The sequence below is a fragment of the Streptomyces sp. NPDC045778 genome (assembly GCF_056431945.1).
Window position 1 is genome coordinate 108,901 of sequence record NZ_JBWKJZ010000014.1, and the last position, 57,671, is coordinate 166,571.

Genomic DNA, 57,671 nt, shown 5'->3' on the forward strand with positions numbered 1-57,671 from the left:
CGGGACCGCATCATCGGGCTGCCCGGCTACCTCGGCGCGAGCGAAGGCACGGACGGAGAGCAGGGCTACGACGATGTCGCGGGGATGAAGTGGATCGCCTCCTTCCCCGACAACGTCGCCGCGGGCCTCCAGCGGGCCAGCGCCGCGATCCTGCTCAACTCCCTGAAGAACGGCCACCCCGAGGCGCTCATCGAGGCCTCGATGATCTCCGCGCGGCGCACCGCCGCCTCCGCGGCCCTCGGCGCCCGGCTGCTGCTCGGCGAGCGCAGGCCCACCGGCGTCACGCTCGTCGGCTGCGGCGTCATCAACCGCGAGGTCCTGCGCTTCCTCGCCGCCGACCGGCCCGAACTGACGGACCTCACCCTGTACGACAGCGACCCCGAGCGGGCCCGCTGCTTCGCCCGGGACAACGCGTGGCTGCTGCCCGGCGTCAAGGTGCGCCTGCGCGACCGGCTCGACGAGGCCCTCGCCGAGCACGACCTGGTGTCCTTCGCCACGACCGCGGCGACCCCGCACACCGGCCTGGCCGCCTGCCGCCCTTCGGCCGCCGTGCTGCACGTGTCCCTGCGGGACCTGACCGTGCCCGCGATCCTCGGCGCGCACAACGTCGTCGACGACGTCGACCACGTCTGCCGCGAGCGCACCTCCATCCACCTGGCCGAACAGGAAACCGGCGGCCGGGACTTCATCGAGGCCGGTGTCGGCGAGCTGCTGCGCGGCCGGGCCACCCTGAACCCCGTCCCCGGCAGGCCCCTGGTGTTCTCGCCGTTCGGCCTCGGCGTCCTGGACCTGGCCCTGGCCCGCTTCGTCCACGACAAGGCACGCCGCTGCGGCATCGGCACCGTCGTCAGCGACTTCCTGCCGGCGCCGGCCCTCTGACACCGCGGCTCGACACCCTTACGGAGAAACAGACATGACCGTCCCGCTCCATCAACTCATCGCCGCCCGGGCCGCGTCGACGCCGCGGGCCGTCGCGGTCGAGGACGACCTCGGCTCCGTCACCTACGACCAGCTCGACCGGCGGGCGGGCGACGTCGCGCGGCTGCTCGTGGCGCGCGGCGTCACGCCCGAGTCGCGCGTCGCCGTGTGCCTGCCCCGCGGGCGCGACCTGCTCGCGGCGCTGCTCGGCGTGTGGCGGGCCGGCGCGGCGTACGTGCCCCTCGACGCGGGGCATCCGGCGGAGCGGAACACCTGGGTGACCCAGGACAGCGGCGCGGCCATCGCCCTGACCGTACGGGCATCGGCCGGGCTCTTCGAAGCCGCCCTGCCCGGGCGGGTCGTGGCCCTGGACGAGGAGGGCACCTTCGACGGGGTCCCCGCGAAGGACGTGGCGGTCGAGGTATCCGGCGACCACGCCGCGTACCTCACCTACACCTCGGGGTCCACCGGCCGTCCCAAGGGCGTCGTCATCCAGCACGGCGGCATCGCCAACCGCGTGGCCTGGTCGCTCTCCCACCAGGGGCTCTCGGAGCGGGACCGGGTCCTCCAGAAGACCGTGATCACCTTCGACGCGGCGGCCTGGGAGCTGTTCGCGCCGCTCGCCGCGGGCGGCACCGTCGTGATGGCCCCCGCGGGCGCCGAGTCCGACCCGGCCCTGCTCGCCCGCACGGTCGCCCAGCGCCGCGTCACCGTCCTCCAGGGCGTGCCGTCGGTCCTCCGTATGGCCGTGCGGGAGCCCGCCTGGGCCGACTGCGCGACGCTGCGCCTGGTCGCCTCCGCGGGCGAGCCGCTGGACGCCGCGCTGTGCAGGCGCCTCGCCGAGCCCTCCGGCGCGCAGGTGTGGAACACCTACGGGCCCACCGAGTGCTCCATCGACGTCAGCGGCCAGCTCTACGACCCGGAGCGGCACACCGACGCCGTACCGATCGGCCGCCCCCTGGACAGGATGCGGGCCTACGTCCTCGACGAGGAGTTCGCACCGGTGCCGATCGGCGTCGTCGGCGAGCTGTACGCGGCCGGCGTGGGCGTCGCCCGCGGCTACGCGGGCAACCCCGCGGGCACCGCCGACCGGTTCGTGCCCGACCCGCACGGCCCGGCCGGCAGCCGCATGTACCGCACCGGCGACCTGGCCCGCTGGCGCTCCGACGGGGCCCTGGACTTCCTCGGCCGCGCCGACCACCAGGTCAAGGTCAACGGCGTACGCATCGAACCCGCCGAGGTCGAGGCCGCGCTGACCGCCCACGTCGACGTGCGCGGCGCCGTCGTGGCCGCCCGGCAGGTCCTCGGAGTGAAGCGGCTCGTCGCCTACCTCACCACCGGCCGCCGGGTGCCGCGTGACGAACTGCGCCGCTTCCTGCGGGGCCGCCTGCCCGAGGCGATGATCCCCTCGCTGTTCGTCACCGTCGAGGCCTTCCCGCTCACCACGAGCGGCAAGGTCGACCGCGCCGCCCTGCCCGACCCGGTCGACGAGCAGGGCTCCCAGGGCTCGTACACCGCGCCGCGCACGCCCGCCGAGAAGCTCGTCGCCCAGGTGTGGGAGGAGCTGCTCCAGGTCGAGCGGGTGGGTGCCGACGACGACTTCTTCGCCCTCGGCGGCTCCTCGCTCGTCCTGACCCGCCTCGCGGACGCGCTGCGCACCGCGTCGGGCGGCGACGTGCAGCTGCGCGGCCTGTTCGGCGCCTCCACCGTCGAGGCGCAGGCAGGCCTCCTCGAAGAGGCGCGGCCCGCCGTGCCGCCGGTGACGCCCGTGCCGCGCGCGGAGCCGCTGCCCCTGTCGTTCGGCCAGCACCGGCTGTGGTTCCTGGACCGTATGCACCCGGGCAGCCCCGAGTGGGTGGCGCCCATGTTCCTGCGGCTGCCCGCGGGCACCACCGCGGGCGCCGTGCAGGGGGCCTTGGACACTCTGGAGTCCCGGCACGAGTCGCTGCGCACCCGCTACGTCCTGCGCGGCGAGGAGCCCCGGCAGGTCGTCGTGGCCGCCGCCCCCGTGGAGCTGCGCGTCGAGGACGCCGGTGAGGACGAGCTGGAGAGGCTGTTCGGGGAGCAGTTCGCCCGCGGCTTCGACCTGGGCGAGGGGCCCCTGTGGCGGGCCCTGCTCGTGCGGGTGCCGAAGGGCGGCCCGGTGCTGCTCGTCACCACCCATCACATCGCCACCGACGGCTGGTCGACCGTGCTCCTGGAGCGCGAGCTGCGGGAGCTGTGCGCGGCCCGCGCCGAGGGCCGCGCCCCGGACCTCGCGGAGCCGTCCGTGCAGTACGCCGACTACGCCGCCTGGCAGTCCGACCGCGCCGACGAACCGGCCCTGGACCGCGAACTCGACTACTGGACACAGCAGTTGGCGGACCTCACGGAACTCCAGCTGCCGACGGACCGGCCCCGGCCCGCCCGGCGCGACGCGCACGGCGCCGGGGTGCGCTTCACCATCCCCGCCGGGCTCGCCGACGCCCTCACCGGCGTCGGCCGCCGGCACGGCGCCACCCCGTACGTCACCTTCCTCGCCGCCTTCGCCGGGCTCCTGGCGCGCTACTCCGGCCAGGACGACATCGGCGTGGGCAGCCCGGTCACGGGCCGCACCCGCCCCGAGACGCAGGACACGGTCGGCTTCTTCCTCAACTCCCTCGTGCTGCGCTGCGACACGAGCGGGGACCCCGCGTTCACCGAGCTGCTGGAGCGCGTACGCACCACGACCCTGGCCGGGTTCGCGCACCAGGAGCTGCCGTTCGAGCGCCTCGTGGACCAGCTCCAGCCGGTGCGTGACCTCTCCCGCACCCCGCTGTACCAGGTGGCCTTCGACCTCCAGGACGAGGGCGCCACCGCCGTCGCCACCGACGACGTCCTGATGGACGCCTTCCAGGGCGCCTGGCGGGTCGCCAAGACCGACTTGACCCTGTTCATGTGGCGCCAGGCGGACGGCTCCCTCGTCGGCGCCTTCGAGTACGCCACGGCCCTCTTCGACCAGCCGACCGCGGCCCGCATGGCCGAGCACTACGTCCGCCTCCTGGAGGGCGTGGCCGCCCACCCCGAACTCCCTCTGTCGGCCCTCGACATCTCATCCGTCCAGGAACGCCGCCTGCTGCGTGCGTGGGGCGGGTCGGAGTCGGCGGTGCCGGTGTCCGGGGTTTCGGTGCCGGAGCTGGTGGGGCGGCAGGTGGTCCGGGTTCCGGACGCGGTGGCCGTGGAGTGCGGTGAACAGCGTCTGACGTACGCGGAGTTGGATGCGGCGGCGAACCGTCTGGCTCATCGTCTGCGCGCTGAGGGCGTCGGTCCGGGCTCGTCGGTGGCGGTGCTTCTGGATCGTTCCGTCGAGCTGATGGTGGGCCTGTTGGGTGTGTGGCGGGCGGGTGCCGGTTACGTGCCGATGGATCCGGTACTCCCCGCGGAGCGGATCGCGGCGATGGTGGCCGACGGCAGAGCTTCGGCCGCGGTGACGTCGGCCGAGTACGCGGGCCGCTTCGCGGGTGTTTCGACGGTAGTCATGGAGGAGGATCTGTCGGCGTATCCGGCGGCTGCGCCGGAGTTGGTGGTCGACCTGGACTCGGTGGCGTACACGGTGTTCACGTCGGGTTCGACGGGTCGGCCCAAGGGTGTGGAGGTCACGCACCGGGGTCTGGCCAATCATGTGGAGTGGGCGGGGCGGGAGCTGGCGGCTGGTGGTTCGGGTGGTGCGCCGGTGTTCTCGTCGGTGGCGTTCGACCTGGTGGTGCCGAATGTGTGGGCGCCGCTGGTGGTGGGGCAGCGGGTGTGGCTGTACGGCGGTGAGCTGACCGAGCTGGGTGACGCGCTGGTTGAGGCGGGTCCGTTCTCGTTCATCAAGCTGACGCCCGGCCATCTCGAAGTCCTCGACCGTCAGTTGTCGGACGAGCGTGTGCAGGAGCTGACGCGTAAGGTCGTGGTCGCTGGTGAGGCGCTTCCGGGTCAACTGGTGGAGCGTTGGCGGCAGTTGCTCGGTGATGGCCAGGTCGTCAACGAGTACGGGCCGACGGAGGCGACGGTGGGGACGTGTGTGTTCCCGCTGGAGGAGGCGTTCACAGGCGTCGTGCCGATCGGACGGCCCCTTCCCAACATGGTGATGCGGGTGCTTGATGGGGGGATGCGTCCGGTTCCGGTCGGGGTCGTGGGGGAGCTGTTCGTCGGCGGTACGGGGGTCGCGCGGGGGTATGCGGGGCGTCCGGGGCTGACCGCTGAGCGGTTCGTGCCCGATCCGTACGGGGGCTCGGGTGAGCGTCTGTACCGGACCGGTGACCTGGTCCGGTGGCGGGCCGACGGGGCCGTGGAGTTCGTCGGGCGCATCGACGACCAGGTCAAGGTGCGGGGTTACCGCATCGAACTGGGCGAGATCCGCGCGGCCCTTGTCGCACAGGCCTCGGTGTCCGATGCCGCCGTCGTCGTGTCCGACGAGCAGCAGCTGATCGCGTACGTCGTCGGCGAGAGCGACGGGCTCGCCGACGCGCTGGGCGAGGCACTGCCGCCGTACATGGTGCCGTCGCTCTTCGTGGAGCTGGACGCCATCCCGCTCACGGCCAACGGCAAGGTCGACCGGCGCGCCCTGCCCGACCCCGGCGCGGCGGTCACCGACACCTATGTCGCGCCGCGCTCCGAGGTCGAGGCCCGTATCGCCGAGGTGTGGAGCCAGATCCTCGTCGTGGACAAGATCGGCGCAGATGACAACTTCTTCGAGCGCGGCGGCCACTCGATCCTCGCGGTCAGGCTGATCTCGCGGCTCCAGGACGAGTTCGACCTCGACCTGCCCGTCCGGGTCGCCTTCGAGCGGCCCACGGTCGCCGGGCTCGCCCAGGAGATCGAGGACCGCGTACGCGCCGAGATCGAGGCGCTCCTCGCACCCGCCGAAGCCGACGGAACACCCGCCGACCAGGCCTGACAAGGGGGAACCAGCATGCAGCAGCACACTCGACCACGCCACGGCGCAGCCCGGGCGCAGGACACCGGAGCACCCGGCGGCGCCACCCGCCATCTGATCTCCGTGCGCGACCTCAGCGACGACGACCTGCGCGCCCTGGTGGCCCGCGGCGCCGAGTTCGCGGCGGGCGTACGCGAGGAGACGCTGGCCGGCGCGGTCATCGGCATCTACTTCCGGCGCACCTCCACGCGCACCCGCACCGCCTTCACCGCGGGCGCCCTGCGGCTGGGCGCGCGGACCGTGACGTTCGGGCCCGGCGACCTCCAGCTCAACACGGGGGAGACCAGCGAGGACACCGGGCGCGTCCTCGCGGGCATGCTCGACCTGCTCGTGGCCAGGACATCGGACGCCACCGACGAGATGCGGACCTGGGCCGCGGCCGGGGCGATGTCCGTGGTGAACGCGATGAGCGCCGAGGAGCACCCGACTCAGGCGCTGACCGACCTGACCACGCTGCACCACCACTTCGGGCACGTCGAAGGACTGCGTGTGCTGTACGTCGGCGAGGGCAACAACAGCGCCGCCGCGCTCGCGCTCGCCCTGAGCCGGTTCCCCGACACCACCCTCGACCTGCGCACGCCGCCCGGCTACGGCCTGCCCGCGGACGTCGTCGCCACCGCGCTCGCACAGGCCGACATGCACGGCGCGACCGTACGCGAGCGGCACGACATGGCGGACCTGCCCGAAGGCGTGGACGCGATCTACACCACGCGCTGGCAGACCACGGGCACGACCAAGCCGACCGCCGACTGGCGCGAGGTCTTCGCGCCCTTCCAGGTCACCCGCGAGCTGTGGCGGCCGAGCCCCGACGCGGTCTTCCTGCACGACCTGCCCGCACACCGTGGTGAGGAGGTCACGGCCGAGGTCCTGGACGGGCCGGCCAGCATCGCCTTCACCCAGGCGACCCACAAGCTGCACAGCGCGATGGCCGTCCTGGAGTGGTGCCGGGCCGGGGCGCGATGAAGAAGGCAGCCGACGGCGGCACGAAACCGCGTCGCCGGCACGCCCTCCCCAGCCTCAACTCCTACCGCGACTTCCGGCTCCTGTGGACCGGCTCGGCCCTGTCGGTGATGGCGGAGCGCTGCTCCGGCATGGCCTTCACGCTGCTGATCCTGTGGCACACCGGGTCCAAGAGCAGCGCGGGCCTCGTCGGCTTCGCCGCGCTCCTGCCCGCGCTGCTCGTGCAGCTGCCCGCCGGGGTGCTCGTGGACCGCTGGAACCGGCGCGGTGTGATGCTGGTGTGCGTGGTGGGGCGGATGGCGGCGGTCGCGACCGTCGCCGTCGCCCTGGCGGGCGACCGCCTCTACGTGTGGCACATCGCCGCCGTCGCGTTCGTACAGGGCGCCCTGACCGTCTTCTACCAGCTGGCCGAGCGGGCCACCGTTCGCGGCGTGGTGCCCGCCCGGCAGCTGTCGGCGGCCATGGCCACGAACGAGGCGCGGTCCCGCGCGGTGAACTTCGTCGGGCACCCGGCCAGCGGCATGCTGTTCGGCATCTCCGCGTGGATGCCGTTCATGTCCAGCGTCGGGATGTACCTGCTGTCCCTGATCACGCTGGTGCGGCTGCGGGCCAAGGACGACACGAAGGCCAAGGGCGGCAAGGCCAAGGGCGGCAAGGGCGGGAAGAAGCGCCCCATGACCGCGGAGATCCGCGCCGGGCTCGACTGGGTATGGAAACGCGCCTATTTCCGCACCGCGCTGCTCATCATGGCGGGCAGCAACCTGATCTTCCAGGCGCTGATCCTCAGCGTGGCGGTGGTGGTGCGGGACTCCGGCAGACCCGCGGGCACCGTCGGCCTGATCATGGCCGCTGGCAGCGTCGGAGGCCTCCTCGGCGCGATCACCGGAGGCGCCCTCAGCAAGCGCCTCCCGATGCGGCACACCATGATCGTGGCGCACGTGGCCTGGGCCCTGGCCCTGCCAGGAACGGTGGTTTTCCACCATCCGGCGGCACTTGGGACTCTCTTTTTCATAACATCGCATATAGGAGCCGCTGTTACCGTCGCAGGCATGTCCCACCAGGTGCGCATCACGCCGAACAACATGCAGGGGCGGGTCGGCAGCGTCGTCATGCTGCTCGTCTCCGGCGCGAGTTCACTCGGCGCGCTCGGCACCGGCTTCCTCCTGGACGCGTACGGCACCCGTCAGGTCCTGATCGGCGCTTCCGTGGTGATGGCGGCCCTCGCCGCCGTCGCGACCCTCGTGTTCACGCGCCGTGGTGCGGCACTGGAGGACGAGAACAACATGGCCCCGCCGCCCGAGAGGGAGAACGAGCCAGTGGTCGTCCCCTCTCGTACGACCCTGACCTTACGGAGAATCGATGGATGAGGCAGTGCGGCTGGAGTCGCTGACCAAGACATACAGCTCGGGGGCCAGCCCCGTGACCGCGCTGCGCGAGGTCACGCTGGCCTTCCCCCGGGGCAGCTTCACGGCGATCATGGGCCCCTCCGGATCAGGCAAGTCCACACTGCTCCAGTGCGCCGCGGGCCTCGACCGGCCCACGTCGGGCCGGGTGAGCGTCGACGGCACCGACCTGAGCACCCTGAACGAGACCCAGCTGACCGAGCTGCGCCGGGAGCGGACGGGCTTCATCTTCCAGTCCTTCAACCTGCTGCCGTCCCTGACGGCCGCGCAGAACGTGTCCCTGCCCCTGCGCCTGTCCGGCCGCAAGCCGAAGCGCGACGCGATAGCCAAGTCCCTCGCCCTTGTGGGCCTCGGCGACAAGGCGGGCAGCCGCCCCAGCCAGCTCTCCGGCGGCCAGCAGCAGCGCGTCGCCATCGCCCGCGCCCTGGTCAGCCGCCCCGCCGTGCTGTTCGCCGACGAGCCGACGGGCGCCCTCGACCTGCACACGGGCCGGGAACTGCTCGACACCCTCCGCAAGCTCGCGGGCCCGCCCACCGGCGACGGCTACGCGGCCACCGAACTGGCCGACAGGCCCACCACGATCGTGATGGTCACGCACGACCCGAACGTCGCCGCCTACGCCGACCGCGTCGTCTTCCTCGCCGACGGCACCCTCGCCGGCGGCCTGGAGCGGCCCACGGCGGAGGCGGTCGCGGCCCGGATGACCAGCCTGGCGGTGTCGTAAGTGCTCTTCATCGCCTACCAGACCCTGCGGGCCCGCTGGGTGTCCTTCCTCGGCACCCTCGTGGCGCTCGTCCTCGGCGTCGCCCAAGTGGCCGCCATGGGCACGCTGTTGATGACCGTGCTCGACCTGCCCGACCGGCCCGTCGAACGGTTCGCGAAGGCCCAGGCCGTCGTCAAGCCCGACGACGGGGACTGGAACGCATCGCAGCACGACCTCGGCGTCCGTTCGCTGCCCTCGGCCCGGGGCGTCGAGCCCGCGCTGCGGCAGAAGGTCGAGGGCGCCGGCGACGTCGTCGTGGACCGCGCCTTCTACGCCCAGCTCGACGGCGGCCCCAAGGACCAGGTCGGCCACCCCTGGCCGGTCGCCCGCTTCGGCGGCTACCGCCTCACCGACGGGCGCGCGCCCACCGGCGACGACCAGGTCGTCGTCCCCTCCGACCAGGCCCGCACCGGCGAGCAGATCACGGTCATGACCGCCGCCGGAGTCTCCCGCTACACCGTCTCCGGCACCGTCTCGCCCGTCGACTGGGAGGACGCCGTCTTCTTCAGCGACGCCGAGGCGGCCCGGATCTCCCCGCGGATCGAGGCACTCGTCCCGCTCGGCCCGCTCGACGCGGTCCGCGCGGCCGTCGGCGACGACGCCGACGTGCTCACCGGGCAGGACCGGCACAAGGCCGACGCCAGTGAGGAGAGCGACCGCGAGACGCTCGACAACACCGTCACCCTGGTGCCGGTCATGGCGAGCGTCGCGGGCACCACCGCGGTCTTCGTCGTCGCCTCCACGTTCGCCTTCGCCGTCGTCCAGCGCCGCCGCGAGGTCGCGCTGCTGCGGGCCGTCGGCGCCACGCCCAAGCAGGTGCGGCGCATGGTCCGCGGCGAGGCTCTGCTCGTCGGCACGCTGGCGTCCGCGGCGGGCGCGGCCCTCGGCCTGTACGGCGCCCAGCTCCTCGCCGACGTGCTGATCTCCATGGACATCTCCCCGGACTGGTTCGAGGTGAAGCCGTCCCTGCACTGGACGATCGTCGCCCCGCTCGCGGGAGCGTTCCTCGTCGGTACCGCCGTGGCCTGGTGCGGCGCCGTCGCCGCCGCCCGCAGGGCGGGCTCGGTGCGCCCCGTCGAGGCACTGCGCGAAGCCGCCGTGGACGACTCCGGGATGACGCCCGCACGCCGACTCCTCGGCCTCGCCGGCGTCGCCGCGAGCCTCGGCCTCGCCGGGTGGATCGCCTTCGGCAAGCCGCAGAGCGTCCTCTCGCCCAACACGTACGTCACCGAGCTGCTCGTGCCCGTCCTCGCGGCGGCCGTCCTCGCCCCGCTCGCGGTCGGCCCGCTCACCCGGTTCTTCATGTGGCCCTTCCGCAACTCCGCCGGGCCCACGGCCATGCTGGTGCGCGAGAGCGCGCTCACCGCCCGCCGCCGCACGGCGGCCACCGCCGCGCCGATCCTGCTCACCGTCGGCCTCGCCCTGTCGCTGCTCGCCGCCACCGACTCGCTCGGCGCGGCCCGCGACCACGGCCTGCGCAACTCGGTGACCTCCGAGTACGCGCTCGCGCCCGACGACACGCCCGGCATCAGCCCCGAGGTCGTCGAGCGGGTCAAGCGGATCGACGGCGTACAGATCACCGCGCCGCTCCTGACGACCGTCTACACCCGCGACGAGGACCGCTTCGACGTGAACGACGGCCTGGTCGTCGACACGGCCGCGCTGAAGCACACCATGGACCTCGACGTCACCGAAGGCTCCCTGGACAAGCTCGACGACACCAGCATGGCCGTCGCCGACCTGTGGGGCTGGGACGTGGGCACCCGCGTGAAGATCTTCCTCGGCGACGGCGAGCGGGCCACGCTGAAGGTCGCCGCCGTCTACAAGGCGCTGCGCGGCTCAGACGTCGCCTACCTGCCCGAGCGGTTCGCCGCTTCGGCCGCGTACTCCCGCGACGGTCTGGCCCGGCGCGCCTACATCTCCCTGAAGCCGGGCACCGACCGGGCCGCCGCCACCGCAGCCATCGAGAAGGCCGTCCAGGGCAACGGCGCCAAGTTCATGACGCGTGACGAACTCGTCGCCTCCGAGAGCGCCTACGCGCGCCACCTCATCGAGGTGCGGCAGCGCTCCACCGCGCTGATCGTCGTCCTGTTCTGCTTCATCGCCGTCCTCAACACCCTGCTCATGGCCACCGCCGACCGGCGCCGTGACCTCGCCGTGCTGCGCCTCGCCGGTGCCACTCCGAAACAGGTCGTACGGTTCTTCGTCGCCGAGTCGCTGCTCGTCACCGCGATCGGTGTGGCCCTCGCGGCCATCGCCTCCGCGGTCAACCTCATCGGCCTGTGGGGCGCCCTGCACGAGCTGTTCGGCGCGGCTCCCATCGTGGTGCCGTGGGCCGTGGTCGGCGCGGTCACCGCCGTCTGCGCGGTCCTCGCCGTCGTCGGCACCGTGCTTCCCGTCGGCGCCGCCCTGCGCTCGCGCATCGTCCAGCTGGTGGGTGCCCGCGAGTAGCCGGCTCGCGCCCGCCCCGAAGCTCACGCGGCCCGGTCCCCATCGCCCCGGCGGGACCGGGCCGCGTGCTGTCCGCGCGCGCCCGAGGGGGCGCGCGTGCCGTGTTGCCTGCGTAGAGGCCGCATATAGGTGCCCGCCGGAAGCTGAGGTCGTATCGACCCCCGGGGCTCGCCCCGGCTCTCCCCGGGCTTGCCCCGGCTTTCGAAAGGGACGCCGACATGGCTGACGAGCTGAACGACGACCGCCCCTACCGCGTCGTCCGCAACGACGAGGAGCAGTACTCGATCTGGGCGGCCGACCGCGAGCTGCCCGCCGGCTGGCACGCCGAGGGCACCGAGGGCACCCGCCAGGAGTGCCTGGACCGGATCGACGCGGTCTGGACCGACATGCGCCCGGCGAGCCTGCGCCGCCGCATGGAGCAGGCGGGCACCTGACATCCGCGCCCCGGCCGGGGCGCCACACCCAGCAGGTTCGCGGCAACGCACGGACGCATCACGTGGAAGGTCGGGAGGAGCGCTCAGCATGAGCACTGGCGGAAATCGGTCGGGCCAAGGGGCCGGTGCGGCCAAGGACAAGCGCGAGGAGCTGGTGCGCGCCCGGCTCGCCGGAGCCCGCGGCGGACGACGCACGGCGGTGGCCCGCGTCGACCGCGAGGGACCGCTCGCCCTCTCCCACGGCCAGCAGCAGATGTGGTTCCTCAGCCGCCTCGACCCGGACAGCTGGGAGTACAGCGTCCCGGTGGCGCTGCGCCTGACCGGGCCGCTGGACGCGGAGGTGCTGTGCCGCGGCCTGACGGCGGTCGTGGCCCGGCACGAGGTTCTGCGCACCCGTTACCGCCTGGAGGGCACCGAGCCCGTCCAGGTCATCGACGAGCCGGGCCTGTTCGAGCTGCCCACCGACGACCTGACCGTCCTCGGCGACCCGGCCGAGCGCGAGCGGCGCGCCCGCGCCCTCGCCGATGCCGAGCCCGGCAAGCCCTTCGACCTGGAGCACGGCGGCCCGGTGCGGGCCCGCCTGATCCGCGTCGCCGCCGACGACCACGTCCTCGTCGTCGTCTTCCACCACGTGGCCTGCGACGAGTGGTCCGTCGGCCAGTTCCTCGGCGAACTCTCCGCCCTGTACGAGGCGTTCGCCGCCGGGCGGCCCTCGCCGCTCGCCCCGCTGCCGGTGCAGTACGCCGACTACGCCGCCTGGCAGCGGTCCCGGCTCGCCGACGGCGCGCTCGACCGGCACCTCGCGTACTGGCGCGCGCAGCTGGAGGGCCTCACGGCCCTGGAGGTGCCCACCGACCGGCCGCGCCCCGCGACCCGCTCCTGGGACGGCGACGCGGTGCCCGTAGCCCTCACGCCGGAGCTGACCGCCCGCCTGCGCGACCTCGGCACCGGCCGCGGCGCCACGCTCTTCCACACCCTGCTCGCGGGCTACCAGGCGCTGCTCTCCCGCTACACCGGCCGCACCGACATCCCCGTCGGCACCGTCGTGTCCGGCCGCGGCAGGCCCGAGCTGGAACAGCTCATCGGCTACGGCATCAACACCCTGGTGCTGCGCGGCCGGTGGAGCGGCGACCCGGCCTTCACCGACCTCGTCGAGCAGGCCCGCGCCACCACCCTGGACGCCTTCGACCACCAGGAAGTGCCCTTCGCCCGGCTCGTCGACGACCTCCAGCCGGAGCGCGACCTGTCCCGCACCCCGCTGTGCCAGGTCGCCTTCACCCTGCACCAGGAGCGCACCAGCTCCTTCAGGCTGCCGGGCGTCCAGGCCGAGCCGCTGCGCGCCACCAGCCGCGTCTCCCGCTTCGACCTCACGCTGCAACTCGGCGAACACCCCGACGGCGGCGTACGCGGCACCCTGGAGTTCAGCACCGCGCTGTACGACAGGACCACGGCCGAACGGCTCGCCCGCCACTACGTGCGCCTCCTCGAAGCCGCCGCCGAGACCCCCGGCCTTCCGCTGTCCCGCCTGGAGTTGCTCGACACCGCCGACCTGGCCGTGCTCGTGCCGCCCGCCGAGACCCTCCCGGCGCCCGCGTCCTGCGCCCACGAGGTCTTCGAGGAGCGGGCCGCGGCCACCCCCGACGCCGTCGCCCTGGTGTGCGGCGCGCGGCGCATGACGTACGGCGAGCTGAACGCCCGCGCCAACCGCGTCGCCCACCACCTGCGCCACCTGGGCGCCGGAGTCGACGACCTGGTGGGCATCAGCCTCGACCGCGGCATCGACCTGCTGCCCGCCCTCCTCGGCGTGCTCAAGTCCGGAGCCGGCTATCTGCCGCTCGACCCGGAGCACCCCGCCGACCGCATCGCGTACACCCTCAAGGACGCGGGCACCGAGATCGTCCTCACCTCACGGGCGCGCGCCGAGCACCTGCGCGGCGCGCACGACGGCCGCCTCGTGGTCCTCGACGGCGACGAGGAAACGACCGCCCTTGAGGCCGCCCCCGACACGAACCCGGTCTCCGGCGTCACCCCCGACGACCTGATCTACACCATCTACACCTCCGGCTCCACCGGCCGCCCCAAGGGCGTGGGCCTCACGCACGCCAACGTCCTGCGCCTGTTCACCAGCACCGAGCGGTACTACGGCTTCGACGACCGCGACGTGTGGACGCTCTTCCACTCGTACGCCTTCGACATGTCGGTGTGGGAGATGTGGGGCGCCCTGCTGTACGGCGGGCGGCTCGTCGTCGTGGACGCGGAGACCGCGCGCTCCCCCGAGGACTTCCTGGCCCTGCTCGCGGAGCAGCACGTCACCGTCCTGAACCAGACGCCGTCCGCGTTCCGCGGCCTGGTGTCCCTGGCCGGTGACGGGCACCCGCTGATCGACGAACTCGCCCTCCGCGTCGTCACGTTCGGCGGCGAGCGCCTCGACGTGCCCGGCCTCGCCCCCTGGGTGGCCCGCCGCGACCTGGACCGCACCCAGCTCATCAACATGTACGGCATCACCGAGACCACCGTCCACACCACCTACCACCGCGTCACCGAGGCCGACATCGCCTCCGACGCGGGCAACCCGGTGGGCGTGCCGCTGCCCGACCTGCGGGTGCAACTCCGCGACGCGCACGGTGAACTCGTGCCCGTCGGGGTGCCCGGCGAGATCCACGTCGGCGGCCCCGGCGTCGCCCGCATGTACCTCGGCCGCCCCCGCCTGACCGCCGAGCGCTTCGTGCCCGACCCCTACGGGCCGCCCGGAACCCGCCTCTACCGCAGCGGCGACCTCGCCCGCTACCGCCCCGACGGCACCCTCGACTACCTCGGCCGCATCGACCACCAGGTCAAGATCCGCGGCCACCGCGTCGAACTCGGCGAGATCAAGGCACTCCTGGCCGGGCATCCGCGGGTGCGGGACGCCGTCGTCGTGGTCCGCGAGGACACGCCGGGCGACCGGCGCCTGGTCGCCTACACCGTGCCCACCAGCGACGCGGTCGCCGCGCCCAGCGAGCTGCGCGCCCTGCTCGCCCGGTCGCTGCCCGCGTACATGGTGCCCGGCGCGTTCCTCGTCATCGCGAAGATCCCGCTGACCGTCAACGGCAAGCTCGACCAGGCCGCGCTGCCCGCGCCCGACCGCGGCGCGCTCGCCGTCGAGCGCGCGCACGTCGCGCCCCGCACCGCGGCCGAGGAGGAGATGACGGGCGTCTGGCGCGACGTGCTCGGCGTCGACCAGGTCGGCGTGGAGGACAACTTCTTCGACCTCGGTGGCGACTCCCTGCGCGCCGTGGCGCTCGTCGGCGCCCTGCGCGAGGCCGCGTACGACGTGACGGTCCGCGACGTCTTCGCGCACCGCACCCCCGCCGAACTCGTCGAGTTCCTCACCGGCCGCCCGGCACCCGCCGCGCCCGAGCCCGGCGTGGCGCCCTTCGCGCTGCTCGCCGCGGAGGACCGGGCGAAGCTGCCGGCCGGCGTCGTGGACGCCTACCCGCTGGCGCAGGTCCAGCTCGGCATGGTCGTCGAGATGCTCGCCGACGACGGCCGCAACCACTACCACAACTCGACCTGTTTCCGGATCCTCGACGACCGGCCTCTCGACCCGGCCGCCCTCGACCGGGCCGTGCGGACCGTCATCGGCCGGCACGAGATCCTGCGCACGTCCTTCGCCCTGGAGGGCTACTCCGTCCCGCTCCAGCTCGTCCACGCACCGGGCGAGGTCCACACCACGGTCGCCGTACGCGACGTACGGGCGCTCGGCACCGAGGAACTCGACCGCGACCTGCGGCAGTTCATGGCCGTCGAACGAACCGAACTCTTCGACCTCACCGCGGCCCCGCTGGTCCGCTTCACCGGCCACGCCCGTGACGACGGGAGCTGGTGGCTCACCCTCACCGAGTGCCACGCGGTCCTGGAGGGCTGGAGCCACCACTCGCTCCTCATGGAACTCGTCGCCACCTACCGCGCGCTGCGCGACGGCGTCACGCCCACCGAGCCGGAACCGGCCGCCGTGCGCTACGCCGACTTCGTCGCGGCCGAGCTGAAGGCCCTCGCCTCCGACGAGGACCGCGCCTACTGGCGGCGGATCATCGACGGCCACGCCAAGTTCGACCCGCCGACGGGCTGGGGCGACGACCCCGCCACCACCCCGCGCGGACTGCACCGGGCCTGGGTGCCGTACCACGACGTGGAGCAGGGGCTGCGTGCCCTCGCCGCCACGGCGAAGGTGCCGATCAAGAGCGTGCTGCACGCGGCGCACCTGAAGGTGATGAGCCGGCTCACGCCCGAAGCGACCCTGCGCACGGGCCTGGTGACCAACGCCCGACCCGAGGCCGTCGGCGCCGACCGCGTCCACGGCGTCTACCTCAACCCGCTCCCGTTCCCCTTCCGGCGCGGCGCCCGCACCTGGCGCGACCTCGTCCAGCAGGTCTTCGACCAGGAGATCGAGCTGTGGCCGCACCGCCGCTACCCGCTCGGCGCCATGCAGCGCGACAGCGGGGCCGCCGGGCGCCTGGTCGACGTCCGCTTCAGCTACCAGAACTTCCGCCAGGTCGACCAGGACGTCATCGACTACCCGGCCACCATCGACGACAGCCCCACCGAGTTCCCGCTCGGTGTGTCCACCCGGGCCGGATTCATGGTCATCACCGCCCAGAACCACGTGATGTCCCGGGCGAGCGTCGACCGCCTCGCGGCCATGTACCGCGCGGTCCTCGAAGCGATGGCCGCCGACCCGGACGGCGACGCGCTCCACGACCACCTGCCCGGAGGCGAGCGCGAGCGCGTGCTGCGCACCTGGGCCGGAGCGGAGTCGGTGGCGCCGGTGTCCGGCGTTCCGGTGCCGGAGCTGGTGGCGCGGCAGGTGGTCCGGGCCCCGGACGCGGTGGCCGCCGAGTGCGACGAACAGCGTCTGACCTATGCCGAGTTGGACGCGGCGGCGAACCGTCTGGCCCATCGTCTGCGCGCTGAGGGCGTCGGTCCGGGCTCGTCGGTGGCGGTGCTCCTTGACCGTTCCGTCGAGCTGATGGTGGCGCTGCTTGGCGTGTGGCGGGCGGGCGCCGGTTACGTACCGATGGATCCGGTACTCCCCGCGGAGCGCATCGCGGCGATGGTGACCGACGGGGCGGTGGCGGCTGCCGTGACCTCGGCCGGATACGCCGACCGGTTCACCGAGGTGCCGGTGGTGCATGTGGAGGAGGACCGCTCGGACCTCCCGACGACCGCGCCGCAGGCCGCCGTGGACCTGGACTCGGTGGCGTACACGGTGTTCACGTCGGGTTCGACGGGTCGGCCCAAGGGTGTGGAGGTCACGCACCGGGGTCTGGCGAATCATGTGGAGTGGGCGGGGCGGGAGCTGGCGGCTGGTGGTTCGGGTGGTGCGCCGGTGTTCTCGTCGGTGGCGTTCGACTTGGTGGTGCCGAATGTGTGGGCGCCGCTGGTGGTGGGGCAGCGGGTGTGGCTGTACGGCGGTGAGCTGACCGAGCTGGGTGACGCACTGGTCGCGGCGGGTCCGTTCTCGTTCATCAAGCTGACGCCCGGGCATCTCGAAGTCCTCGACGGGCAGTTGGGGGATGCCCAGATCCAGTCGCTCGTCTCGCGTGTGGTCGTCGCGGGTGAGGCGCTGCCGGGTCAACTGGTGGAGCGTTGGCGGCAGTTGCTCGGTGATGGCCAGGTCGTCAACGAGTACGGGCCGACGGAGGCGACGGTGGGGACGTGTGTGTTCCCGCTGGAGGAGGCGTTCACAGGCGTCGTGCCGATCGGGCGTCCGCTCCCCAACATGGTGATGCGGGTGCTCGACAGCGAGATGCGTCCGGTCCCCGTCGGCGTGACCGGCGAGCTGTTCGTGGGTGGTACGGGGGTTGCCCGGGGCTACGCCGGACGCCCCGGGCTGACCGCTGAGCGGTTCGTACCCGATCCGTACGGGGGCTCGGGTGAGCGTCTGTACCGGACCGGCGACCTGGTCCGGTGGCGGGCCGACGGAGCCGTGGAGTTCCTGGGGCGCATCGACGACCAGGTGAAGATCCGCGGCTACCGCATCGAGCTGGGCGAGATCCGCGCGGCCCTTGTCGCGCAGCCGTCGGTGTCCGATGCCGCCGTCCTCGTGTCCGACGACCAGCGACTGGTCGGCTACGTGGTCGGGGCAGGTGAGGGCCTGGCCGAGGCGCTGGGCGAGGTGCTGCCGGAGTACATGGTGCCCTCCGTGTTCGTGGAACTGGACGCGATCCCGCTCACGGCGAACGGCAAGGTCGACCGGCGCGCCCTGCCCGACCCCGGCGCCCCCGCCACGGACGCCCATGTCGCCCCGCGCACCGAGACCGAGGCGCGCCTCGCCGAGGTGTGGGGGCAGGTCCTGGGCCTGGAGGAGGTCGGCGTCGAGGAGAGCTTCTTCGACCTCGGCGGGCACTCGATCAAGGCGATCGCCCTGGTGGGCGCGTTGCGGGCGCAGGGCTTCGAGGCGGGTGTGGGGGATGTGTTCCGCTACCGGACGGTGGCGGGCCTCGCCGCCGCGCTCGGCACCGGCGGCAGCGCCCCCGAACCGGAAGGCGTCGCGCCGTTCGCGCTGCTCGACCCGCACGACCGGGAACGGCTGCCCGAAGGACTCGTCGACGCCTTCCCGCTGGCACAGGTCCAGCTCGGCATGCTGGTGGAGATGCTGGCCGACGACGGCCGCAACAAGTACCACAACACCACCACCTTCCGGATCAAGGACGGCCGCCCCTTCGACCGCGCCGCGCTCGCCGCGGCGGGCCGGGCCGTCGTCGAGCGCCACGAGATGCTACGCGCCTCCTTCGACCTGGAGGGCTACTCGACGCCCCTGCAACTGATCCACGCTTCCGCTGAACTGCCCGTCGCCGAGCACGACTTGCGCGGCCGGAGCGCGGAGGAGCAGGAGACGTTCCGCAGGGAGCACATCAGCAGCGAGCGCGCCCAGCCCTTCGCCCTCGACCGTGCGCCGCTGCTGCGGATCTCCGCGCTCGTCGAGTCGGACGAGGCGTGGTGGCTGTCGGTCAGCGTCTGCCACCCGATCACGGAGGGCTGGAGCCACCGCTCCCTGCTGAGCGAGATCGTCGAGGGCTATCTGAGGGTGCGCGCCGCCGGGGAGCCACCCCGGCCGCAGACCCCCGACGTGCGGTACGCGGACTTCGTCGCCGCCGAACTCGCCTCCCTCGCGTCGGAGGAGGACCGCGCCTACTGGCGTGACGTCATCGGCGGCCACGGCACCTTCGAGCTGCCGTCCGCCCTGGGCGACCCGGAGGCCGCCGGACGCGACGCGCACACGCTGCGCGTCCCGCTCGACGACCTGGCGCCACGGCTGCGCGCCCGCGCGACCGAGACCGGCACCTCGCTCAAGGCCGTGCTGCACGCGGCCCACCTGAAGGTGATGAGCCAGCTCACGCCGGAGGAGGCCTTCTGCACCGGTCTGGTGTGCAGCGGCCGCCCCGAGGCGGTCGGCGCCGAACGGGTCTACGGCATGTACCTCAACACCGTGCCGTTCGCCCACCGCCGCGGCGCCCGCACCTGGCGCGACCTCATCGGCCAGGTCTTCGAGCAGGAGGGCGCCCTCTGGCCGCACCGGCGCTTCCCGATGCCGGTGATGCAGCGCGAACTGGGCGACGGCTCCCGGCTGCTGCACGTCCGCTTCAGCTACCTCGACCTGAGCGACGCCCAGACGGACAGTGACATCGTCGACGCCGACTCCGGCATGGGCGAGGGCGCCACCGAGTTCGGCCTCGCCGTGGCGGCCCGCGCCGACGGCCTGCTCCTCACGGTGGACCCGAGTGCCGTCACCCGGCCGAACCTCACGCGCATCGTCGCGATGTATCGCGCGGTCCTCGAAGCGATCGCGGCGGACGCCGACGGCGACGCCGAGGCGACCCTCCTCCCGGACGGCGAGCGCGAGCGCGTGCTGCGCACCTGGGCCGGAGGGGAGCCGGTGGCGCCGGTGTCCGGGGTTTCGGTGCCGGAGCTGGTGGGGCGGCAGGTGGTCCGGGTTCCGGACGCGGTGGCCGTGGAGCGCGGTGAACAGCGTCTGACGTACGCGGAGTTGGATGCGGCGGCGAACCGTCTGGCTCATCGTCTGCGTGCTGAGGGCGTCGGTCCGGGCTCGTCGGTGGCGGTGCTCCTTGACCGTTCGGTTGAGTTGATGGTGGGCCTGTTGGGTGTGTGGCGGGCGGGTGCCGGTTACGTGCCGATGGATCCGGTGCTTCCTGCGGAGCGGATCGCGGCGATGGTGGCGGATGGGCGCGTGTCGGTGGCGGTGACGTCGGCGGAGTACGCGGGCCGCTTCACGGGTGTTTCGACGGTGGTCACGGAGGAGGATCTGTCGGCTTATCCGGCGGCCGCGCCGGAGGTCATGGTGGATCTGGACTCGGTGGCGTACACGGTGTTCACGTCGGGTTCGACGGGTCGGCCGAAGGGTGTGGAGGTCACGCACCGGGGTCTGGCGAATCATGTGGAGTGGGCGGGGCGGGAGCTGGCGGCTGCCGGTTCGGGTGGTGCGCCGGTGTTCTCGTCGGTGGCGTTCGACTTGGTGGTGCCGAATGTGTGGGCGCCGCTGGTGGTGGGGCAGCGGGTGTGGCTGTACGGCGGTGAGCTGACCGAGCTGGGTGACGCACTGGTCGCGGCGGGTCCGTTCTCGTTCATCAAGCTGACGCCCGGGCATCTCGAAGTCCTCGACGGGCAGTTGGAGGATGCCGAGATCCAGGCGCTCGTCTCGCGTGTGGTCGTCGCGGGTGAGGCGCTTCCAGGTCAACTGGTGGAGCGTTGGCGGCAGTTGCTCGGAGACGGCCAGGTCGTCAACGAGTACGGGCCGACGGAGGCGACGGTGGGGACCTGTGTGTTCCCGCTGGAGGAGGCGTTCACAGGCGTCGTGCCGATCGGACGACCCCTTCCCAACATGGTCATGAGGGTGCTGGACTCGCGGCAACAACCCGTACCCGCAGGGGTCGTGGGAGAGCTGTACGTCGGTGGTACCGGTGTCGCTCGTGGTTACGCGGGGCGTCCGGGGCTGACCGCTGAGCGGTTCGTGCCCGATCCGTACGGGGGCTCGGGTGAGCGTCTGTACCGGACCGGTGACCTGGTCCGGTGGCGGGCCGACGGGGCCGTGGAGTTCCTGGGGCGCATCGACGACCAGGTCAAGGTGCGGGGTTACCGCATCGAGCTGGGCGAGATCCGCGCGGCCCTTGTCGCACAGGCCTCGGTGTCCGATGCCGCCGTCGTCGTGTCCGACGAGCAGCAGCTGATCGCGTACGTCGTCGGCGACAGCGAGGGACTGGCCGAGGCGCTGGGCGAGGTGCTGCCGGAGTACATGGTGCCCTCGGTGTTCGTGGAGCTGGAGGCGATCCCGCTCACGGCGAACGGAAAGGTCGACCGGCGGGCCCTGCCCGAGGCGGCAGCGGCGGTCACCGACACCTATGTCGCGCCGCGCTCCGACGCCGAGGCGCGCATCGCCGAGGTGTGGGGGCAGGTCCTGGGCCTGGAGAAGGTGGGCGTCGAGGAGAGCTTCTTCGACCTCGGCGGGCACTCGATCAAGGCGATCGCCCTGGTGGGCGCGTTGCGGGCGCAGGGCTTCGAGGCGGGTGTGGGGGATGTGTTCCGCTACCGGACGGTGGCGGGCCTCGCCGCCGCGCTCGGCACCGGCGGCAGCGCCCCCGAACCGGAGGGCATCGCGCCGTTCGCCCTCGTCCCGCAGGGCGTGCGCGACGCGCTGCCCGCAGGCGTCACCGACGCCTACCCGCTCTCGCAGGTTCAGCTCGGCATGCTCCTGGAGATGCTCTCCGACGACGGCCTGAACAAGTACCACAACACGTCCACGTTCCGGATCAAGGACGGCAGGCCGTTCGACGCGGACGCGCTCGCCCACGCCGCACGGACCGTGGTGGCCCGGCACGAGATGCTGCGCACGTCCTTCGCGCTCGAAACGTACGAGATGCCCCTGCAACTCGTGCACCCGGAGGCCGACACCACCGTGGCCGTCCACGACCTGCGCGGGACCACTCCCGAGGAGTTCGAGGAAGGACGGCGCGCGCACATCACGCGGGAACGCGCCGAGCTGTTCGACGTCTCGCGTCCGCCGCTGCTGCGGATCTCCGCGCTCGTCGAGTCCGACGAGGCGTGGCACCTCGGCTTCACGCACTGCCACGCCATCACGGAGGGCTGGAGCCAGCAGTCGCTCCTCATGGAAGTGCTGAACGCCTACCGCGCGTACGCCGAAGCTGCCGCAGGCGGCGCGGAACCGGAGCCCGACGAGCCGATGCCGGTGCGGTACGCGGACTTCGTCGCCGCCGAACTCGCCGCGCTCGACTCGACCGAGGACCGGGACTACTGGCGGCGCGTCGTCGACGGCCACGCGCCGTGCGCGCTGCCGCCCGAGTGGGGCGACGGCGTGGCCGCGCCGCGCGAGGACTTCAAGCTGTCGGTGGAGTTCCGTGACATCGAGCCCGAACTGCGCGCACTGGCCACAGAGACCGGCACCTCCTTCAAGGCCGTCCTCCTTGCCGCGCACCTGAAGGTGCTCAGCTCGGTCACGAACGAGGACGCCTTCCACACCGGCGTCCTGTACAGCGCGCGGCCCGAAGTCCCGGGCGCCGAGCGGGTGTACGGCATGTTCCTCAACACGCTGCCGTTCGCCCACGACCGCACCGCCGACACCTGGCGCGACCTCGTACGGCAGGTCTTCGACCGCGAGGCCGACGTGTACCGGCACCGGCGCTATCCGCTGCCGGCCGTGCAGCGCCTCGCGGGCGGCGGGCGGCTGTTCGACATCATGTTCCGCTACCAGGACTTCCACCAGGTCGACACCGGCGCCGTGGACGTCCGGGCGGGCGCGGGCGACAGCTCCAACGAGTTCACGATGTCGATCGCCAACGTCCCCGGCAGGCTCGTCCTCCGCGCCGTGAGCACCGGCCTCAACCGCGCCAACGCGGAGCGCCTCGCCGGGATGTACCGCACCGTCCTCGAGGCCATGGCGGCCGACGCGGACGGCGACGCCCGCGCGGCCGTCCTCACGGACACCGAACGCGCGCGGCTTCTCCAGGACTGGAACGACACCGACATGGAGTGGGAATGAGCAGGCGCGTGCACCACGTGTTCGAGGCGAAGGCCGCGGCCTCCCCGGACGCGGTCGCCGTGAGGGCGGGATCGACCGTCCTGAGCTACCGGCAGCTCGACACCCGCGCCAACCGCGTCGCGCACGAGCTGCGCGCCGCGGGCGTCGGCCCGGAGTCCGTGGTCGGCGTGCTCCTGGAGCGCGGCCCCTGGCTGCTCCCGGTGCTGCTCGGCATCTGGAAGGCGGGCGGCTCCCAGCTGGCCCTCGACGCCGCCCTGCCCGCCGAACGCCTTGCCTACATGCTGGACACCGCGGGCGCGCGCCTCGTCGTCACCCAGCGGACCCTGTCCGGGCTGCTCGGGGACGCGTACGACGGTGAACTCCTCGACCTGGAGCGCGACCAGGAGCGGATCGCGCGCAGGCCCGGCACCGCACCCGCTCCGGCGGCCGACGCCGCGGCGGGCCCGCCACCGCCCGACGGCCTCGCCTACACGCTGTTCACCTCCGGCTCGACCGGGCGGCCCAAGGGCGTGCAGATCGCCCACGGCTCGCTGCTCAACCTGCTGTTCTCGATGCGGGCGCGGTTCGACGCGGCGCCGGATCACGTGTGGCTCGCGGCGACGTCGGTGTCCTTCGACATCTCCTACGCCGAGCTGTACCTGCCCCTGATCACCGGCGGCTCCGTGGTGCTCGCCGACGACAGCGGCCTGGGCGACGCGCTCGCCCAGCTCGACCTCGTCGACAGCCACGGCGTCACCCACCTCCAGGCCACCCCCGCGGGCTGGAAACTGCTGCTCGCGGCCGGCTTCGCGCGCCGCCCCCTGACGGCGGTGACCACCGGCGAGGCCTGCCCGCCCTCCCTCGCCCGCGAACTGCGCGGCCACGTGGACCGCCTGGTCAACCTGTACGGGCCCACCGAGACGACCGTCTGGTCCACCGGCTGGGAAGTGCCGCGGGCCGCGCCGGACACCCCGATCGGACGGCCCCTGCACAACACCCGCGCCTACGTGCTCGACAGCGCGCTCCAGCCCGTCCCGGTCGGCGTCACCGGCGAGCTGTACCTGGCGGGCGCGGGCGTGGCCCGCGGCTACGTGGGCCGCCCCGGCCTGACCGCCGCACGCTTCCTGCCGGAGGAGCTGGGCGGGCCCCCCGGCTCGCGCATGTACCGCACCGGCGACCTGGTCCGCTTCCGCGCCGACGGCGACCTCGAATACCTGGGCCGCGCCGACCACCAGGTGAAGATCCGCGGCTACCGCGTCGAACTCGGCGAGATCGAGGAGCAGCTGGTCAGCCACCCCGGCGTCGGCTCCGCCGTCGTCGTCGCACGCGAGGACGGCCAGGGCGAACCCTGGCTGGTCGCGTACGTCGTCGCGGCCGGCGGCACCGGGGAGCCCGGCGCGGGCGCCGCGGCCGGGCAGGACGAGCTGCGCCGCCACCTCGCCGCGCGGCTGCCCGCGTACATGGTGCCCACGGGCTTCGTGCCGCTCGACCGGCTGCCCCTCAACGCAGCGGGCAAGGTCGACCGCGCGGCCCTGCCCGCGCCCCAGCGCACGGCGCTCGTCGCCGACCGCGCCTACCAGGCACCCCGCACCCGCACCGAGCGGCTGCTCGCCGACGTGTGCGCCGAGGTGCTCGGGGTCCCCGGCGTCGGCGCCCACGACCGGCTCGCCGACCTCGGGGTCGACTCCATGCGCATCGTGCACGTCCTCGCCGCGGGGCGGCGGGCGGGCCTCACCGTGACCCTGCGGATGCTCCTGGACAGCGTGACCATCGCGGACCTCGGAGCCGCGATCGACGGGACCCCCGCTACCTACGGAGCGACAGACGATGAAGGCGACCCCCAGGCCGGCCGCGGGACCGGCGACGGCGGACCCGGCGACGGGCAACAGGCGGACGGCGGCGCGGACGGCCGGCCACGGGCCGGTGCGCCCGTGAACGGCACCCGGCCCGCCGCGGGCGTGGACGACGTGATGGCGGCACACGGCATCCCCGGCGCGGCCGTCGCCGTCCTGCGGAACGGAGAGATCGCCGCACTGCACGTGCACGGCGTACGGTCCCTGGACACCGGCGCGCCGGTCACCCTGCGCACCCGCTTCCAGGCCGGATCCATCAGCAAGCACGTCACCGCGCTCGCCGCACTGCGCCTCGTCGCCGAAGGGCTGCTCGCCCTGGACGCCCCGCTCGACGAGTACCTGACCGGGCGGACCGTGCCGCGGCTGCGCGGCGGCGGCCGCGTCACCCTGCGGCACTGCCTGTCGAACACCGCGGGCCTGTCCTCGGCGCCGGCCACCTGGTGGCACCCCGACGAGACCATGCCCACCGTGTCCGACGTCCTCGACGACGTGGAGGCGGAGGCGGAACCGGGATCGGTGTTCCGCAAGGCGGGCAGCCAATGGGCGTTTGTCGAGCAGGTGTTGACCGACGTGACGGGGCAGGAACTCGGCAAGCTCGTCGACGCTCTCGTGCTCCAGCCCCTCGGCATGCGGGACAGCGCCTTCACGGCGGGCGCCGCCGCGGACGCCGCCGCGGGACACGACCGGCACGGCGAGGCGCTGCACGGCGGACACCGCCGCCGCCCCACCCGGGCCGGCACCGGACTGTGGAGCACGGCAGCCGACCTCGCCCAGCTCGCCTGCGCCCTGCGCCGGACCCGCAACGGCCTGGACGACCTGCTGCCGGGCCCCCTCGCGGACGCGATGCTCACGGAAGCCTTCCCGGGCAGTTTCTACGGCCTCGGCACGATCGTCGACGGCTCCCTGGGAGACGTGGAATTCGGCCACGGCGGGCAGACCCCCGGCTTCCGGGCGCTGACCTCGCTGCGGCTGCGCTCCGGCACGGGATGCGTCGTGATGACGAACTCCGACCTGGGCAAAGAGGTGCACAAGGCCGTCGCCGCCGGCCTCGGCCGGGACATCACCGCACGGCTCGCAGGCGACTGAACGCCCCCGCGCGGTGGGGGAGCGTAAGGATCCGGGAACGCACCGCATGCGGCTGAAGGACTGTATTCAGCCGCATGCGGTGCGTGAGGTTTAAAGGTTGTTGCCCGCCGAATAAGCCGTGGATAACGGCACTTCGTAGCGTCAGGCCCAGCAAGTGTTCGCCTGAAGACGGGGGGAGCCGAGATGGACTTTCGAGTCCTCGGCCCGGTGGAAGCAATGCGGGGCGCTGAGAGAATCGCCCTGACCGGATCCAAAGTACCGACGGTGCTCGCGGCCCTGCTGCTCGCGCGCGGCCGCGTGGTGTCCGACGCGCGGATGAGCACGCTCCTATGGGGGTGGGAGCCGCCGGCGACGTCCGGCGCACAGATCTACACGTACATGTCGCGGCTGCGGAAGCTGCTCGGTGACGAGGTCGCCATCGAGCGGCGCCCGCCGGGGTACGCGCTGCGGGCGCCCCGCAGCACGGTCGACCTCATCGAGTTCGAGCGGCTCGCCGAGCGGGGCCGCGCCGAACTGGCCGCGGGCCGCAACCGCGAGGCGTCCGCCCTGCTCGGCCAGGCCCTCGGCCTGTGGCGCGGCACCGGCGTCTCCGGCGTGACCGACCATCTCGCCGAGGCCGAGCTGCCGCGCCTGGAGGAAGCCAGGATGCACGCCCTGGAGCGGCGCATCGAGGCCGACCTCGCACTCGGCAGACACGAGCGGCTGACCGCGGAACTCACCGGCCTGGTCGCGGAGTTCCCGCTGCGGGAGAAGCTGCGCGCACAGCTGATGACCGCCCTGTACCGGTGCGGGCGGCAGGCCGAGGCGCTGCGCAGCTACCACGAGGGCCGCGACGTCCTCGCGGACCAGCTGGGCATCGACCCGGGGGAGACCCTCGGCTCGACCTACCACGCGGTCCTCGTCGGCAAGCTCGGCTCCGGCGCCGGAGGCGGGGCCCCGGCCGCCGACGCCTACGACGACGCGCCCCGGCCCTCGATGCTGCCCGCGGACGTCGAGGAACTCATCGGCCGCGAGAGCGAACTGGCCGCCATGCGGAAGCAGTTGACGCCCGACCCGGACGGCGGCGGCCCGCGCGGCCTGCTCGTCACCGGCATGGCGGGCGTCGGCAAGACGGCGCTCGCGGTCCGGGCCGCGCACGCCGCCGCCCGGCACTACCCCGACGGCCAGCTCTTCGCCGAGCTGACCACGGCCGACGGCACGCCCCGGAGCGTGCGCGACGTCCTCACCATGCTGCTCAGGGCGCTCGGCGGGGTGCCCGGCCTCACGGACGGCACGGACAGCACGGGCGGCGTGGGCGGCGCGGACGGCCTCCACGGCGAACGCGCCTGCCTGGACGAGCTGATCCGCCTCTACCGCATCCGCACCGCGGGCAAGCGGCTGCTCGTCGTCCTCGACGGCGCGGTCGACAGCGGCCAGCTGGAGCCCCTGGTGCCGGGCTCACCGGAGGCGACCGTCCTGATCACCAGCAGGGCCCGCCTCGCACGGGTCACCCAAGCCCGCACCACGGTCCTCGCACCGCTGGACGACGGCGACGCCCTCGACCTGCTCGTCAGCGTGGCGGGCCGCGCCCAGCTCCTCGCCGACCCGGCGGCGACCCAGGCACTGCTCGCCCGCTGCGGCGGCCTGCCGCTGGCGCTGCGCGTGGTCGGCACCCGCCTCGCCGCGCGGCCCCGCTGGCCCGCGGCCTGGCTGGCGAACCGCCTCGCGGAGCCGTCGACCCGGCTACGCGAGATGTCGTACGGCGGACTGGACGTGCGCGGGTCCCTGCTCACCTCGCTGCGGCAGCTGCCCAGACATACCGGCCGTACGCTGATGTGCCTGGCGTCCCTCGGCACGGAGCCGTTCCGGGCGGAGACCGCCGCCCGCTGCCTCGCCGAGCCGGAGTCGACGGCCGAGCGGCGCCTGGAGCGCCTGGTGGACGCCGCCCTCCTGGACATCTGCGGGGTGGACCGCCTTGGGCGGCCGCTGTACCGCTTCCACGAACTGGTGCTGCTGTTCAGCCAGTCACTGGGTCCTGCGCGGGCGGAGCCCGCTCGGACCTGACCGGTGCGGGACCGCGTGCCAGTCCTCGTCGTCGCCGGGCTTGCGGGGCCCGGCGACGACGAGGCCCGTGAGGGGGGCGGTGTCCCCGCCCGGTGTGGTGCGCCTGCTGTGCATCGCATTCCTTCCACGAACGACGAGAGCGGCTGAGAACGAGACGAGTACGCCGGAGCGCGAACGCTGACGCGGCCGCGCGGGCCCCGTGGAGCGCCTCAAAGACGTACGGCGTGCCGGGGAGGACCACGGCGGCGGTGGCGCGGGGCCGCGGCGGTGAGGCGACGGGCCCCGCGTCGCCGACAGTAGGCGGCGGGCCCTTCGGTCCCCTATCGATCCGCCTTCCGCCGCCCACGCACCGCGATATCGGCCCAGCTCAGCCACCGCGGCGCGGTCTGCTCCGGCCATCGCGGCGCGCTCCGCCTCAGCCATCGCGGTGCTCGCGCGGCCCCTCGCGCGGCGGGCCGCCGCCGGGCCCGTGGCCCACCGCCCCGGGCACCACGCCGAGGGCGGTGGGCCGGGGGACTTCGCGGTCCGCGGCCTGCTGGTCGGGGCGCCCCCGGCGCGGGCCGCCGCGCTCAGGGCCCGGTTCCGCGCCGTCCTCCTCGCGGTCGCCGTGCCCCGTGGGCGTGTGCCCGGTCCGGGCCCGCGCCGCCGCCGCGGGGCTCCACGCCACGTGCTCCGTGACCGCGCGGTCCCAGGGCCCCCGCGCCCGGGGCACCACGAGGCGCTGCCCTGCCTCGCCCTCGCGGGCCGTACCCTCCTCGTCCCGCGGCGGCTCCGCCGTGCGCAGCGCGGCCAGGGCCTCGTCGGCGCGCTTGACCCAGTCCTCCACGCCCACGCGGGAGAAACAGTCACGGGCGGCCCTCAGATACTCCCGGGCCCGCTCGCCCTGACCGCCCATGCCGCAGGCCTCCCCGAGGGCCAGCTTGATCTTCCCCAGGACGAGCGGGCTGTGCACCGTGGCCACGATGTCCAGGGCGTGCAGGAGCGTGGCGCGGGCCTGCTCCCAGTCGCCGCGGCCGAGCCTGGCCTCGCCGAGGCCCAGCAGACCGTGGGCGAGACCGAGCAGGTCGGCACTGGCCCGGGTGATGCGGATCATGCGCAGGAGAGCGCTCTCGGCCAGGTCGTAGCGGCCTTCGGCGAGATAGACACGGGCCAGCCGGTGCGTGCCCTGGGCCGTGCTGCGGGCGCCCCCCGGGCTGATGCCCGACGAGATCCGCACCGACTGGAGGCTGAGCTTGCGCGCCTGCGCCAGATGGCCGCGGTCGAGTTCGATCTGCGCCATGTTGTTGAGCACATGGGCCTGCGACGACAGGTCGCCCACCGCGCGGAACACCTCAAGCGCCGCCATGCTGCGGTCCGTCGCGGAGTCCGTCGCGCCCCGCATCTGGTCGATCATGGCCATGCTGCGCAGGACGAGGGCGCGCCCGTGCTCCTCGCCCGCCAGCTCGTGCAGCGCGAGGGCGGCCGTGAAGCCCGCGTCGGCGCCCGCGAACCGGCGAAGGCGCATCTCCAGGGCGCCCAGGGTGTACAGCATGGCTCCCTGACCGCGGATGTTGCCCGCCTCGCGGGCGGCGGCGAGGGCCTGCTGGGCGCACTGGCGCCAGTCGTCGACGTAGTTGCGGGTCTCGAAGAGGACGACCGTGCACATGGTGAGGTCCCAGGCCAGCTCGTCGAGGCCGGCCCCCGCGGCCTGCCCGACGAGGCGTACCAGGGAGAGCCGCTCGGCCTCCAGCCACTCCAGCGGTCTGGCGAGCAGCTCGGCCGCCAGAGTGTCGGGCGGCGTACAGCGCGGCGCCGCGCTGTGGATGATGCTGAAGTCGCCGCCGTAGAGCCGCCGGTGGGCCTGCTCGGCCAGGCCGAGCGCCGCCTGGAGGACCCGGACGACGGCGGCGCGCCCCTGCTCCTTGGCGTCCTCCCCGTGGGCCCGCTCGCGCGCGAAGATGCGCAGCAGGCTGGGGGAGTGGTAGCGGGGCTGCCCGGCCGCGTCCGGCCCCAGAGCGGTGAGGAACTGGGCGTCGACGAGCTGCTCGATGAGCCGCTCCGCGGTGAACTGGTCCGTGTCGAGCAGCGCCGCCGCCACCCAGGGCGCGAAGTCGTGGACGTCGAGGAGGCCGAGGCCGCGGTAGAGCCGGGCGGCGTCGGCGGACAGACAGCGGTAGCTGATCCCGAAGCTCGCCCGGATGCGGGAGGCGCCCTGGCTCAGCTCGTCCAGGCGCCGCTCCTCGTCGCTGAGCCGGGAGACCAGGTGGGTCACGGTCCAGTGCGGCTTGGCGGCGAGCCGCGCTGCGGCGATCCGCAGCGCCAGGGGCAGCAGGTCGCACAGCTCCACGAGCCGGGCCACGGCGGCGGGCTCCGCGGTGACGCGCTGCGAGCCGACGACGCGGTCCACCAGCTCCACCGCCTCGGCCGGGGCGAGCCGGTTGAGGTGCACACGCGCCCGCGGCGGCCAGGCGACGAACTCGGCGAGCTGGTCCCGGCTGGTGACGAGGGCGCTGCACCCCTCGCTGCTCGGCAGCAGCGGCTGGATCTGCGCGTACGTACGGGCGTTGTCGAGGACCACGAGGACGCGCCGGTCGGCGAGGGCGCTGCGATACATCGCCTCCCGCTCCTCGGGCGCCTGCGGGATCTGTACGCCCGCGAAGCCGAGGGAGCGCAGGAAAGCGCCGAGGACCTCGGCGGCGGCCGTCGGCTCGTGGCGCTCGTCGTAGCCGTGCAGATCGGCGAAGAGCACGCCGTCGGGGAACCGGTCGGCGACGGCGCGCGCCCACCGCACCGCGAGGCAGGTCTTGCCCACGCCCGCGAGGCCGCTGATCAGCCCGGCCGTCGGCCCGCGCACGTCGTCGCCGCGGTCGAGGAGCACGCCGAGCTGGTCCAGTTCGCGGGCTCGGCCGGTGAACCCGGGGGCGTCCGTGGGCAGCTCGAAGGGCGGGTCGTGCGGGAGGGGCGCGGCGGCGGGCCTGTCGGGGCCCGCGCCGTCCCGCGTGCCGGGCCCGCGCCCGCGGTCGTCCTGGAGGATGAAGCGGTGCAGCTCCTTGAGCGCGGGGCCGGGTTCGAGCCCCAGCTCGTCGATGAAGCGCTTGTGCCCCAGCCGGTAGCTCTCCATCGCCTCGGCGCGGTGGCCCGAGCGGTACTGGGCGGTGATCAGCAGGTGCAGGGCGCGCTCGCGCAGCGGATGGGCGCGGACGGTGGCGGCCAGCTCGGGAATGACCCGGTGGTGCCGGCCGAGGCGCAGCTGGGCTTCGGTGGCGTCCTCGTACACGCTGAGCTTCAGCTCGTCCAGGCGCCGGGCCTCGTCCTCGACGGCGCGGCCCGTCACACCCGTCAATGCCGGGCCTTCCCAAAGGTCGAGGGCCCGGGTGTACGCGGTGGCGGCGTCCGTTAATCGGTCAGTCCTGACGGCTTCCTCGGCCGCGGCCACGAGCTGGTGGAACTCGGTGGCGTCCACCTCGTGCTCGCCGATACGCAACAGATAACCCGGGTGCGCCGTCACGATGACCTGGTCCGTGAATCCAGCAGCCTTGAACGCTTTGCGCAGTGCCGCGATGCAAATGGACACCTGGGTGCGCGCGGTGGCCGGCGGGCGACCGTCCCACACGGTGTCGACGAGCGCGTCGACGGACACGATCCGGTCGGCGTTGAGCAGCAAGGACGCCAGGATGGTGCGGTGCCGTGGGCCTCCCACGTGCACCTGGCCGGAGCCGGACATGACGGAGAGCGGGCCGAGAATCTTGAATCTGAATCGGTGCCCCATATCTCCTCCGGAGCCCTGGTGTCCCTGACCAGAGCACTTGAGTGTTACACCTTACGCATCAGTGCGGAGGAATCATGCACGGGAACCATAAATGGAGTCCGCAATTCCGTACCGCTCATCGATTTTTCACCGTGAGGTGAACCGTGGTTCCGAATGCCCATCAATAGACGCGGCGGTAACTGTCGCGGTTCCTGCCGACAGGCTTCCGGATTCTCGATGGATGAATCCTATAAATACTGCAGGGTAATGTCGTCGCGGTACCTGTGAGTAAGAACTGCGGTGGCCCGAGTGCGGACGACGGCTAATCGCGCCGGGCCCGCGAACGCCGAGAAAGTACCGAGGGCCGTCCGAGAGCGGCAAGCAGGCGCACCGGCCCGCCATGCCCGCAGGGCGCCCGGCGGGGCCGCTGAGGAGGGGGCATACGCTGGGCGGATGCAGGACGAGTACCGCACCGTGGCCCGTGAGGGCGTGCACGAGACCGAGATCAACCGCTCGCGCTTCCTGTGCGCGCTCGCGCCCGCGGCCACCGAACGGGAGGCCCAGGACTTCATCGCCCGCGTCCGCAAGGAACACGCCACCGCCACGCACAACTGCTTCGCGTACGTCATCGGGGCCGACGCCTCCGTGCAGAAGGCGAGCGACGACGGCGAGCCGGGCGGCACGGCGGGCGTGCCCATGCTCCAGATGCTGCTGCGCCGCGACATGCGGTACGTCGTGGCCGTCGTCACCCGCTACTACGGCGGGGTCAAGCTCGGCGCGGGCGGGCTCATCAGGGCCTACGGCGGTGCGGTCGGCGAGGCCCTGGACGCGCTCGGCACCCGCACCCGACGCCGCTTCCGGCTCGCCACCGTCACCGTCGACCACCAGCGCGCGGGCAAGGTGCAGAACGACCTGCGCGCGGCGGGCCGAGAGGTCCGCGACGTGCGCTACGGCGAAGCGGTGAGCATCGAGATCGGCCTCCCGGAGGCCGACGTCGAGCAGTTCCGCGCGTGGCTGGCGGACGCCACGTCGGGCAGTGCGGGCTTCGCGCTCGGCGGAGAGGCGTACGGGGACGCCTGACCGGCCGGGCCCCGCGGATCCTCGGGCCGTCTGCCGTGTGCCGTCTGCCGTCTGCCGTCTGCCGTCTGCCGTCTGTTGCCGCCTCGTGGCCGGGCGCGCAGTCGCGCCCCTTCGGGGCGCTGCGCCCACCGGGGCGCCTGTGATGTCGGACCCGGCCGTTAGTCTCGGGGGCCATGAGGCTGCTGCACACTTCCGACTGGCATCTCGGCCGGGCCCTGCACCGGGTGAGCATGCTCGACGCGCAGGCCGCGTTCGTCGGCCATCTCGTCGCCACCGTCCGCGAGCGCGAGGTGGACGCCGTCGTCGTGTCGGGGGACGTGTACGACCGGGCGGTGCCCCCGCTCGCCGCCGTCGAGCTGTTCGACGACGCGCTGCACCGCCTCGCCGGCCTCGGCGTGCCCACGATCATGATCTCCGGGAACCACGACTCGGCCCGGCGCCTCGGCGTCGGCGCCGGACTCATCGACCGCGCGGGCATCCACCTGCGCACCGACCCGGCCGGCTGCGGCGAGCCCGTGGTGCTCGCCGACGCCCACGGGGACGTCGCGTTCTACGGCCTGCCGTATCTCGAACCGGCGCTGGTCAAGGCCGAGTTCGGCGTCGAGCGCGCCGGACACGAGGCGGTGCTCGGCGCCGCCATGGACCGGGTGCGGGCCGACCTGGCCGCCCGGCCCGACGGCACCCGCTCCGTCGTCCTCGCGCACGCCTTCGTGACCGGCGGCGAGATCAGCGACAGCGAGCGGGACATCACCGTCGGCGGCGTCGCCTCCGTGCCGTCCGCCGTCTTCGAAGGCGTCGACTATGTGGCCCTCGGCCATCTGCACGGCAGCCAGACCCTCACCGAGCGCGTGCGCTACAGCGGATCCCCGCTGGCGTACTCCTTCTCCGAGGCCGGCCACCGCAAGAGCATGTGGCTCGTCGAGCTGGGCCCGGCAGGCGAGCTGACGGCCGCCGAGCGCGTCGACTGCCCGGTGCCCCGGCCGCTCGCCCGCATCAGAGGCGACCTCGACGACCTCCTCGCCGACCCGGCCCTCGCCCGGCACGAGGACGCCTGGATCGAGGCGACCCTCACCGACCCCGTGCGCCCGGACGAACCGATGGCCCGGCTCTGCGAGCGCTTCCCGCACACCCTCAGCCTCGTCTTCGACCCGGCCCGCGCGCCCGAGGAGTCCGGAGTGTCGTACGCCAGGCGGCTCAAGGACCGCACCGACCAGCAGATCGCGGAGGACTTCGTGACCCATGTGCGCGGCGCGGGGCCCGACGACCGGGAGCGGGCCGTACTGCGGGACGCGTTCGACGCCGTCCGCGCCGACGACATGCTGCGTGAGGTCGCCGGATGAGGCTCCACCGGCTGCGGATCACCGCCTTCGGCCCCTTCGGCACCACCCAGGACATCGACTTCGACGAGCTGTCCGCCGCCGGGCTCTTCCTGCTCCACGGCCCCACGGGCGCGGGCAAGACCTCCGTCCTGGACGCCGTGTGCTACGCCCTTTACGGCTCGGTGCCGGGCCCCCGCCAGGGCGGCGGCCAGGGCGTCACCCTGCGCAGCGACCACGCGCGCCCGGACACCCGCACGCAGGTGTGCCTCGAACTGACCGTGGCGGGGCGCCGCCTGGAGATCACCCGGCAGCCCCCGTGGGAGCGCCCGAAGAAGCGCGGCACGGGCACCACGACGGACAAGGCACAGAGCTGGCTGCGCGAGCGCGTCCCCGGCGCTGACACCGGGGCCGCCGGGAGCTGGAAGGACCTCAGCCGCTCCCACCAGGAGATCGGTGAGGAGATCACCCAGCTCCTCGGCATGAGCAAGGAGCAGTTCTGCCAGGTCGTGCTGTTGCCGCAGGGCGACTTCGCGCGCTTCCTGCGGGCGGACGCCGAGGCCCGCGGCAAGCTCCTCGGGCGGCTCTTCGACACCCGCAGGTTCGCCGCGGTCGAGCAGCGGCTCGCCGAGCGGCGCCGCGCCGCCGAGGCCCGCGTCCGCGAGGCCGACGCCGACCTCCTCGCGGACGCCCACCGCATGCAGCAGGCGGCGGGCGCGGCACCCGGCGACGCCGGGGCCGAGCTGCCGCTCCCGGACGTCGAGCCCGGCGACCCCGGGCTCGCCGAGGCCGTCCTCGCCTGGGCCGCCGTGGCCCGCTCCGGCGCCCGCGAGCGGTACACCATCGCGCGCTGCGCCCTCGCCCACGCCGAGTCCGCCCGCGCCGCGGCGGCCGCCGACCTCGACGACGTACGCGAACGGGCGCGGTTGCAGCAGAGGTTCGCCGACGCCCAGGAGCGCGCGGCCCGCCTGGAGGAGCACGCGGGGGACCACCGCCGCGTGCTCACCCGCATGGAGCAGGCCCGCAAGGCGGAAGCCGTCGCCCCCGCCCTCGCGCTGCGCGCGGACACCGAGACCGACCACCGGCGCGCCACCGCCGCCGAGGCACACGCGCGCGGAAGGCTCCCCGCGGCGTACGCCGACGAGAGCGCGGCCGGCCTCGCGGGCGCCGCCCGCAAGGCCAGCGAAGAGCTGGGCGGACTCGCGTCGGCCCGCCGCGCCGAGCACCGCCTGGGCGAGCTGTCCGCGCAGCGCGCGGGACTCGACCGCCAGGAGCGGGCCGACGAGGACCTCCTCCAGGAGGCCGAGGCCTGGCTCGCCGGCTGGGACGGCACCCGCGCCCGCCTCCAGCAGGACATCGAAGCCGCCCAGGAGGCCGCGACCCGCACCGAGCACCTGGCGGGGCAACTGGGGCCCGCCCAGGAGCGTCTTGACGCCGCCCGGCGCCGCGACCGGCTCACCGAGGAGGCCGCCACGGCCCGGGAGCGCGCCGTCACCGCCCGCGAGCGCGCCGCCCGTGCCCACGAGCACTGGCTCACCCTCAAGGAGCGGCGCCTCACGGGCATCGCCGCCGAACTGGCGGCGCGCCTCACCGACGGCGCGCCGTGCGCGGTGTGCGGCGCCACCGAGCACCCCGCACCCGCCCGCAAGGCCGAGGGGCACGTCGACCGCGCCGCTGAGGAGGCCGCCCTCGCCGACCACCGGCGCGCCGAGGAGACCGCCCAGCGCGGCGAGCGCGAGCACGCCGACGTCCGCGCCGAGCTGGCCGCGGCCACCGCCGCCGCCTCGGACACGCCCGTGGCCGAACTCGCCGCGTCCGTCGCCGAGCTGCGGCAGGCGTACGAGACCGCCCGCGACCGCGCCTCCGGCCTGCACGCCGCCCGCGAGGCCCTCGCCCGGGCCGAGCGCGAGCACGACCGCAGGGTCACGGCCCAGCAGGAGGCCGCCCGCCGCGTCGACTCCCGCGCCGCGCTGCGCGACGCGCTGGACCGCGAGCAGGCGGGCCTGGCGGAGGAGCTGGCCCACGCGCGCGGGGGCTGCGCGAGCGTCGCGGAGCGCGCCGCCGAGCTGGAGCGCCGGACCGCCCTGCTCACCGAGGCCGCCGACGCCGCGCGCGCCGCCGACGACACCGCGCAGCGCCTGAAGGACGCCGACGCCCGCCTCGCCGACGCCGCCTTCCGGGCCGGCTTCGACACCCCGGCGGCCGCGGCCGCCGCGCTCCTCGACGACGCCCGGTACCGGGAGCTCCAGCACCGCGTCGACGCCTGGCAGCAGGAAGAGGCGGCGGTCCGCGCGCTGCTCGCCGAGCCGGACGCGGCCGCCGCCGCCCGGTGCCCGGCCGCGCCCCTGGCCGCCGCGGAAGCCGCCGCCGAGGCCGCGGACCGGCGGGCGCGCGCCGCCGCGTCCGGCTGCGACGCCGCCGCCCGGCGCGGCGCCGACCTCGACCGGCTCTCCGCCCGCTCGGCCGCGGCGGCCCGCCGGCTCGCGCCGCTGCGCATGGAGTACGACCGCGTGACCCGCCTGGCCACGCTCGCCGCGGGCACGTCGGCGGACAACGAACGCAAGATGCGCCTGGAGTCGTACGTCCTCGCCGCCCGCCTGGAGCAGGTCGCCGCCGCGGCCACCACCCGGCTGCTGCGCATGTCCTCCGGGCGCTACACCCTCGTCCACTCCGCCGACCGCGCCGGCCGCGGCCGCTCCGGACTCGGCCTGCACGTCGTCGACGCCTGGACGGGCCGCGAGCGGGACACGGCGACGCTCTCCGGCGGCGAGACGTTCTTCGCGTCCCTCGCCCTCGCCCTCGGCCTCGCGGACGTCGTCACGGACGAGGCGGGCGGCGTCCGCCTGGACACGCTCTTCATCGACGAGGGCTTCGGCACCCTGGACGACCAGACCCTGGACGAGGTCCTCGACGTCCTGGACTCCCTGCGCGAGCGGGACCGCAGCGTGGGCATCGTCAGCCACGTCGCGGACCTGCGCCGCCGGGTGCACGCGCAGCTGGAGGTCGTGAAGGGGCGCGAGGGATCGGCGGTGCGGCAGCGCGGCGCCGGGTGAGACCGGCGGCCGGGCGGGGTCAGCGGCGAGCGGAGTCAGCGCCCCAGCGGACGCCTCGGCAGAGGGGAGGAGTAGACGATGCTCGTCGTCACGGCGCCGAGCGCGCCTATCTTCCCGGAGACCTCCTCCAGGTGCCGCATGGAGCGCGCGGCGACCTTGATGACGAAGCAGTCGTCCCCGGTGACGTGGTGCGCCTCCAGGATCTCCGGCGTCGCCCCGACCAGGTCGTGGAACGGCTTGTAGTTGCCGTTCGGGTAGCGCAGCCGCACGAACGCGAGGATCGGCAGGCCGAGCCGCTCCGGGTCGACCACGGCCGCGTACCCCTGGATCACTCCCGCTTCCTCCAGGCGGCGCACCCGCTCGGTGACGGCGCTCGGGGACATCGACACGGCCCGCGCGAGTTCCGCGTAGCTGGCCCGCCCTTCGCGCTGGAGGACGTCGAGGATGCGCCAGTCGGTGGCGTCCGTGGAATAACCGGTCATGCCCGAGAGGAAACAGGGAAAACCCCGGCTGATCAAGGGGTACGCCGGGAATCGAGGGTTCAGCGCCGCCCGCGCGGCCCGTAGATTTTTGGCCATGAACACGATCAACGCCGTGAGCGCCGCCACCGCCCCGAACCCCGTCCTGCGCGTCCCCCCGGCCTCTCCCGCCGCGGCCGCCGCCTACTTCGGCGCCGGCCTGGCCTTCCACGCCGACGTGTCGGACGTCGCCGCCGCGCTCGCCGCCGACGGCGACCCCGGCTTCGTCGTCCTCGACTCCCGCTCCACCGAGTCCTGGGACCAGGGCCACGTCCCCGGCGCCGTGCACCTGCCCACCGCGCTCATCCCGGCGCAGGCCGAGGCCCTGCTCGACAAGTCGGTGCCCGTGGTCACCTACTGCTGGGGCCCCGGCTGCAACGGCGCGACCCGCGCCGCCCTCGCCCTCGCCGAACTCGGCTTCCAGGTCAAGGAGATGCTCGGCGGCTTCGAGTACTGGGCCCGCGAGGGTTTCCCGTACGAGACCTGGGAGGGGCAGGACCGGCGCGAGGCCGACCCGCTCACGGCCCCCGTCGACGGGGACTGCGGCTGCTGAGCCCGCGGCCCCCGGCGCGGGGGCCGCGAGCCGCGGCTCAGAGCGCCGACAACTCGTCCACCAAGTCGTCGAGCCCCAGCGAGCCCTGCGAGAGCGCCGCCATGTGCCACGCCTTCGCGTCGAAGGCGTCCCCGTGGCGCCGCCGCGCGTTCTCGCGGCCCAGCAGCCAGGCGCGCTCGCCGAGCTTGTAGCCGATGGCCTGGCCCGGGATCGTCAGATAGCGCGTCATCTCGCTCTCCACGAAGTCCGAGGGGCGGCTGCAGCGCGCGTCGTAGAACTCCTGCGCCAGGTCCGGGGTCCACCGCTCACCCGGGTGGAAGTCGGAGTCCGCCGGGATCTCGAGGCCCAGGTGCATGCCGATGTCGACGATCACGCGCAGGGCGCGCATCATCTGCGCGTCCAGATAGCCGAGCCGCCGCTCCGGGTCGGTGAGGAAGCCCAGCTCGTCCATGAGGCGCTCGGCGTACAGCGCCCAGCCCTCCGCGTTGGCGCTGACGGAGCCGACGGACGCCTGGTAGCGGGACAGGTCGGCGGCGACGTGCGCCCACTGCGCGAGCTGGAGGTGATGGCCCGGCACGCCCTCGTGGTACCAGGTCGACACCAGGTCGTACACGGGGAAGCGCGTCTGGCCCATCGTCGGCAGCCAGGTCCGCCCGGGCCGGGAGAAATCCTCCGACGGAGGGGTGTAGTACGGGGCCGCGGCACCACCGGGCGGGGCGATGCGGGACTCCACCTTCCGCACTCGCTCGGCCAGTTCGAAGTGGGTGCCGTCCAACGCCTCGACGGCCTCGTCCATCAGGGCCTGGAGCCACTCCCTGACCTCGTCCACGCCCTCGATGTGCGTGCCGTGCTCGTCCAGGTGCGCGAGCGCCGCCCACGGCGTGGCCGCGCCGGGCAGGATCTTCTCGGCCTCGGCCCGCATCTCGCCGAGCAGCCGGTGGTACTCCGCCCAGCCGTAGGCGTACGCCTCGTCCAGGTCCAGGTCCGTGCCGTTGAAGAAGCGGGACATGAGGGCGTACCGCTCACGGCCCACCGTGTCGGGGGCGCCGGCGATCGCGGGCGCGTACACGTCCCGCATCCAGTCGCGCAGCGCCACAACCGCACCCGTCGCCGCCTTCGCCGCCGCGTCCAGCTCACCCCGCAGGGCCGCGGGACCGTCGGCGGCGAAGTCCTCGAACCAGCCGCGCCCGCCCTGCGGACCCGCCCACTCGGTGAGCTGCTCGACGAACGTCGCCGTCGGCCGCGGCGCGCCCGGCAGGCCCCGTTCGAGACCGAGCGCGAGCGAGGCGCGGTAGCCCTCGTATGCGGCGGGCACGGCGCGCAGCCGCTCGGCGATCGCCGCCCAGTCCTCGGCGGTGTCCGCCGGGGTCACTGTGAAGATCTCCCGCACCTCGTGCGGCGGGGTGCCCAGGTTGCCCACGGCGCGCAGCGGCTCGTCGGCCTCCAGCACGGCCAGCTCCGCCGTGAGGCGTTCCCGCAGCAGCCGCCCGCAGCGCCGCTCGATCGCGGCGTCGGCCCCGGGGCGCGCCTCGGCCGCGTCGAGCCGCGCGAGGGTGGCGCGCAGCAGCTCGGCCCGGGCCGCGTGGCCCGCGGGGGAGAGGTCGGGCAACTTGCTGTGGCTCTCCTTGACGCCGAGGTAGGTACCGGTGAGGGGGTCGAGGGCGACGAGGTCGTCGACGTAGGCGTCGGCGACCTCGCGGGGCAGCGGACCAGTGCCCGTCGCGGTGCTTGCGATCTTCGTGTCTGACATGCGGACATCCTGATACGGGACCGGGGCGCGCGTCACGCGCGTATCCGGGACGGCACGAGCGCCCCCGCCGCGGCGGACCGCCGCACCTCACAGTTGTTTGACTGACCGTTCCAGTTGCGGCTAGCGTCTTCCTCATGGCCAGGACCAAGGAATTCGACCCCGACGTGGCGCTCCGGTCGGCCCTCGACCTGTTCTGGAGCAGGGGGTACGAGGCGACGTCGATGGCGGATCTCGTCGCGCACCTGGGCATCGGCCGCGCCAGCATCTACGCGACCTTCGGCAATAAGCGCGAGCTGTATCTGAAGGCCCTCGACCGGTACGCGGAGACGCGGGAGCCCGAGCTGCTCGACGAACTGTCGCGCCCCGGGCCCGCGCTGCCGGGCGTGCGGATCCTCGTGCGCCGCTTCGCCGCCGAGGCCTCGGCGGACGACTGCCGGCGCACCGGCTGTTTCATCACCAACACGGCGGCGGAGCTGGCCCCGCACGACGAGGCGGCGGACCGCAGGGTCGAGCGGAACTGGGAAGGTCTGGAGACGCTGTTGCGCTCCGCGCTCACCCGCGCGCGGGCGCAGGGAGAGATCCCGGAGGACCGCGACCCGCGCGCCCTCGCGCGGATGCTGCTCGTCCTGCTCCAGGGAATCCGCGTGGTCGGAAAGGTCTCCGGAGGGCGGGAGCGGGTGAGCGACGCGGCGGAGCAGGCCCTGGCGCTCCTGGACTGAACGGGCCAACGGCGGCACGCACGCCCGCCGTTGCCGCCTCCGCCCTCCTGCGCCCTGCCCCCCCCGTACACGGCCCCTTGCTGTCCACGCGATCCCAAGGGCCTGTCCGCGCGATCCCGCGAATCCGTCCGTACGATCCCGCGAGCCTGCCCGCATGACCCCACGGGCTTTCGCACACCCAAATAACAGAACGATCGGTCAAGAGTTCACCGGAAGGAACCCCCATGCCCCAGAAGAAGGTCGCCGTGCTCGGCACCGGCATCATCGGCGCCCCCGTGGCGCGCAACCTGCGCGGGACGTTCGCGGTGAGCGTGTGGAACCGCACGCCCGCCAAGACCGCCGAACTGGCCGCGCTCGACGGAGTGGAGGCGCACGCCGACCCCGCGGGGGCCGTGGCGGGCGCCGACGTCGTGGTGACCGTGCTCAAGGACGGGCCCGCCGTGCGCGAGGTGATGGAGGCGGCGGCGCCGGGCCTCGCCCCGGGAACGGCGTGGGTCCAGCTCAGCACCGTGGGCCTGGCCGCGGCACAGGACCTGGCGGACCTCGCCGAGCGCCATGGACTCGTCCTGTACGACGCCCCGGTGCAGGGCACGAAGCAGCCCGCGGAGAAGGGGCAGCTCGTCGTCCTGGCCTCAGGGCCGCGGGCCGGGCGGGACCGGGTGGAGCCGGTCTTCGACGCCATCGGCAGCCGTACGGTGTGGGTGTCCGAGGAGCCCGGTGCCGCAAGCCGCCTCAAACTCGCCCTGAACGGCTTCGTGTTCGCGCTCACCCATGGCGCGGCCGAGAGCCTGGCCCTCGCCGAGGGGCTCGGTGTGGACCCCGCGCTCGTCGTGGACGTGATCGCGGGCGGGCCCCTGGACAGCCCGTTCTTCCGGGCCAAGGCGGCCGCCATGCTCGCGGGTGAGCACACGCCCAGCTTCACGGTGGCCAACGCGGCGAAGGACGCGCGCCTGGTGGTCGAGGCCGCGCGGTCCGCCGGCGTACCGGTCGACGTGACGGCGGCCGGGCTGCGGCGCTTCGAGCGGGTGGCCGAGGCGGGCCACGGCGACAAGGACATGGCCGCCTCGCACCTCGCCCCGGACACCGCGGCCTAGGACGCGGTGGCCCGCTCCCTCGCCGGAGCCCGGAACCGGCCGGGCTCCGGCGAGACCGCCGGTCGGGGCGGGCCTACTGGCGGCTGTCGTACGGAAGGTGCGAGCGCACCGGTGTCGCGTCCAGGCGGGCGGTGATGACCAGCGTGCCCTCCTCGATCTGGAAGTCGAGGGGCAGGGCGAGGCCGCGCATCGCCGCGACCATGCCGGTGTTGGACGACTGCGTCACCGCGTACACGTTGTCGCAGCCCGCTTCGACGGCCATCGTGACGAGCCGGGCGAGCAGTTCACGGCCGACGCCGCGGCGCTGCCAGTCGTCCTCGACGAGCAGCGCGATCTCCGTCTCGTCGCCGTCCCACAGCAGGTGGCCGAGGCCGACGACGCGGCCGGAGGCCGTGCGCGCGGCCAGGGTGCGGCCGAAGCGCGGGCTCAGCAGGTGGTTGAGATAGCGGTCGGCGTCCCCCACCGGGCCGTGGTAGCGCATGCCCAGGGTGCGCGGGGAGCAGCGCCCGTGCATGGCCTTCGCGGCCTCCAGGTCGGCGGTGTCGGCGCGGCTGACCGTGATGTCGTTGCCCTCGGCGAGGGTCAGGACGTCCTCGCCGCGCGGCACGCGCGGGCCCAGCCTGGTGTCCAGCTCCACCAGGGCCCGCGCGCGGGCGAACTCCGTGGGCGTGAACGGCAGGTACGGGCGCTCGACCGTGATCACCACGCCCTCGGGAGCCCGCAGGCGCAGCACGGTGCCCTCCCAGGCGCCCTCGGCGGGCACCTCCCCGTCGGCGCCGTGGCCCCACTGGGCGGGCAGCGAGCGGATCGTGCAGCGGCCCAGCAACTGGCGCAGCGCGAGCGGCAGTTCCGCGGCGTCCAGCGCCGTGCGCGTGGCGAGGCCGAGGATGCGCGTGGGCGCGTCCACCAGGTCGTGCGCGTCCGCCCGCTCGACCCAGGTGCTCGATCCGCCCGCCACGGCGACCGCTCGGGTCAGGCCCGCCGCGGGGAGCGCGGCGGGCGCGCGCAGCAGGAACTCGTCGACCGTGCCCTCGGCCAGCGGATGCGTCTGGAGGCTGAGGATGTCGACCCGCTCGTGCGCGAGCGCCGTGCACAGCGCGGCGAGCGAACCCGGCTCGTCGCGCACGGTCGTCCGCATGCGCCACAGGACCGACTCGTCCGACGGCGACGCCGGGCCGGACGCGGCGGTGGCCCGGTCCTCCGGGGCGGAGGGCCGGGCGCCGGTATCGGAATCGCCCGTGCCGGGCGGTGCGTGGCTAGGGGCGTGGCGCCGCGCCCACCAGGTGTGGAACCCGGCCGTGGCGGCCAGGACGACGGCCGAGACGAGCAGCAGCTCGGGCCCGTCGGGGCCGTGGCCCACGAGATTGGCCACCGCGTCCGCGACGGCCACGGCCGTGAAGAGCGCGGCCAGCTCGACGACGTCCCGGCGCCAGTGGTGCACCGGCCGGCCGTCCTTCCTCCGTGTCACATCAGGCATGTCAGCACTCATACGGCCACTGTTGCCCAAGGGTGTTGCGTGATCACGAACGTTTTGTGACTGATGGGTTAAGTGCGGTTCTGTCGGTTTCATTCCTTTTGGTTCACCGTGCTGGTCCATCGATCTCCCCCGTCGGCCGTCACCGGCCCATTGATCGTCACTGACCTCTCGGTCGGTCCGACCCTTGCGACCGGCACGGGCCTCGCGGCCCGCCCGGCCCTGTGGCCGCCGCGGGCCCGCGCGTCGTCACCGACCGCGGGCCGTCAGCGGCACCGCGTCCACCGTGGCGCACCGATGGACGTGTCGTCCAGCACTTCACCGGCGGAAGCACCCATCGGTACGCGCCAACGGAAGCACCCGCGAGCGCTCACCGGCGGACGCGCCCGCCGGAGGCTCACTGGCCCACGCGCCCCGGGCGCAGCACCTTGGTGAAGAGCACGCCTCCGCCCTGCTGCCGCAGCCGCACCGTCAACTCGCCGCTGCCGCCGTCGATGTCCACCTCTCCGTAGTACGGCGGTGTCTCCGCGGGCGACGTGTTGGGCCGGTCCGGCGCTTTGACGAACGTCTGGTCCGGACCGAAGGTTCCGTCGAGCTTCACGGCGGGGAAACCGCCCGCCGCCAAGGGGCCCGACACGAACTCCCAGAACGGCGCGAAGTCCTTGAAAGCGGCGCGCGAGGGGTCGTAGTGCTGCGCCGATGTGTAGTGCACGTCGGCGGTCAGCCACACCGTGCCGGTGATCCGGCGGTGCTTGATGTGCCGCAGCAGCTCGGCGATCTGTAGCTCACGGCCGAGCGGGGCGCCCGGGTCGCCCTGCGCGACGGCCTCGAAGTTCGTCCGGCCGTCCGCGACGACCAGGCCGAGCGGCATGTCGGAGGCGATCACCTTCCACACCGCGCGCGAGCGCGACAACTCCCGCTTGAGCCAGGCGAGCTGCTCGGCCCCGAGGATCCCGGTGGCGTCGTCGGGTTGGCGGTTCGGCGAGTTCGCGTTGCGGTACGTACGCATGTCGAGCACGAACACGTCCAGGAGCGGGCCGTGCCGCAGCACCCGGTACACCCGCCCGTCCTTGTCGCCGGGGCGCTGGGTCGAGATCGGGTAGTACTCGCCGAACGCCCGCAGCGAGCGCCCCGCGAGGACGTCGACGTTCTTCTCCGTGTAGCGCGGGTCGTCGAGGATCTGCCCCGGGTACCAGTTGTTGCGCACCTCGTGGTCGTCCCACTGCACGACGGAGGGCACCTGGGCGTTGAAGCGGCGCACGTGCTCGTCGAGCAGGTTGTAGCGGAAGTTGCCGCGGAACTCCGCGAGCGTCTCGGCGACCTTGGACTTCTCCTCCGTGGTGACGTTCCGCCACACCCGTCCGTCGGGCAGTGTGACGCTCGCCTGGATGGGGCCGTCGGCGTAGATGTTGTCGCCGCTGCACAGGAAGAAGTCCGGGTCGCGCCGGCGCATCTCCTCGTAGACCTGCCAGCCGCCGAGGTCCGGGTTGATGCCCCAGCCCTGGCCCGCGATGTCGCCCGACCACAGGAAGCGCACGCCGTCCTTGCGCGAGCGCGAGACCGTGCGGAAGGTGCCCGTGACCGGCCTGCTCGTGCGCCTGGGGTCGTCCGGGTCGGCCAGGAGCACGCGGTAATGGATCTGTTCGCCGGAGGGCAGCTCGCGCAGCCGCGTCGTCCCCGTGAAGTCGGTGCGGGGGCCGAGCAACGGCCCGTACCAGCGCTTGGGTCTGTGGAACGACTCGGTGGCGGAGGTCTCCACGATCATGCGGGCGGGCCGGTCGGAGCGGACCCACACCAGACCCGAGTGCGCGCCCACGTCACCGGCCTGCACGCCCCACAGGGCGCTGGGCCGCCCCGAGCGGGCGAAGGCCGGGGCGGCGCCCCCGAGCACGGGCACGGCGGGCACGGCCAGCGCGGCGGACGCGGCGAGCGAGCCGCGCAGCACGCTGCGGCGACGCGGCGAGGGGCTCGACGGACGGTGTGACATGAAGGCGCCTCCAGGAACGGCGGGTCGATCGGTGTGCGGAGTCACGTTTACTTTCGTGTCACGGCCCGCACGCGAACCCCAAGTGAACAACTGGCCATGACTCCAGGGGAACCGCCGCGCGGACACCTCCGCGCCTGACGCCTGTCCGCGGGGAAGGGCCTAGTCCAAAGGTCGTACGCCGCGGGCCCCGCGCACCGGGACCGACGCCCGATGCTGACAAGATCCACTGCTTTCTACAGTGGCCCGGACGGCGCGCGACAGGGCGGGCCGCACCCCAGCAGGACGCAAGGAGTACCCCGTGCCCGTCAACGGTTCGAGCCACATCCGCATCGCCCGCCCCTCCCGTGACCTCGCCGCGGCGGAGCGGTTCTGGGTCGCAGGGCTCGGCCTGGACGTCGTCTACCGCAAGGACGGGAGCGGCGGCCCCGGCGAGCACGCGCTGCTCATGGTCGGCTGGCCGGACGCCCCCTGGCACCTGGAGCTGGTCCACGACGCGGCGGCCGCGCTGGAGTCGCGGCCCACCGAGGAGGACCTCCTCGTCATCTACGTGGACGGCGAGGTTCCGGACGACCTGGTCGCGCGCCTCGAAGCCCACGGCGGCCGGCGCGTCGTGTCGCCCAACCCGTACTGGAACGAGTGGGGCGTCACCGTCGAGGACCCCGACGGCTACCGCTTGGTGCTCTCCACGCGCGCGTGGTCCAACTCCTGAGGCCCGGCCGCCCTCCCGCGCGTCAGCGGCTCGTGTCGAGGATGACGCGCGCCACGCGCGCGGGGTCGTCGTTCATCGGCACGTGCCCGCAGCCGGGCAGCCGGACGAGCCGGGCCTCGGGCACGGCCCGCTTGGCGCGCACGCCCTGACGGCGCAGCAGCAGCCGGTCGCGGGTGCCCCACGCGATGGTCACCGGAAGGCCCGGCACGTCGTCCCGGAACAGCACGTCCCGCCCTGCCGACAGCGTCTGCTCGAACCCGGTGGCGTACCGCAGCGCCAGCGTCTCGGCCACGACGGCCTCCGGGGCCCGGCGCGCGGGGCGGGCGTAGATGGTGCTCGTCAGGGCAGTGCGGCCCGCGGCGCTGCGGGAGAGCCGTTCGATCATGGGCACCGGAAGGGCGGACGCGACGCGCCGCATGGAGAGCAGCGTCGCGAACGCGTACCGCCGCTCGGCCGGGGTCCAGAACCCGGCGGGCGAAAGGGCCGTGACGGACCGTACGAGCTTCTCGCGGCCCATCTCCAGGGCGAGCAGGCCGCCGAGCGAGTTGCCCGCCACGTGCGGCCGTTCGACGTCCAGGACCGCGCACAGCGCGCCGAGCGCGGGCACCACCGACGGCAGGCCGTACGCGAGGCCGTCCGGGAGCGGCGGTGACACGCCGAAGCCCGGCAGATCCACGGCGATCACGTCGCGCTCGGCCGCCAGGATGTCCACGACCGGGTCCCAGGCCTGGCGGTGGTGCCCGATGCCGTGCAGGAGCAGCAGGGGCGCGCCGCTGCCCGTGCGCCGGTAGGAGACGGTCACCGTGCGCGGCCCGCCGGGCGACTCGACGGCGAACGAGACCTCTGTCACCTCTGCGGCCATGACCACTCCTGACTTAGACAGCTTGTCAGCAACAATTACCGCTCGGTAGCGCCGAGTTCAAGGGGACGGCCCGCACCGGTCGGCGGCGCCCGGCCGGGCACGGCTGTGATCCTCGTCCGCCGGACCCGCCACGGGTGGACAGCCAAGGGCCGGTGAGCTGGGATGGGAGCGTGGCTACCGACACCGCGACCGACGTCTTCGAAGAACACCGGCCCGTCCTCATCGGCGTCGCCTACCGCATGCTCGGCCGCGTGGCCGACGCGGAGGACGTCGTCCAGGACGCCTGGCTGCGCTGGTCGACCGCCGACCGCGAGCAAGTGCGCGAGCCGCGCGCCTACTTGGTACGCGTCACCACGCGCCTGGCCATCGACCGGCTCCGCCACGTGCAGTCGCGCCGCGAGTCCTACGTGGGGCCCTGGCTGCCCGAGCCCTACGTGACCGACTTCGGGCCCACCGTCCCCGACACCGCGGAGCGGGCCGTGCTCGCCGACTCCGTGTCCCTCGCCGTCCTCGTCGTCCTGGAGTCGCTCTCGCCCTTGGAGCGCGCGGTGTTCGTGCTCCGCGAGGCCTTCGGGTTCCCGTACGCCGAGATCGCCGCCACCCTCGACCGCAGCGAGGCCGCCGTGCGCCAGCTCGCCGGGCGGGCCCGCAAACACGTCGACGAGGGCAGGCCGCGCTACGAGGTCGACCCCGCCCAGCGGCGCGACCTCACCGAGCGCTTCCTCGCCGCCGCGGTGGACGGCGACCTGGAGGGCCTGATGTCCCTGCTCGCCCCGGACGTGAGCCTGGTCGGCGACAGCGGCGGCAAGACCAAGGCGCCGCTGCGGGTCGTGGAGAGCGCCGACAAGGTGGGCCGCTTCCTGCTGGGCGTGACGAAGAAGGGCGTACCGAGCGCCGAGCGGGTCGAGTTCCGCTTCATGGAACTCAACGGCGCCGCCTCCGTCGTCTTCCTCGCGGACGGCAAGGTGGACAGCGTCTTCCAGCTGGATGTCGCCGAGGGGCGCGTCCAGCGCGTCTACATCGTGCGGAATCCGGACAAGCTCGTGAGCCTCCCCGCCTAGGCTCCCCGCGTCCCTGACCAAGCCCCCGCCCGTGCGACGGCGGGGGCTTCGTGCCGTACGCGCGCGTGGGGGACGTATCGGTTTTCGTCACGCCAGGGGGTGAGGTGTCGACCCTGCGCGAACACCGCATGAATGCTCTGTGGCACCACTTCTGTGCGGGCGGTAACGGAAGCAGGATTGGTCTTGACCAAGGGTGGGTGCGGCTCTATCGTCGCTGAGATAGTGCAGGAACCTTTAATAAACAAGGCGCTGAAAAGCCGCCTGCGCACGGCGATTGCGGAGGACAGGGTGGGGACCACGCAGCTGGAATCGGTGCCGGAGCCGAAGTACTGGCACCTCAAGACCGTGCTCAGCGAGGCACTCGACTCCGAGTTCGCCGTCGGTGAGATCCTTCCGAACGAGCGGGACCTCGCGGCCCGGTTCGGCGTCGCCCGCGCGACGCTGCGCCAGGCCCTGGAGCAGCTCGAACTGGAGGGCAGGCTCCAGCGCCGCCGCGGCGTCGGCACGACCGTCGCGCCGCCGCGCATGGGCGTGGCCGTCGGCACCGCCCGGGGCAGCTGGCCCGGCGCGCCCGGCGACGACTGGCAGCCCGCCGACAGCGAGACCGCCACGCCGCCCGCCGACGTGGCCCGCGCCCTGGGGACGGCCCCGGACGAGCCCGTGCACACGGTCCGCCGCACCCGCGTCTCGCACGGCCAGCCCGTCGCCGCCGAGCTGCTGTACGTGCCGTCGGCGTCGGTGCCCGACCTCACCGCCATCGACGCCCCCGCGGGCCCCGCACGCGCGCGAGCCGTGCTGCGCGAGCTGGCCCGCCTCGACATCGAGGGCCAGGACCGGGCCGTCGAGCTGGGCTCGGCCCGCGCCGACGACGCCCGGGCCCTCGACCGGCTGCCCGGCGCCCCGGTCCTGGTCGTCACCACCCGCTTCCTCGCGGGCGGCCGCACGGCGGCGCTCTCCGTGGCGACGTACCGGGCGGACACCTGCCGCCTCACGTTCGGCGACGAGGGCGCGGTGGAGATCCACCACGGCCCGGAGCGCCAGGCCTCCTGAGGCCTGCCGGACGGACGGGAACGCCGGACGGGCACCGAGCCCGCCCGGCGTTCGAGGCCGAGCACGCAGCGCGGGGAGCCCCCGCCTCACCGCGAAGCGGACACCGTGCCCTCCACGGCGAACAGCTCGTCCTCCACATGGTCGAGCGCCAAGCGCAGCGCGCCCGTCGCGACGGCCGCCTCGCCCAGCATCGAAAGGGCCACCCGCGGCGGCCTGAGGCAGTAGCGGGCCAGCTCGCGGCGCAGCGGGTCCAGGACACCGTCCAGGCCCGCCGCCCAGCCGCCCACCACGACCAGCTCCGGATCAAGGGCCAGGACGAGCGCCGCCACGTCGTGCACCAGGCGCCGGATGAAGCGGTCCACCGCCGCGAGGGCCCGCTCGTCGCCCTGCCGGGCGTGCGCGAACACCTCCGCCACGGCCTGCTCGTCCAGCGGGTGCAGCGGCTCGTCCGTGGTCGAGAGCAGCGTCTCCGGCTTCACCTCACGGCCCAGCAGGTGCAGCGCGCCGATCTCACCCGCCGCGCCGCCGTAGCCGCGGTGCAGCCGCCCGCCGATCAGCGAACCCGCCCCCGGGCTCAGCCCGGCGAGGACGAACACCACGTCGTCCGATTTCGCCGCCACGCCCTTCCAGTGCTCGGCCACCGCCGCCGCGTTCGCGTCGTTCTCGACCAGGACCGGGCACTTGAAGGAGCGGCGCAGCCGCTCGCCGAGCGGCAGCCCCGTCCAGCCGGGCAGCGCCGTGCTCAGGCGCACCGAGCCGTCCGCCTCCACGATGCCGGGGCTGCCCACGCCGACGGCGCGCAGCGAGCCACGGGCCACCCCGGCGCGGCGCAGCAGATCGGCGACCGCGCCGCGCAGCCGCTCCAGGCGCTCGTCGGCGGGCGCCGTCTCGGAGACGTCCTTGGCCGCCGTGCCGAGGATCTTGCCGTGCAGGTCGGAGAGGACGGCGGCCACGCGGTGCGGGCCGATCTCCAGGCCCAGCAGATGCCCCGCCTCCGCGCGGAATCGGAACTTCCGCGCTGGTCGCCCCTGGCGCCGCGCGGCACCGTCGTCCACGTCCGTCTCCACCACGAGACCGGCCTCGATGAGCCCTTCGACCACGCCCTCGACGGTGGGCCGTGACAGGCCCGTCGCCCGGGTGATCTCCGTGAGTGTCGCGAAATCCGCGGCGCGCAGCGCGTGCAGCACCACCGAGGAGTTGATCCGCCGTAGCAGAGATGGATCTCCGCCGGTCAGCCGCCCCAACGTCCTACCTTCCATCCCATGCGCATGATGGGCGGATGGTACTCGGAAGCCGTCGGCCGGTGCGAGTGCCGATCGCGCCGACCCCTGCGGGACCCCCTCATCCGGGGGCCACGAAACCGGACTCATAGGCCACGATCACCGCCTGCGTCCGGTCCCGGGCGCCGAGCTTCGCGAGCACCGCGCTCACATGCGACTTGACTGTCTCCGTGCCGACCACGAGCCGATCGGCGATCTCCGCGTTCGACAGGCCGCGCGCCACCAGGCGCAGCACCTCCTCCTCGCGCCCGGTGAGCCCCGCCCGCGCGAAGGCGGCCCTGGCGTCCTCCCGTCCCCGCTCCTCGCCGTGGCCGGCCGCGAGGCGGCGCACCGCCGCGGGGAACAGCAGCGACTCGCCCTCGGCGACCAGGCGCACCGCGTGCACGATCTCCGCGGGCCGGGCCCGCTTGAGCAGGAAGCCGTCGGCACCGGCGCGCAGCGCCTCGTACACGTACTCGTCGTTCTCGAAGGTCGTGATGACGACGATCTTCGGCGGGTCCTGCACGGTGCGCAGCAGCGCACGCGTGGCTTCGATGCCGTCCAGGAGGGGCATGCGCACGTCCATGGCGACGACGTCGGGGCGCAGCTGCCGCACCAGGGGGATCACGGCGGCACCGTCGGCCGCCTCCCCGACGACCTCGATGTCGGGCTGCGCCTCCAGGACGGCACGCAGACCCGCGCGGACGAGGGGCTCGTCGTCGACGAGGAGTACGGTCACGGGCATCCGGCCAGCCTAGATCACGGGCCCCGGAAGGGCTCAGGGGGCCTCAGCGCAGCGGCAGTTCGGCGTGCACCCGCCACTCGCCGTCCTCGGGCCCGGTGCTCGCCCGGCCGCCGAGCAGGACGGCGCGCTCGCGGATGCCGCGGAGACCGCTGCCGCCCCGCCCCGCCGGGACGCCCTGCCGGGGCAGGGCGTTGCGCACGTCGAGGGTCAGCCGGCCGCCGGAGACGGCCACGCGCACCCGTACCGGAACCGGGCCCGCGTGCCGCAGGACGTTCGTCAGGGCCTCCTGGAGCATGCGGTAGCCCTCGCGCGACACGGGCCCCGGCAGGTCCTCCACCGGGCCCGTCACCTCGGCGTCGACCTCGGCGCCCACCGTGCGCGCGGACTCCAGGAGCCGGTCGGCGGCGGCGAGGGTCGGCCTGCGGTGGGCGGGCGCCGTGTCCTCCCGCAGCACGCGGAGGACCCGCTCCAGGTCCTCCAGAGCGTCGCGGCCGGTCTCCTCGATGGCCTCCAGGGCGCGGTCGGTGAAGTCCGCGTCGGCGGCGGCCCGCGCGGCACCGGCCTGCACGACGGCGACGGTCAGAGCGTGCCCGATGGAGTCGTGCAGCTCGCGGGCGATGCGGTTGCGCTCCAGGAGCTGCTCGGTGCGCTCTTCGAGGGCCGTGAGGCGCTCGGTCGGCGAGGGGCCCAGCAGGCTGCGGGCGGCGGCCGCGGCCAGGCTGCCCGCCGCGACGACCAGGGCGCCCAGGACGAGCAGGGGCAGCGGCAGGAGCAGCGCGTTCCAGGCGCCCTGCCCCGGCCGGGTCAGGAACAGGCCGTCGTCGTCGGGGGCTTCGTCCGTCGTGCCGAGCAGCGTGAGCGCGTACCCGATGAGCTGCACCGACGCGACGCCGAGCCCCCACCCCAGCTCCAGGCGCACCACGAGCCACACGGCGGTCCTGCCGCGGTCGCGCCACGAAGCCGACGGGGCCACGGAGACGCCGGAGTCGTCGCCGCTGTCGCCCGCGGACCGCGCGTCGGCCGCGGGCGCCCCGGGGGCGTGCGTCCCGGGGAACAGCATCAGACGTGCCTGGAGGCCCTCGGCGCGGCGCATCGCGGGCACCAGCGCGGCCGCCGCCGTCAAGGGGATGGGCAGCAGCGTGATGACCACCCAGTCGCGGGCCGAGGCGTTCTCGACGCCGTGCACCGTCGCCGCGGCGAGCACCACGAGGCCGCCGACGAGCAGGTGCAGCCAGCGGGTGTAGGTGACCGCTCGGGTCAGCGGTCGCAGCAGGCGGATCATGCGGGTCATCGTGCCAGCACGCGCGCGGGGCCCGGCTCCCCCGTGCGGGGGAGACGATCTCCTCGGCCGGGGGAGGCCCCGCACCGGCGCGGGACGCGAGGGTTGCCCCATGACCAGCATCGACGTCCACCAGCTGACCAAGGAGTACGGCGCGAGGCGCGCGGTCGACGACCTGACCTTCAGCGTCCGGCCCGGCCGCGTCACCGGCTTCCTCGGGCCCAACGGCGCCGGCAAGTCCACCACGATGCGCCTCGTGCTCGGCCTCGACCGGCCCACGTCGGGCACCGCCACCGTCGGCGGGCGCCCGTTCGCGTCGTACGACGAACCGCTGCGCCAGGTCGGCGCCCTGCTCGACGCGCAGGCAGCCCACGGCTCGCGCACCGCCCGCGACCACCTGCGCGCGCTCGCCGTCAGCAACCGCATCGCCGCCCCGCGCGTGGGCGACGTCCTCGAAGAGACCGGCCTGGCCGCCGTCGCGCACAAGCGGATCAAGACGTTCTCGCTGGGCATGCGCCAGCGCCTCGGCATCGCGGCCGCCCTGCTCGGCGACCCCGCCGTGATCCTCCTCGACGAGCCGTCCAACGGCCTCGACCCGGAGGGGATCATCTGGATCCGCGAGCTGATGCGCCGCCTCGCCCGGGAGGGCCGCACCGTACTCGTGTCGAGCCACCTGATGAACGAGACCGCCACGTTCGCCGACCACCTCGTCGTCCTCGGCAAGGGCAGGCTCCTGGCGGACACCCCCATGCGGGAGTTCATCACCGCGCACAGCAGCCCCCGCGTGCGGGCCCGCACCAGCGACCCGGCACGGCTGCGGGCCGCCCTCGCCCGCGCCGGACACGAGCTGACCGAGGGCGAGGACGGCACGTGGACGGTGGCGGGCGTCCACGCCGCCGAGGTCGGCGCGCTCGCCGCCCGCGAGGGCGTCCCGATCCTCGGACTCGCCGACGAGGAGGCCTCCTTGGAGCAGGCCTATCTGGCCCTGACCGCCGAGGAGACCGAATTCTCCGCGAGCCCCGCCGACGCCGCCACGACCCGCCAGGAGGCCTGACCATGTCGACCGCCGCCGTGCTCCACTCCGAGTGGATCAAGATCAAGTCGCTGCGGGCCACGCTCGTCTCGCTCCTCGCGGTGTGCGCGGCGACCCTCGCCATCACCGTCCTCGCGTTCGCCACCGTGGGCCGGGCGGAGGCCGACAACGCCGACGCCGAACCCGTCTTCGACGCCTTCTACGCCCTCAACTTCGGCCAGATCGCGGCCATCAGCTTCGGCACCGCCGCCGTCGGCTCCGAGTACGTGACGGGGGCGCTGCGCGTCTCGCTCGCGGCCGTCCCGCGCAGGGGCCTGTTCTACGCTGCGAAGGCCGCGGTCGTCGGCGCGGCGGCCCTGCTCGTGGGCCTCGTCACCTGCTTCGGCGCCTTCCTCGCCGGACAGGCCTTCCTGGGGGAGTACGCCATCGGGCTCGGCCACCCCGGAGCGCTGCGCGCCTGCCTGGGCGGCGGGGTCTACCTGGCCCTGATGGCGCTGTTCGCGGCGGGACTCACCAGCCTGCTGCGCAGCGGCACGACCGTGCTCAGCCTGCTGATCCCGTTCCTCCTCATCGTGTCCTTCGTGGTCGGCGACGTCGCGGGCGGCGCCGCGCAGTTCCTGCCCGACAAGGCAGGCCAGCAGGTCCTGCACGAGGACCCCACGGGCACGCTCGGCGCCTGGACCGGGCTCGCCGTGACGGCGGCCTGGGCGGGGGCGGCGCTGCTCGCGGGCTGGTGGGCGGTGCGCCGCAGGGACGCCTGACGCGTGACCACCCGCCGTCTCCCCGGCGCAGGTGACTGATTGTCAGTGGCGGCCGCTTTACTGGACCGCATGAGCAGCGCAGAGCACCTCGCGACGATCGACCTGCTGCGCGCCCGGGACTTCCCCGACGCGCCCGGCAGGTCCACGGCCGGTCACGCCGGACCCGGCTTCCACATCGCGGAGTTACGCACGTTCGAGGCGGAGGACGACGACGGCACGGCCCGCGCCGCCATGGAGGAGCAGTGCGAGGCGGAGCGCGACGCGCTCACCGTGCTGCTGACCGCGCGCTGGGGCGAGCCCCACATATGCAGCCTGGCCAGCGCCTTCGCCCGGGTCGTGGCCGGTGCGGGGGACGTGCCGGAGCCCTGGGCCCTGCTCAGCGAGACCGTGCCCGACGTGCACCTGTGGCGGACCGAAGGCCGCTGGACGGCCCTGGGGGTGGCACGCTGGGGCGGCTGGGAAGCGCTGCAACTCCTCGCGGTGATCACGAAGGTCGACCCGCCGTAGCGAGCGCCGCGCCGACCGGCCCGGGGTGTCAGCCCCGGCCGCCGTGGTCCGCCGCCAGCTTCAACTCCCCGTACGGGGACGGCAGGAAGAACCGCGCCACCTCCGCGTCCCGCACCTCCGCGAGGCTCGCGGGCGACCAGCGCGGCCTGCGGTCCTTGTCCACGACCTGGGCGCGCACGCCCTCCGGAAAGTCCGGGGAGGTCAGACACGCGCACGACGTGCGGTACTCCTGGCGCAGCACGTCCTCCAGGGACCCCAGGGCGCGGGCCCGGCGCACGGCGGTGAGCGTGACCTTCAAGGACGTGGGCGAGCGCGAGAGCAGCGTCTGAGCGGCCTCCTTCGCCGCAGGATCGCCCCAGCTCAGGAGCCGGTCCACGATCTCCTCCACAGACCCGGCGGCGTAGCAGGAGTCGATCCACTCCCGCCGCGCGGCCAGTTCGCCCCCGGGCGCGGCTTCGGCGAAGGCGGCCACCACCTCAGTCGCCTCGCCCTCCGCGAGCGCCGCGGTGAGGTCCGCGAGCCGCCCGGACGGCACGTAGTGGTCGGCGAGCCCGCACAGCAAGGCGTCCGCGGCGCCGACGGACGCGCCGGTCAGGGCCAGGTGCGTGCCCAGCTCGCCCGGGGCCCGCGACAGGAGGTACGTCCCGCCGACGTCCGGCACGAAGCCGATGATCGTCTCCGGCATCGCGACGCGCGAGCGCTCCGTGACGACCCGCACGTCGCCGTGGGCGGAGACACCGACACCGCCGCCCATCACAAGGCCGTCCATGAGGGCGACGTAGGGCTTCGGGTAGTTGGCGACGCGGGAGTTGAGGACGTACTCGTCGTGCCAGAAGGCCGCGGACGCGGCGCCGCCGCCCGCGAGGACGTCCTCGCGCACGGCCCGGATGTCACCGCCCGCACACAGACCCCGCTCCCCGGCGCCGGACACCACGACCGTCGCCACCGCCTCGTCCCGCTCCCACGCGGCGAGCGCGTCGTCGATCAGGCGGACCATGGTGTGGTCCAGGGCGTTGAGCGCGCGGGGCCGGTTCAGGACGACGTGGGCCGCGCGGCCCTCGGTGCGCAGGAGGACCGGGGGCGGTGCGTCGTGGCTCACGGGGTGGTTCCGTCCTTCGGTGGTGTATCGGGGGCGGGGGTGCCGGCGGGCGCCCCCGTGTCCTGGAAGGCCGCGAGGATGCGCTCCGCGGCCGTGGTCGCGGTCACCGTGCCCTCGCGCACGCCCCGCTCCAGGTCCGGCGCGAGGCGCCGCACCTCCGGGGCGGCGTACAGGCGGCCGAGCAGCTCTTCGCGCACCATCGTCCACGTCCAGTCGACCTGCTGGTCGCGGCGCTTGGCGGCGAGGCGGCCGGTGGAGTCGAGGAGCGCGCGGTGCTGCTCCAGGCGCTCCCACAGCGTGTCGAGCCCCGTGCCCTCGCGGGCGCTGCAACTGAGCACCGGCGGCGTCCACACCGCGTCTTTGCCGTGCATCAGGCGCAGCGCGCCCGCCAGTTCGCGGGCCGCCGAGCGCGCGTCCCGCTCGTGCGGGCCGTCGGCCTTGTTCACGGCGATGACGTCCGCCAGCTCCAGAACGCCCTTCTTGATGCCCTGGAGCTGGTCGCCGGTGCGGGCGAGCGTGAGCAGCAGGAACGAGTCGACCATGTTGGCCACGGCCGTCTCCGACTGGCCCACGCCCACGGTCTCCACGAGCACCACGTCGTAACCCGCGGCCTCCATCACCACGATGGACTCACGGGTCGCCTTCGCCACGCCGCCGAGCGTCCCCGCCGTGGGCGAGGGGCGCACGAACGCCATCGGGTCCACCGAAAGGCGCTCCATACGCGTCTTGTCGCCGAGGATGGAACCGCCCGTGCGCGTCGACGACGGGTCGACGGCGAGCACCGCGACCCGGTGGCCGAGCGAGGTGAGCATCGTGCCGAGCGCGTCGATGAACGTCGACTTGCCCACGCCCGGCACCCCGCTGATGCCCACGCGCCGCGCCCGTCCCGCGTGCGGAAGCAGCTGCGTCAGCAACCGCTGGGCGAGGACGCGGTGTTCGGCCTTGGTGGACTCCACGAGCGTGATCGCGCGCGCGATGTGCGCGCGCTTGCCGTCGAGCACGCCCTTCACATAACTGTCGAGATCGATCGTCGGTGCCATGGGGTCAGCGGCTCACTGCCCGTGCCCGGGGCCGTCGGCGGTCTGTTCGTCCTGTTCGTCATCGGGCTTTTCGGCCGTCACCTCGTGGCCGAGGTTCCCGGCGAGCCGCCGCACCAGGTCGTACGCCGCGTCCGGGATCACCGTGCCCGGCGGGAACACGGCCGCCGCGCCCATCTCCAGGAGCGTCGGCACGTCCTGCGGCGGAATGACACCGCCCACGACGATCATGATGTCCTCGCGGCCCTCGGCGGCCAGCTCCTCGCGCAGCGCGGGCACCAGCGTCAGGTGCCCGGCCGCCAGCGAGGAGACGCCCACGATGTGCACGTCGGCCTCGACGGCCTGCCGCGCCACTTCGGCGGGCGTCTGGAACAGCGGGCCGACGTCGACGTCGAAGCCCAGGTCGGCGAAGGCCGTGGCGATGACTTTCTGGCCGCGGTCATGGCCGTCCTGGCCCATCTTGGCGACCAGGATGCGCGGCCGGCGCCCCTCGCCCTCCTCGAAGGACTTGACCAGCGCGCGGGTGCGCGCCACGGACGGCGAAGGGCCTGCTTCGGTGCGGTACACACCGGAGATCGTACGGATCTGACCCGCGTGCCGCCCGTACGCCTTCTCCAGGGCGTCCGAGATCTCGCCGACGGTCGCCTTCGCGCGGGCCGCGTCCACGGCCAGCGCCAGCAGGTTGCCTTCGAGCCCGGGGCCGGAGCCGCGCTCGGCCGCCGCCGTCAGCTTGGCGAGCGCGTCCTGGCAGACCGCGTCGTCGCGCTCGGCGCGCAGCCGCCGCAGCTTCTCGATCTGCTGCGTGCGCACCGAGGAGTTGTCGACCTTCAGGACCTCGATCTGCTCGTCGGTGTCGACCCGGTACTTGTTCACGCCGATGACCGGCTGCCGCCCGGAGTCGATCCGCGCCTGCGTGCGGGCCGCGGCCTCCTCCACGCGCAGCTTCGGGATGCCCGCGTCGATGGCCTGCGCCATGCCGCCCGCGGCCTCGACCTCCTGAATGTGCTGCCAGGCGCGGCGCGCCAGGTCGTAGGTCAGCCGCTCCACGTACGCGCTGCCGCCCCACGGGTCGATGACGCGGCAGGTCCCCGACTCCTGCTGGATGAGCAGCTGTGT

The 57,671-nt window shown here is 73.9% G+C and carries 35 protein-coding genes (2 of these 35 only partly in view); 22 read left to right on the forward strand and 13 right to left on the reverse strand.

What is annotated here, in order from left to right; translation table 11 throughout:
• From sbnB to AC07GB_RS19885, 10 genes are all read left to right on the forward strand, one after another.
• Positions 1–879, forward strand: partial view of a 2,3-diaminopropionate biosynthesis protein SbnB gene (gene sbnB, locus AC07GB_RS19840; RefSeq protein WP_478847123.1) — the 3' portion only. It extends 150 nt beyond the left edge of the window; 879 of the gene's 1,029 nt are visible here — the last part of the coding sequence; its start codon lies beyond the left edge, outside the window; its stop codon occupies positions 877–879.
• Between the two features lie 34 nt (positions 880–913).
• A complete protein-coding gene (locus AC07GB_RS19845; protein ID WP_478847125.1) occupies positions 914–5,818 on the forward strand; it encodes an amino acid adenylation domain-containing protein in 4,905 nt (1,634 codons plus the stop codon).
• A gap of 15 nt (positions 5,819–5,833) precedes the next feature.
• Complete coding sequence (locus AC07GB_RS19850) at positions 5,834–6,820, forward strand: ornithine carbamoyltransferase (protein WP_478847127.1); 987 nt, start codon at positions 5,834–5,836, stop codon at positions 6,818–6,820.
• The gene (locus tag AC07GB_RS19855) at positions 6,817–8,184 is read left to right on the forward strand and encodes an MFS transporter (protein ID WP_478847129.1); all 1,368 of its coding nucleotides are present in this window, start codon (positions 6,817–6,819) and stop codon (positions 8,182–8,184) included. Before AC07GB_RS19850 ends, AC07GB_RS19855 begins: the two co-directional genes overlap by 4 nt.
• On the forward strand, positions 8,177–8,944 hold the full coding sequence (locus AC07GB_RS19860) for an ABC transporter ATP-binding protein (RefSeq protein ID WP_478847131.1): 768 nt from the start codon (positions 8,177–8,179) through the stop codon (positions 8,942–8,944). Before AC07GB_RS19855 ends, AC07GB_RS19860 begins: the two co-directional genes overlap by 8 nt.
• Positions 8,945–11,434, forward strand: a complete 2,490-nt coding sequence (locus AC07GB_RS19865; RefSeq protein ID WP_478847133.1) for an ABC transporter permease — start codon at positions 8,945–8,947, stop codon at positions 11,432–11,434.
• Between the two features lie 218 nt (positions 11,435–11,652).
• On the forward strand, positions 11,653–11,868 hold the full coding sequence (locus tag AC07GB_RS19870) for an MbtH family protein (RefSeq protein WP_478847135.1): 216 nt from the start codon (positions 11,653–11,655) through the stop codon (positions 11,866–11,868).
• Between the two features lie 88 nt (positions 11,869–11,956).
• Positions 11,957–22,921, forward strand: coding sequence for an amino acid adenylation domain-containing protein (locus tag AC07GB_RS19875; RefSeq protein ID WP_478847137.1), 10,965 nt, complete (start codon positions 11,957–11,959; stop codon positions 22,919–22,921).
• Positions 22,918–25,839 (forward strand): non-ribosomal peptide synthetase, encoded by a 2,922-nt coding sequence (locus AC07GB_RS19880; protein WP_478847139.1) that lies wholly within the window; start codon positions 22,918–22,920, stop codon positions 25,837–25,839. Before AC07GB_RS19875 ends, AC07GB_RS19880 begins: the two co-directional genes overlap by 4 nt.
• Positions 25,840–26,022: 183 nt before the next feature.
• Positions 26,023–27,882: an AfsR/SARP family transcriptional regulator gene (locus tag AC07GB_RS19885; protein WP_478847141.1), complete on the forward strand. Its 1,860-nt coding sequence runs from the start codon at positions 26,023–26,025 to the stop codon at positions 27,880–27,882.
• Here the strand turns inward: AC07GB_RS19885 and AC07GB_RS19890 are convergent.
• Both AC07GB_RS19890 and AC07GB_RS19895 read right to left on the reverse strand, forming a co-directional pair.
• On the reverse strand, positions 27,844–27,996 hold the full coding sequence (locus tag AC07GB_RS19890) for a hypothetical protein (protein WP_478847143.1): 153 nt from the start codon (positions 27,994–27,996) through the stop codon (positions 27,844–27,846). The two genes, AC07GB_RS19885 and AC07GB_RS19890, sit on opposite strands and share 39 nt — an antisense overlap.
• Positions 27,997–28,297: 301 nt before the next feature.
• Positions 28,298–31,630: an AfsR/SARP family transcriptional regulator gene (locus AC07GB_RS19895; protein WP_478847145.1), complete on the reverse strand. Its 3,333-nt coding sequence runs from the start codon at positions 31,628–31,630 to the stop codon at positions 28,298–28,300.
• A gap of 432 nt (positions 31,631–32,062) precedes the next feature.
• Between AC07GB_RS19895 and AC07GB_RS19900 the strand changes: the two genes are divergently transcribed.
• From AC07GB_RS19900 to AC07GB_RS19910, 3 genes are all read left to right on the forward strand, one after another.
• Entirely contained in the window at positions 32,063–32,689 is a 627-nt protein-coding gene (locus tag AC07GB_RS19900) for a YigZ family protein (RefSeq protein WP_478847147.1), read from the forward strand.
• Positions 32,690–32,862: 173 nt separating this feature from the next.
• Positions 32,863–34,029, forward strand: coding sequence for an exonuclease SbcCD subunit D (locus tag AC07GB_RS19905; RefSeq protein WP_478847149.1), 1,167 nt, complete (start codon positions 32,863–32,865; stop codon positions 34,027–34,029).
• Positions 34,026–37,058, forward strand: coding sequence for an AAA family ATPase (locus AC07GB_RS19910; protein WP_478847151.1), 3,033 nt, complete (start codon positions 34,026–34,028; stop codon positions 37,056–37,058). The genes AC07GB_RS19905 and AC07GB_RS19910 overlap by 4 nt, the downstream gene beginning before the upstream one ends.
• 35 nt (positions 37,059–37,093) lie before the next feature.
• On the opposite strand, the gene AC07GB_RS19915 is transcribed toward AC07GB_RS19910, so the two are convergent.
• Positions 37,094–37,540 (reverse strand): Lrp/AsnC family transcriptional regulator, encoded by a 447-nt coding sequence (locus AC07GB_RS19915; protein WP_478847153.1) that lies wholly within the window; start codon positions 37,538–37,540, stop codon positions 37,094–37,096.
• Positions 37,541–37,634: 94 nt separating this feature from the next.
• On the opposite strand from AC07GB_RS19915, the gene AC07GB_RS19920 reads away from it, so the two are divergent.
• A complete protein-coding gene (locus AC07GB_RS19920; RefSeq protein ID WP_478847155.1) occupies positions 37,635–38,129 on the forward strand; it encodes a rhodanese-like domain-containing protein in 495 nt (164 codons plus the stop codon).
• A gap of 37 nt (positions 38,130–38,166) precedes the next feature.
• Here the strand turns inward: AC07GB_RS19920 and AC07GB_RS19925 are convergent, their stop codons facing one another.
• Complete coding sequence (locus tag AC07GB_RS19925) at positions 38,167–39,879, reverse strand: DUF885 domain-containing protein (RefSeq protein WP_478847157.1); 1,713 nt, start codon at positions 39,877–39,879, stop codon at positions 38,167–38,169.
• 134 nt (positions 39,880–40,013) lie between these two features.
• Here AC07GB_RS19925 and AC07GB_RS19930 point away from each other — a divergent pair, with 134 nt between their 5' ends.
• Together AC07GB_RS19930 and AC07GB_RS19935 are read left to right on the forward strand one after the other, a co-directional pair.
• A complete protein-coding gene (locus AC07GB_RS19930; RefSeq protein ID WP_478847158.1) occupies positions 40,014–40,598 on the forward strand; it encodes a TetR/AcrR family transcriptional regulator in 585 nt (194 codons plus the stop codon).
• A gap of 224 nt (positions 40,599–40,822) precedes the next feature.
• Complete coding sequence (locus AC07GB_RS19935; protein ID WP_478847160.1) at positions 40,823–41,692, forward strand: NAD(P)-dependent oxidoreductase; 870 nt, start codon at positions 40,823–40,825, stop codon at positions 41,690–41,692.
• 73 nt (positions 41,693–41,765) lie between these two features.
• Here AC07GB_RS19935 and AC07GB_RS19940 read toward each other — a convergent pair whose 3' ends face one another.
• Positions 41,766–43,169, reverse strand: a complete 1,404-nt coding sequence (locus AC07GB_RS19940; protein ID WP_478847162.1) for an N-acetyltransferase family protein — start codon at positions 43,167–43,169, stop codon at positions 41,766–41,768.
• A gap of 394 nt (positions 43,170–43,563) precedes the next feature.
• Complete coding sequence (locus AC07GB_RS19945; protein ID WP_478847164.1) at positions 43,564–45,153, reverse strand: alkaline phosphatase D family protein; 1,590 nt, start codon at positions 45,151–45,153, stop codon at positions 43,564–43,566.
• A gap of 298 nt (positions 45,154–45,451) precedes the next feature.
• Between AC07GB_RS19945 and AC07GB_RS19950 the strand changes: the two genes are divergently transcribed.
• On the forward strand, positions 45,452–45,862 hold the full coding sequence (locus AC07GB_RS19950) for a VOC family protein (protein ID WP_478847166.1): 411 nt from the start codon (positions 45,452–45,454) through the stop codon (positions 45,860–45,862).
• Between the two features lie 22 nt (positions 45,863–45,884).
• On the opposite strand, the gene AC07GB_RS19955 is transcribed toward AC07GB_RS19950, so the two are convergent.
• Positions 45,885–46,724 carry an alpha/beta fold hydrolase gene (locus AC07GB_RS19955; RefSeq protein ID WP_478847168.1) on the reverse strand — a complete coding sequence of 280 codons (840 nt, stop codon included), beginning with the start codon at positions 46,722–46,724 and terminating at the stop codon, positions 45,885–45,887.
• Positions 46,725–46,894: 170 nt separating this feature from the next.
• On the opposite strand from AC07GB_RS19955, the gene AC07GB_RS19960 reads away from it, so the two are divergent.
• Together AC07GB_RS19960 and AC07GB_RS19965 are read left to right on the forward strand one after the other, a co-directional pair.
• Positions 46,895–47,785 carry an RNA polymerase sigma-70 factor gene (locus AC07GB_RS19960; protein ID WP_478847170.1) on the forward strand — a complete coding sequence of 297 codons (891 nt, stop codon included), beginning with the start codon at positions 46,895–46,897 and terminating at the stop codon, positions 47,783–47,785.
• A gap of 288 nt (positions 47,786–48,073) precedes the next feature.
• On the forward strand, positions 48,074–48,835 hold the full coding sequence (locus AC07GB_RS19965) for a GntR family transcriptional regulator (protein ID WP_478847172.1): 762 nt from the start codon (positions 48,074–48,076) through the stop codon (positions 48,833–48,835).
• An 86-nt stretch (positions 48,836–48,921) separates the two neighbouring features.
• Here AC07GB_RS19965 and AC07GB_RS19970 read toward each other — a convergent pair whose 3' ends face one another.
• From AC07GB_RS19970 to AC07GB_RS19980, 3 genes are all read right to left on the reverse strand, one after another.
• Entirely contained in the window at positions 48,922–50,079 is a 1,158-nt protein-coding gene (locus AC07GB_RS19970; protein WP_478847307.1) for an ROK family transcriptional regulator, read from the reverse strand.
• Positions 50,080–50,176: 97 nt separating this feature from the next.
• Positions 50,177–50,839 (reverse strand): response regulator, encoded by a 663-nt coding sequence (locus AC07GB_RS19975; protein WP_478847174.1) that lies wholly within the window; start codon positions 50,837–50,839, stop codon positions 50,177–50,179.
• Between the two features lie 43 nt (positions 50,840–50,882).
• Positions 50,883–52,121: a sensor histidine kinase gene (locus AC07GB_RS19980; protein ID WP_478847176.1), complete on the reverse strand. Its 1,239-nt coding sequence runs from the start codon at positions 52,119–52,121 to the stop codon at positions 50,883–50,885.
• 109 nt (positions 52,122–52,230) lie between these two features.
• On the opposite strand from AC07GB_RS19980, the gene AC07GB_RS19985 reads away from it, so the two are divergent.
• The 3 genes from AC07GB_RS19985 (at position 52,231) to AC07GB_RS19995 (ending at position 54,419) form a co-directional block, all read left to right on the forward strand.
• A complete protein-coding gene (locus AC07GB_RS19985; protein ID WP_478847178.1) occupies positions 52,231–53,172 on the forward strand; it encodes an ABC transporter ATP-binding protein in 942 nt (313 codons plus the stop codon).
• Between the two features lie 2 nt (positions 53,173–53,174).
• Positions 53,175–53,912 carry an ABC transporter permease gene (locus AC07GB_RS19990; protein WP_478847180.1) on the forward strand — a complete coding sequence of 246 codons (738 nt, stop codon included), beginning with the start codon at positions 53,175–53,177 and terminating at the stop codon, positions 53,910–53,912.
• 69 nt (positions 53,913–53,981) lie between these two features.
• Positions 53,982–54,419 carry a hypothetical protein gene (locus AC07GB_RS19995; RefSeq protein ID WP_478847182.1) on the forward strand — a complete coding sequence of 146 codons (438 nt, stop codon included), beginning with the start codon at positions 53,982–53,984 and terminating at the stop codon, positions 54,417–54,419.
• 28 nt (positions 54,420–54,447) lie between these two features.
• On the opposite strand, the gene AC07GB_RS20000 is transcribed toward AC07GB_RS19995, so the two are convergent.
• The 3 genes in view from AC07GB_RS20000 to scpA are tightly spaced (at most 12 nt apart) and all read right to left on the reverse strand, a layout consistent with a single transcriptional unit that may run on beyond the window.
• Complete coding sequence (locus AC07GB_RS20000; RefSeq protein ID WP_478847184.1) at positions 54,448–55,518, reverse strand: enoyl-CoA hydratase/isomerase family protein; 1,071 nt, start codon at positions 55,516–55,518, stop codon at positions 54,448–54,450.
• Positions 55,515–56,558 carry a methylmalonyl Co-A mutase-associated GTPase MeaB gene (gene meaB / locus AC07GB_RS20005; protein WP_478847186.1) on the reverse strand — a complete coding sequence of 348 codons (1,044 nt, stop codon included), beginning with the start codon at positions 56,556–56,558 and terminating at the stop codon, positions 55,515–55,517. Before meaB ends, AC07GB_RS20000 begins: the two co-directional genes overlap by 4 nt.
• A gap of 12 nt (positions 56,559–56,570) precedes the next feature.
• Positions 56,571–57,671, reverse strand: the end of a protein-coding gene (gene scpA / locus AC07GB_RS20010; protein WP_478847188.1) for a methylmalonyl-CoA mutase. The gene runs 1,164 nt beyond the window's last position; the window shows 1,101 of its 2,265 coding nt (coding positions 1,165–2,265); its start codon lies beyond the right edge, outside the window; it ends in the stop codon at positions 56,571–56,573.

What these genes read in the sequence shown, in the direction of transcription:
- AC07GB_RS19855 (WP_478847129.1), top strand. Translation starts at nt 6,817, where the DNA reads ATGAAGAAGGCAGCCGACGGCGGCACGAAACCGCGTCGCCGGCACGCC.
- AC07GB_RS19860 (WP_478847131.1), top strand. Translation starts at nt 8,177, where the DNA reads ATGGATGAGGCAGTGCGGCTGGAGTCGCTGACCAAGACATACAGCTCG.
- AC07GB_RS19915 (WP_478847153.1), bottom strand. Translation starts at nt 37,540, where the DNA reads ATGACCGGTTATTCCACGGACGCCACCGACTGGCGCATCCTCGACGTC.
- AC07GB_RS19975 (WP_478847174.1), bottom strand. Translation starts at nt 50,839, where the DNA reads ATGCCCGTGACCGTACTCCTCGTCGACGACGAGCCCCTCGTCCGCGCG.
- AC07GB_RS19870 (WP_478847135.1), top strand. Translation starts at nt 11,653, where the DNA reads ATGGCTGACGAGCTGAACGACGACCGCCCCTACCGCGTCGTCCGCAAC.
- AC07GB_RS19895 (WP_478847145.1), bottom strand. Translation starts at nt 31,630, where the DNA reads ATGGGGCACCGATTCAGATTCAAGATTCTCGGCCCGCTCTCCGTCATG.
- AC07GB_RS19995 (WP_478847182.1), top strand. Translation starts at nt 53,982, where the DNA reads ATGAGCAGCGCAGAGCACCTCGCGACGATCGACCTGCTGCGCGCCCGG.
- AC07GB_RS19910 (WP_478847151.1), top strand. Translation starts at nt 34,026, where the DNA reads ATGAGGCTCCACCGGCTGCGGATCACCGCCTTCGGCCCCTTCGGCACC.
- AC07GB_RS19990 (WP_478847180.1), top strand. Translation starts at nt 53,175, where the DNA reads ATGTCGACCGCCGCCGTGCTCCACTCCGAGTGGATCAAGATCAAGTCG.
- AC07GB_RS19920 (WP_478847155.1), top strand. Translation starts at nt 37,635, where the DNA reads ATGAACACGATCAACGCCGTGAGCGCCGCCACCGCCCCGAACCCCGTC.
- AC07GB_RS19845 (WP_478847125.1), top strand. Translation starts at nt 914, where the DNA reads ATGACCGTCCCGCTCCATCAACTCATCGCCGCCCGGGCCGCGTCGACG.
- AC07GB_RS19940 (WP_478847162.1), bottom strand. Translation starts at nt 43,169, where the DNA reads ATGCCTGATGTGACACGGAGGAAGGACGGCCGGCCGGTGCACCACTGG.
- AC07GB_RS19930 (WP_478847158.1), top strand. Translation starts at nt 40,014, where the DNA reads ATGGCCAGGACCAAGGAATTCGACCCCGACGTGGCGCTCCGGTCGGCC.
- AC07GB_RS19935 (WP_478847160.1), top strand. Translation starts at nt 40,823, where the DNA reads ATGCCCCAGAAGAAGGTCGCCGTGCTCGGCACCGGCATCATCGGCGCC.
- AC07GB_RS19905 (WP_478847149.1), top strand. Translation starts at nt 32,863, where the DNA reads ATGAGGCTGCTGCACACTTCCGACTGGCATCTCGGCCGGGCCCTGCAC.
- AC07GB_RS19985 (WP_478847178.1), top strand. Translation starts at nt 52,231, where the DNA reads ATGACCAGCATCGACGTCCACCAGCTGACCAAGGAGTACGGCGCGAGG.
- AC07GB_RS19925 (WP_478847157.1), bottom strand. Translation starts at nt 39,879, where the DNA reads ATGTCAGACACGAAGATCGCAAGCACCGCGACGGGCACTGGTCCGCTG.
- AC07GB_RS19945 (WP_478847164.1), bottom strand. Translation starts at nt 45,153, where the DNA reads ATGTCACACCGTCCGTCGAGCCCCTCGCCGCGTCGCCGCAGCGTGCTG.
- meaB (WP_478847186.1), bottom strand. Translation starts at nt 56,558, where the DNA reads ATGGCACCGACGATCGATCTCGACAGTTATGTGAAGGGCGTGCTCGAC.
- AC07GB_RS19885 (WP_478847141.1), top strand. Translation starts at nt 26,023, where the DNA reads ATGGACTTTCGAGTCCTCGGCCCGGTGGAAGCAATGCGGGGCGCTGAG.
- AC07GB_RS19880 (WP_478847139.1), top strand. Translation starts at nt 22,918, where the DNA reads ATGAGCAGGCGCGTGCACCACGTGTTCGAGGCGAAGGCCGCGGCCTCC.
- AC07GB_RS19875 (WP_478847137.1), top strand. Translation starts at nt 11,957, where the DNA reads ATGAGCACTGGCGGAAATCGGTCGGGCCAAGGGGCCGGTGCGGCCAAG.
- AC07GB_RS19955 (WP_478847168.1), bottom strand. Translation starts at nt 46,724, where the DNA reads ATGGCCGCAGAGGTGACAGAGGTCTCGTTCGCCGTCGAGTCGCCCGGC.
- AC07GB_RS19900 (WP_478847147.1), top strand. Translation starts at nt 32,063, where the DNA reads ATGCAGGACGAGTACCGCACCGTGGCCCGTGAGGGCGTGCACGAGACC.
- AC07GB_RS19850 (WP_478847127.1), top strand. Translation starts at nt 5,834, where the DNA reads ATGCAGCAGCACACTCGACCACGCCACGGCGCAGCCCGGGCGCAGGAC.
- AC07GB_RS19890 (WP_478847143.1), bottom strand. Translation starts at nt 27,996, where the DNA reads ATGCACAGCAGGCGCACCACACCGGGCGGGGACACCGCCCCCCTCACG.
- AC07GB_RS19980 (WP_478847176.1), bottom strand. Translation starts at nt 52,121, where the DNA reads ATGATCCGCCTGCTGCGACCGCTGACCCGAGCGGTCACCTACACCCGC.